Below are 53,176 nucleotides of genomic sequence, written 5' to 3'. Positions count from 1 at the left end.
CCCACTCGTCGATGGCGTCCTTGGCGAGCTGGCGCAGCCGCTCGGTGTCCTCGGGGAGGGGCGGGACGGTACCGGCCGGCTCGAAGACCACGCTGGTGACCTCGCCGACGCTGAACGGGAAGCCGTTCGGGTTCGTCGCCGACGGCCGCACCGAGGCCTCCAGCTTCTTGCCCGTCTGCTCGAGGAGCGCGATGAACGCGGCGACGGCGGAGCAGCCGGGACAGCTGCAGTCCTCCGGGGCGTTCTCATCGCTGGCGTCTTCCTCCTCGTCGGTGTCCTCGGCGGCCGGGGCCGTGCCGGCAGCGGCGTCGAGGCTGGCAAGGAGGTCCTGCTCCTCCTCAGCCCGCCGTATCGCCTCCCGGAACAGAGTCATCTCCGACTCGACGACGGCGCGCTCCAGCGCGGTGAGCGCGAACCATGGGGTGGACTCCTCGCCGGTGACCTGCCGCAGGAAGGCCCGGCGGGTCTCGTAGAAGTGCCGGGTCAGGTGGGGCGGGAGCGTGGTGCGCGGAGGTGTGGTTCGCGTCGTCATGCTGGGGGGAACGCCAGGGGCCGGATTCTGTGACACCCCTCCCCCAGCTGCTGCCGCGGCTGGTGGCGCTCGCGCTGTAGCTGTCCGTTCCCAGCAGAAGTGACCGAGTCCCACTCGTCCTGATCGAAGGACTGACCGGTCCCCTGGGAGAGCACAAAGAAGCACCTATGTCTGCACGTTCTGGAGGTGGAATGCTGTCGATGGCTCCGACTACAGCAGCCAAGTCCAGAGGGAGCAGATCACATGACTCACGTACGTAGGCGCAGGGGCGACGGTCCTTTGATGAGGACCGTCAATCTGCTTGGGATCTTCTCGCCGATCATTGTTGGCGCGGTGGCCCTGGGGCGATGGCTGGCCTTCTGACCACCCCGACCCCATCACATTTGCCCACCAAGTGTTCTGCGCAGTTCTGCCGGGACGATTCGGGGCCCGACCGTCCCGGCAGAACTGACCGGCTGCTGGTCGCATGTCGTCCAGCTATTCACATAGGCCGGGAACGGACAGTAGCGACCCCCGACTCGCGCCGATGCCTGAGCGAAGCGAAGGCATCGGAACCTACTTAATGGTGGTGCTTGATCTTGTTACTAAAGGGGACCAGCCTCCCGGAACCCGGTTACCCGGCGACCGATTCACCGGCGACCGAAAACCGGTCCCCGGTGACCGGGGACCAGGAATCGGTCCCCGGTGTGACCAGGGGCAGGGCAAGAAGAAACCGGCCCCGACAATGCCGGGACCGGTGCGGTGCGGGGTGTTGCTCTACAGGCCGTACCTCTTACGGGCGGCCGTCCGGTGCTGGTACGCCAGAGTCCGGCTGACGCCGGCGTGCTCGGCGATCTGCTCCGGGCTCCACTCGTAGGGCGGCTGCGACAGGGCGAGCACGGCCGCCTGCATGACGCGTACGGCAACTTCACGGCGGGCCCGTGCCGCGTGCACGATCGGGGCCGCCTCGAGGAGCTTGGTCTCGGCGTCCTGGACGCGCTCGACGCCTGCCTCTTCCGCGAACCGGATGAGGTCCTCGTTCGTCTCGGCGTCCGGCAGCGGGTGCGTCTTGTCGCCGAACACGGTCGCGGCGAGGTTCCGCCGGTACCCCATCGGGGACAGACCGACAGTTTTGGCCAGTCCGAGACGCTGCTCGTAGAACCACAGGTGTGCCAGCGCGCGGTCCCGCTCCCCCTGATAGAGGGCGATCTCGGCGTCAGCCTGGCGGACGGCTTCCGCGGCCTTCACGACCAGGTCGTCCGGACGGGCGCTGACGATCAGGTCCTCGGGCCGCTCGGGGCGAAGACCAAGAGCCGTGAGGGCCACGGTCTCGGCCTCCTTGGCGATCTGCTCGTAGTCCGGGCCCTTGATGCGCGGCCCGTACTTGACTCCAGCCTTGGGCATAACGGCTGTTCTCCATTTCGCTGTGGCGCGGTTGTGCGCCGTAGCGGCGACTGGGGCAACCCCATGCCGCCGCATCAACGGGAATGGTACACCCGAGTAAATACCGGTGTCAGGTGTGCCGGGCCGGGAGGGGCACTGACCTGCTGCGGAGCACCGCGAACGCGACGCCGGCGACCACCACCACTTTCCCGTGGGCATCCCGTACGACGCTCTGTCCGGGAGCTGGGTTGCCGGGCGTGTCAGTGGTGGCGATCCGGCCGGCCCCAAGAGTCGGCCCGCCCGGGATCCGCAGGACCCACAGCAGGAACGGACCCAGGCGCAGCCCTCGAGGGCGCCGGAGGCGGCGCTGCAGCGTGACACGGGGGCTCACCGGCGGTGCCCCTTCTGTGCGGCGCGGAGTGCGGCCCGTTCCCTCTTGCTGGCGGCCCACTCCTTCCGCGGGGCGAGCGCGTGCGCCCCCACGGATACGCGGCCCAGAACGACCTCGAGACCGGCCCTCTTCGCGTTCCGTCCCTGCCCGTGCCACAACCAGGAGATGGCGAAGATCGCGGGTGGCACGTTGGGGCTCGCCGGCCACACGCCGACGGTGAACCGGCCGAAGTCGACGAAGTGCGACCGCTGCGCGGACAGCAGCACCTGCACGACGAGGTACACGAGGGCGGAGCCCAGCGATACCCACTGCCACAGCAGGGCGGCGATCAGGGCGTTCGCGGTCCACTCGCCCAGGAACCGGGCCGCCTTCCCCACACGGGACGGGCCCGGCCGGGGGAACCGCACCGTGCCGGGCAGGTGATCGATGGTGTGCGGGTCCTCGTCGGTCCATGCCCAGTGCCGCTCATGCCGCTCGCTCCCAGAGGCGGCGTGCGCGCCCTGGTGCCCGGCGAGCCGCTGGCACTGCAGGGTGAAGAAGAAGCAGGACCAGACGGGGCACTGACGTTGCCGACGGCGCATCACGGCCTCCACGAGGTGAGAAAGTCGAGGAGCCCGTCGACCAGGTCCTCGAAGAGATCGGCGATCCACCCGGCCCCGGACCGCTGCGGTGTGCTGGCATGGGCGCGGCGGGCGCGCTTGCGGCGCCTCATCGGCCGGCCTTCCCGTGCAGGTCGCCGTGGTGTTCCCGATGCGCGCGCACCTGGGCGCGGGTGGCGAACTTGGCGAACATCAGCGTGCGAGAGGCGACCGTGGCGTAGCAGCCGATACGGCTGCCGTTGCCGCCGAACGCCCAGCCGGTCGACACCGGCACGCGCCGGACGGTTCGCCAGCCACCGATCGTGTACCGGCCGAACCGGTGGCCGAAGTCGCGGAACCAGCCGGACGTGGTGCCGCACGGTTCGGGGAAGATGCCGAGGCCGACGGTGTAGCCGAGGACCGTCGCAGCGAAGCCGAGGATTTTTTCGCGGCCGTCGACGTCTGCGCGGATGACCTTCGCGCGCAGGCGGTACTTGCTGCGCCACCCGACGAGATGGAATCGGGCGGTCAGCGGGAACACGCGGGTGCGGCCGGGGGCGGTCATCGGGTCACCGCCATCAGGGCGCGAGCACCGTCGGGGGTGAGCTGGTACTCGCGGCCGTCGGCGTACGTCACCAGAACCTCGCTGGGGAGCTGCGGCCGGCGGACCTTCCACCCGGCCCCGTACGACGCCCTGGGGTTGTCCTCGAACCAGCCATTGCAGACGGTGCACACCAGGAGCAGGTTGTGCGCCTGGTTGATCCACTCCTCCCGGGCGCCGCCCATCCCGCGGTTCACGCGGTGGTGGATGGTCAGGCCCTCCCGGGCGCCGCAGCGCACGCAGGCGCCGCCGTCCCGCTCGTAGACGATCGCCCTCACCACGTCGGTCGGGCCGGTCCGTCGTCGTGCCACAGCACGGTCTCCTCACCTGCCCCGGGCGCCGGGCCGCAGTGTTCACGGCCCTGATCGGGTGCGCGCCGGGGCGAGGCGGGGAGAGTGGGCGACGGCTGCGGCTTGTGTCGCGGCCTGGCAAACTCCGCGCGCATGGAGTCCGAAGTCATAGCTGCGCTGATCGCCACTCCGGCTGTCCTCGTCACTGCGGCCGCGGCATGGATGGCTGGCCGCATAGTGATGTACCGAAGGTGAGGTGACGCGATACGGGCCTGGGGCACCACGTCACCTCACCTCGCGGATCACGCGGCGCGCTGCTCGGCGAGCGCCTGCTCGAGCTCGTCGAGGATCGTCACGATGTCGTCGATCTTCACGTAGGAGATCCCGAAGGTGACGGTGCCGTCGTCGTGGACGTCGAACGCGTACTCCGCGTAGGTCTGCTCGTCGTCGTAGTGGTAACTGCCTGGCTCCGCCTCGGCGAACCCGCCGGGACCCTCGTCGAACCAGTCGGCGCCCCACGTCTCCTTCATCGCGTGGCCGACCGCGGCCTTGGGGACGTGCTCGAACTCGATCGTGGCGCGCCCGTGGTCGTCGAGGCACACCTTCCCCGAGCCTTCGCCGGGCGTCTTCCAGCACAGGGTGGGGCCAAAGCACTGGCACCTGGCGGCGTGGGTCAGGGCGGGGAACGCCGCGATGAACGCGGCTTGCGCGGTCCGCTGGTGCTTGTCCCACGCGTCGGTCCAGTCCCTGAGCGCTTCCTTGACGTGCGGCTGCACATTGCTCCCTTCCGCCTGCGGGGCGGGGCCGCGGAGTTGCGGCCGCAGGACGCACCGCGGGCAAGGAGGGGCACCCTGCACAGAGCGGAATACTTACGTCCGCTCTTGGCGTGGTCGGTCAGCTGGCTGCGGGCTTCGCCACCTGGTCGCACGACTCGAACAGCTCCTCCGACTCGCCGGCCGTGCCGTCCTCAGCCGGTGGTGCCTGCGCTGACGTCGCCGGTGCCGGGCTGTCACCCCTTGGCGGGAGTCACGACCACCACGACAGCACCCACAGATATGACATGCGTCACACTTTCTCGCGGTGACTAAGGCATCTAAAGGCATCATCGCCACTCCACAAAGAGGCAAGCGTCCCCGTGCGCATCACTGCAGGTCACCCGCCGCGCAGATCGCGTTCCATACGCCATTCACCGTGACCCGGTAAAACAAGGCGCTGCTTTCAGGGCATTCTCCCAGGTCAGGCCCCTTCGCCAGCGCGCGACAGAGCACTTTGCCAACCCCTACCCGAGGCGGCCTCGATAAGCGAACTTGGCCGTCACACGGCCCCTCTGACCTGCGCTTCACTAGAACGTGGCCGTCGGTACGGAAGAAGGCCGCCCCTGCCGGGGGGCGGCCTCCTGTCTCCTCCGCGCCGGCGCAGAACCGTTCGAATCCAACACCACGGAGGTACACCCATGATGCCAGCGCACCGCGAGATCACAGGTTCTGAGAACCCGGAGCTGTTCCGCGTACACAAGCCGTCGGGCGCCGCGGCGGGCCTCTTCGGTCTCGCCCTGATCGAGGCGGCCCACCTGTCCGGTCTCATCCCCGACGGACCGGCGGCGGGCGCTCTGCTCGCTCTGGCCGCGGCGGTCCTGTTCGCCCGGGAGTGCGTCTACCGTCGACGGTGACCACCCCGCAGGGGGAGAGGGTCGGAGACTCCGCCCCTCTCCCCCTGCGCCCGGGGCGCGGCGGCTCAGGCCGCGTTGTCGACGTCGTCCCGGACCAGGGGAACGGCCCCGGGGGCATGCTTGAGTGCCATGCGGGCGGCGACCAGGTCCGCGCCTTTGATCCCCTCCGCCTTGCAGCGCTCCCACCACCCATGGCCCTGTACGGCGGCGGTGGCGTCGCGGAGAGCCGCGAACAGCCGATCGTACTCGGCGGCGTCGTCCTCCGTCCAGCCGGGCGACGCGGGCCGTCCGGGGTGCTCCCGGCCCCGTTCCGTCTCCTCCGGCCAGCCGTCATGAGGCTCACGGGACCAGGGGAGGCGGGCCTGCAGCGTGTGGAGGGCGGCGTACAGCTCGGCGGCCGTGCGCTGGGCGACAAGCAGGTCGGCGGGGAAGGCGTGCGGGTCGAACGGGGCCGGTTCGGGGGTGGGGGTGCTCATGCTTCGGAGCCTAGTTCGAGTGACCGACAGCGCTCCGGCTCCGGCTCGTTGCACATCGCAGCGTCGGCCCAACGCGTGGTCTGGTCGGTCATGCCCGGGGCAACGGCGGCGGCCCCCGCCGGGGGGGGCGGCGGGGCTTAGTCCTCGTCGATCCCGAGGTACGCCTGCCCGCCCGCGCCGGCGACCACGTCGCCGACGGGCTTCCTCTCGATCTGCACGCCGTTCTCCGGGGTCCAGGTGGCGATGTGGGCGAGGTCGGAGACGTCGGCGGCCGGGCTCTGCCCGTTAGCCTCGCCGGGCTCCCAGTCGCCTTCGTGCCACGCCTGGGCGTCGTCGGCGAACTGGCCCTCCCTGTCGGCCGTGACCGGGCCACAGAACCAGACGGTGCCCCCTTCCCCCCGCGTGAGGTAGACGCCTCCGGCGTTGTCCTCGTACGCCTTGATGCTGGTGGTGCTGGCCATGGTTTCGCTCCCTCGATTGTGGTGGTTCAGGTGTAGCGGATGGCACTGACAGCCGGGGCGTTCCTTGGTGAATCAGGACGTCCCGGAGCGGCGCCCGGCCCCTGGCGGGGGCCGGGCGCGACCGGGGGTTACGTGACCAGCTCGTAGTCGTCCGTGGTGAGCATGTCGTCCATGGCGTAGAGCTGGGCGAGGTAGTCGCGCACCAGGGCCTCGCCGAGGCCGCCCAGGACGCCGCTGAGGACGACGGCGGCCATGACCGGGGAGACGACGTCGGCGGCCTGCTGGAAGGCGCTGGAGCGGCTTCCGTGCCACGGGTAGGAGCGGCGGAAGCCGACGAGCAGCCCGGCCTCGGCCGCGGTGAGGCGGTAGCCGTCGCGCTCGCGCTTCCAGGTGCGGGACTTGCCGGTGAGGCACCAGGACGGGCCGTCGGCGGAGAAGGTGTTGCCGCCCTTGGCCCGGCCGGTCTTCGGGTCGACGGGGCGGTTGCCGCGGGTGTTGATGCGCTCCCCCGGCTCCCAGCCGAGGGCCTGCGCCATGGACGTGGCGGGGAGCGGCCGGATGCGGACAGTCCTCGTCGCGCCGCTGTACCAGCGGGTGGCGATCATGTAGACGCGCTTGCGGCGGGACGGCAGGCCGTAGTCGGCTGCCTCCAGCACCTCGCGGCTGGCGTACTTCCATTCGGACGAGTAGAACTCCACGGCCAGGTCGTCGAGGATCTCCTCGGGGAGGTTGCTGGACTGCTCCATGGCCATCCAGCGGATCGGCGCACCGGCGGCCTGCAGGGCGATCGGCCAGATGACGACTTCGAGCATGAGCGCGATCCGCGGGTCGGTGACCCCGGCGGCCTCCGCGCGCACCTCGTCCCAGGTGGCGCCGGACCGCTCGCGGTAGCCGACGTGGTAGCCGTGCTCTGCGCACATCGGGCACTCGTCCAGGTCGGGGTACAGGTCGTCACAGTCGATGTCGGTGATGGGCATGGTCCCGGCGGCCTCGCTGACGTACCCGATGGCCTCGCACAGGATGGCGATGTTCTGGGCCTCCAGGCCGGACAGCTTGCCCGCGGGGGAGAACGTGGGGCACGGCGGGCTGATGATGACGGCGCCGGTGTGGCGCAGGGCGATGTGCTCGGGGTCCAGGGTGGTGACGTCGGCGCAGATCCGGCGGTGGCCGGCGGCGCGGGCGGTGGCGCAGGCGTCCGGGGAGATGTCCACGCCGACGGCGTCGACTTTGACGCCCAGGACGGCGGCAATGCCCTCCGACCAGCCGCCAGGCCCGGCGAACAGCTCCACCACGCGGATCGGGTCGCCCGGCAGCGGGGCGAGCAGCCATTCGGCGGGCCACGGGTTGGCGGCGGCTTCCAGGACGGCGTACACCTTCGGCGGGATCGGGCGGCCAGCTTTGCGGGCGAGAGTGGCGACGTGAACGGCGGTTGCGACCGCAGGGGGCAGAGTCCGCACCTGGTGTTCCTCTCTTCGTGGTCCGTGTCGGCGGTTGCTCTCCACCAACACCCCGAATAGTACACCCATACAAATCAGCCGTCGCTTGAACACAGAAAACGCGCACCCTTTTCCGTCGGGTGCGCGTTCTCGTATGGGTTTCCGGTGCTTGTCGTCAGGCTCAGAACGGCGGCTCATCGCTCACGGCCTGGCGCCGCGCCCAGAAGCGGGGCAGGCGGACCAGGGTCTGCACGTCGCTGTAGTTCCAGCAGTCGCAGGGGAACATGTCGGGCTCCTCCGCGCCGGGATGCCCGGACCAGAACCAGCCCTGCCCGCGGCAGTGCGGGCAGCCAGGGCGCGGCGTGTCGGTGAGGACGAGCCGCGGGTTCGGCCACGACAGGAAGCGCAGACGCAGACGGCGACGAGGACGGTTACGCACGGGTGGACTCCTTCGGGCAGTGGGTACGGGAGACGATCAGCCGAACGCGGCGGCGTGCGCCTGCGCCTCAAGCACCGCGGCGGCGGCCTCTACGTCGGCGTGCAGGTCGATACCGCGGCGCACGAGGTCCGCGAGCAGCTCCCCGGGGGTCGGTTCGTCGCCCTGGTCGGTGGCGGCGACGTGCTCGGCGACCGCGGCCCGCAGGGTGGCAAGGTCGGACTCGGCGGCCAGCAGCCGGCGCAGCAGCATCGGCAGCGCGGTGCGGCAGTACCGGCCGAGTGCCTCGGTCGTGTGGCGCCCGGCGAGCGCCTCGGCGTGCACCTCGGCGGTGTCCAAGACGGCGACGATGGACGCGGGCAGACCGGGCCGCAGGTGCGCGTCCAGGGCGGCGAGCTGTTCGGGCGTGGCAGGGGTCAGCACAGGAAGGACTCCGGTTCAGGGAAGGACGCGCCCGGGACGGGGCGGGCCCCGGGCGCGGCGGGCAGGGTCAGAGCGCTTCGCCGCGCACGGTGGGCGGCTCGATGTGGTCATCCGGCTCGCACGGCGCGCCGTGCAACGGGCAGCTGGCCGACCGGAGCGGGATCCCAAGGGGCGTCCGCTCGGCGTTTTCCTCCCCGTCGTGCATCACCTCCGGCGGCAGGAACAGCAGCAGGTCGCGGGGGGCCGTGTCCTCGATACGCTGCAGCAGTTCAAGCACCTCGTGCGGGTTGCGGGGGTCGGCAGTGCCCCACAGGCCGGCGATCTCCTGCGGCACGGCCGGGAGTTGCTCCATCGCGCGCGGGCCGTCCGCGAAGTCCCGCAGGATGCCGCCGTGGGCATCGCGGACGGAGTCCAGGCTCAGCTCGTCGCACTCGGACAGGTACGGGGAGCGGGTGAGGACCAGGTACGCGGCAGTGGGGAACTGGGCGTGCAGCGTCGCGGACACCAGGGACAGCACGGTCTGGGCGGCGGCGCGCGCCTCGGCCAGGGCGTCGTCCAGGACGGACACCGAGGGCAGGGAGGGGGCGGTGGTCACGGCAGAAGTTCCTTCCGAATCAGGTGGGTTAGCGGGCAAGGTGCGGGGCGAGGGAGACCAGGAAGTCGACGCCGACGCCGTGGATCTCGACAGAGGCCGGGCTGGTGTCCCGGACTCGGGCGGCGGAGTCCGGCGCGGGCGCGACGTACCCGTACGGGCCGCTCCCGGACCCGAACGTGATCCCGCCTTGTCCCTCCGTCTGCTCCACGTCCACGTACTGCGCAAGGAACGCGGCCACGCGGCGCTGCAGCCGTCCCCGTACGGCCCGCATGGGCCACGTCTTCGGCTCCGCCGGCTTGGCGGGCAGGAAGCGGGCCACGGCCCGTTCAACGGCGCGCACCGGGCCCTCGATCTGCACATCGGCGACGGGGTTGGTGCCGTTCAGGGTGGCCGAGTAGCGCAGCCCGCTGGAGGACCAGGTGACGGTCGACGTGTTCCGCAGCAGTCCCCCGCGCTCGTACGTGGCGGCGCCCTGGGCACGCATCGCGGCGCCGATCTCGTAGAGCAGCGCCAGACGCGCGCGGGCCGGGTCGTCGTCCTGGCGGGCATGGGCGGCCTCGTCATCGACGACGGGCAGCACCAGGCGCAGCACCTCGCGGGCGACCTTCGCAGGGGCCAGGACGGGCAGCGTGAGGTCCGGCCGGTACGGCTCACGGCCGGGGAGCTGCCACCCGATCTCGGTTTCCCACGGGCGGGCGACCAGGACGAGGGCGCGCTCACCCTGCACCAGGCGGGCGGCGGGGTGCCGGGCGGTCCACCACGGCACGTAGGGCTCGACGGTCCAGGGCACGCCGGCGCGGGCAGGCAGCAGCGCGGCGACGTGCTCGGCAAGGGTCTGCGCCGGGCTGGCGGGGAGGGACGGGGCGGTGACGGGCACGGTCATGCGTGGAACCTTCCAGGAGGGGGCCGCACCCCCGAGGGGGGAGTGCCGGGGGTGCGGCCGGGCGCGGGGAGGGGATCAGATGAGGAGCGGAGCGAGGCTGAGCAGCAGGTCGGCGCCGACGTTGGCGAAGTGGGCGGCGACCCGGCGGGAGCTGTCGGCGCCGGTGGCCGGCTCGTCGCTCGCGGGCAGCGCGATGTACCCGTTCACGTCGTCGTGGTGGCCGAACTCGACACTGTGGGCGTCCACGGCCCGCACCTGCGGGAACCGGTCCGTCAGATGCCGCGTGAACCCGCTGCCGACGTCGTCGGATCCGGCGGGCCCGGCGGCGGGCAGCAGGACCGGCAGGACCCCGTACAGGCCGCTGACGGGCCCCTCGTAGGACACGGTCAGGTTGCCGGTGCTGGTGATGGCCCACAGCCCCCACTCGGCGCCGTTGTCCAGCGTCCAGGTGAGACCGACCCCGTCCGGGTGGGCGACGACGTCCAGGTGCGCGCCGTGGTCGATCAGGGAGAACCCGATCTCGTTCAGGTCGGCTGTGGTGTCGATGACGACCTGGTCACGGCCGTGGGCGCTGCGGGTGGCGCGGGCGGCTTCCCGGTCCATACGGGGCAGGACGATGCGCAGCACCAGGGCGGACAGCTCGGCGACGGGGTCCGGGCCGGTCTCGGTGACGACGACGTCCGGAGCGACGGGGGCCATGCTGTCCCGGTCGGCGTAGACCTCGACGCGGCCTCCCAGCTCGACGACGTCCAGGGCACGGTTGCCCTGCACGAGGCGGGACATCGCGCCGCCCGCGCGGATGAGCTGGGGAGCGGGCTCGACCGTCCAGGGCACGCCCCGGCGGGCGGGCAGCAGGGCGGCGAGCGGAGCGGCGGTCTCGGCGTGGGAAATGAGAGTCGACACGAGGTGTTCCTCCGGTTCGTGGTCGGTCCGGCGCGGTGCTCTCCGGCCGGGGGATCTGGTCATGCGGGTGGTGCTTGCGTCGCGCGCGCCCGGGGCGTGCGGGCCCCGGGCGCGCGGGCCGGCCCTCAGCCCACGTGCAGGCTGGGCGGGTCGAAGGTGACGGTGAGGGTGTCGGAGCTGTTGAGCGGGTCGACCAGGTACGACTGGTGCTCGATGAGGGCTTCGTCCGCCTCGGTGTCGTCGAGGTCGAGGGTGTCGGTGCTGCCGTCGGAGAACGTGACCTCGGCCCCGGACTCGTCCCAGAAGTAGCCGTTGTCCCACTTGGTGGTGGTGAACACGGCGCGCACCGGCGTGCGGGTGTCGTCGTCCTCGTCGAGCGTTTCCCGGATGGAGTCGCGGATGGTGGTCGGCAGCTCGGCCTCGATCCGCTCGCGGAGGATGCGCCCGGCCTCCGAGTGCAGGTTGGCCAGCTCGTGGTCGTCGAGCGTGTCCAGGTCGGGCAGGGTGGTCGCGCTGCTCATGTCGGGTGTCCCTTCGGGGTGTTGCGGTGGGTGGTGGTGGGGGCCGCGCCCCGGGGCGGCTCGTACGTCCGGCCCCGGGGCGCGGCGGTTCAGCGCCCGGTAATGGCGCGGATCACGGCGGCGGACCGCTGGGCAAGCGCGTCGAGCCCGTCGGTGGCGCTGGCACCTTCGAGGTAGACGCCCTCGTCGTACGCCTTCACGCCGTCCGGCAGGGCGGGCGCCGTGGGGAAGTTGTCGCGCGGGTGTGCCTCGTACGTGATGCTCAGGTCGCCCTGGTAGTCCGTGGTGAACTCGAAGACGGTGGTGGCGCGGGGAGGCGCCACAACGCCGGTTACGCCCCAGAATCCGGACTCCGCCGTCCAGCCGTCGCCGAGGATGCGGGCAGTTGCGCGCGCGATGTCGGAGATGCTGAATCGGTACTCCGTGCCCGGCGCGGGCGAGCAGTTGCCGCGCTCGGCGTAGTAGTCGCGCTGAGCGCGGGCAAGGACGGTCTCGGCGTCTCCGTCCTGCTTGTCACGGTCGGCGAGGTGCAGGAGATCGGAAATCAGGTCGGCGATGCTGACGCGGCCGTGGGTGGCGGCGTACAGCTCCCATGCGGGGCGGGCGTGCTCGGCACAGCGGGCCGTAGAGGTGCTGTTACCCGGGTCTTGGGCGATGTCGTTCACGGGGGTGTTCCTCCGGTTCGTGGTTGGCCCGGCGTGCTCTCGCCGGGGGGAACGCCGGGCGGGCGGGTCCTGTGACAGCCGGCCCGCCCGGCGAGGGGGGCGCGGGGTCTACTGGGCGCCGGGGTCGGCGTACATGCGGCGGGCGGCGCGCCTAGTGGATTTGCGGAGCGCGTCCTCAGCCATCCGGCGGATGCGGGCGCGTTCCTGGGCTGCGGTGATCTGGGCGGCCTGGTGCCGGGCGGCGTCGGCGCGCATCTCGTCGACGCGGGCCTGCCAGGCTCGGACGGCGTCCTCTGCGGTGTCCCCCTCGGAGACGTCCCACAGGGCGGAGCTGCCCCGCAGGTCGGCCAGGAGGACGCGGTCGAACGGGAACGCGCGGAGCATGACCGGCCCGCCGGTGGTCCACTTCGTGACCAGGATGTAGAGGCGGGACAGGTCCGCGTCGGCGGGGAGGGCGGGGCAGTCGAACGCGCGGTGGGTCCGGGTGGTGATGGCGCCGTGAGCCTGGCAGCCAGCGAACGGGACGCCGGGGCCCTGCTCGGCTCCGCCGCACGCAGCGCGGGGGCAGGTGCAGCCCTGCGGCTGCCCGCCGGTGCGCGCGTGGATGTGCACGGCCAGCAGGTTGGTACGCATCGGGTGTTCCTCCGGTTCGTGGTTGGCCCGGCGTGCTCTCGCCGGGGGGAACGCCGGGCGGGCGGGTCCTGTGACACGCCCGCCCGGCCGTGCAGGTCAACGGTGGTGGTAGGCGCGCCGGTTGTCCTCGGCGATCTCGCCGGCGAGTTTCATCCAGTCCCGCAAGGCGGTGAACACGTCCGTGAGCCATCCGGCGGCGTCGGCGTCGGCCCGCGCGGTGTCGGCGTGGAGCTGCTCCAGCCGGTCCCGCAGGGCCGTTTCCCGCTCGGCGAGCCAGTCGGCAAGCGGGTTGAGCGGGTCGGGGAACGGCAGGCGGCGGCCGGTGATCGGCTGCTTCACGTAGTCGGTGAAGTCCGTGGGGAAGCGGGTCGCCGGGTGGTCGAGAGCGAGCGTGTCGGCGATGAACAGTTCCTCCCAGGCTTCGGACGGCACATCGTGGCCGGCGAGTCCGGGGATGGTGCTCGGCTTGTAGGCGGCCAGCGTGTCAGCGGCGGCGTCGAGGTGCCGGGCGATGTCGCCGAGGACGCGGAGGGTCTCCGGCGGGGCGAAGCGGTCGCGGGCGATCTGGGCCAGGATCCGGGCGCGCTCGGCTGCGGCGGCGTACGGGCTGGGCGTGGCGCTCATGAGTGTCTCCGTCTCCGGTGCGTGAAGGGGGGGGGCCGGGGCGCGGCGGGGGGAGGGCCGCGCCCCGGCGGCCAGGGGAGGTCAGGCGGCGGCGCGGGCGGCGGCCGGGCGACCGAGGGCGAGCGCGGCGAGGAAGTCGGCCACCTGCTCGTTCTTCGGGCGGAAGCCGGAGAGGGCGACGGCGCGGATGTCCTCGCGGGTCCACTGGGCGGCGGGGATGACGCGGTGGCGCTTCTTGCGGGCCAAGTCGCCGGTGCGGGGGATGGTCAGGCCCTTCTTCCCCTTGCGCTTCTTCACGGTGGTGCCCTCACCCGGGACGCGGCCGGCGGCCTTGGCCTTCTTCGTGATGATGGCCGCGTAGTTGTGCGCGATCAGCGGGGCGACGCCACCGGCCATCATGTGGTCGGAAGCGGCGGCGGGACCGGCGTTCACGGCCTTAACGGCGTTGCGGATCTTGCGGGCGGTGCGGGCGCGGTCTCGGAGGACGGCGCGGCGGGGGTCCACCTTGTGGGTGCGGGCAGAAGCCATCGGGTGCTCCTCGGTTCGTGGTCGTCGGCGGTGCTCTCCGCCAACACCTCGAATACTACACCCTTACGAATCAGATGGGAAGCGGGGCGGTGGATGAACCAGCATTTCCGCAGGTAGAACCGCCCCTTATTTCATCCGGCGCGGGCAGGCTTATTCGTTTCGGGTTACCGTTCTGGGCGGTCAGAACAGGGCATCTGCGGCAGGGGCCGGTGCTGGGGCGGACCGGCGGGGGCGCGGGGCGCGGGGCGCGGCCGGCTCGTCCCCGAACAGCGCTTCGGTGCCGTTCGCGTGCGCCACGGCCGGTACGGGGCGCGCCACCTCGCTGTCGTCCACCAGGGCGAGCGGCGCGCCCTCCTCGAAGTCGGAGCGGCGCATGGTGGCCCAGTTGCGGCCCTGGGAATCGGCGGCAGTGGTCAAGGCGGTCTCTCCTGTCTGTACGACCTGAAACGGGTGGTCGGCGTGGCGGTCGCGCCGGCTGAGCCAGCGGCACGACTGCGGGTCGTTGGAGTGCTGCGTGAGGGTGACGGGTCCGGCTTCCTTCATGGCACTCACGGACTCGTCCCATTCGGCGTTCAGCCGGTCGAGCCGGCGGCCGGTGAAGGCTTCCGCAGAGTGGTAGACGCGGGCGCCGTCCACGTACTTGGTATGCGTGATCCACTCCCGGTGTGCGACTGCGGCCCGGTGGCTTTCGGTGGTGTACCGGTAGTGCTCCAGGTCGAGGCGGATACCGTCGGTCGTGGTGACGGACGCGGTGCGCACCAGGACGGCGCCCTTGTAGACGCGGGACATGGCGGGTTCCTCCGGGAGCGGTCTGGGCCGGGGGCGCAACGCGGGGCGCCCCCGGCGGGCGGTAGGCGGGTCAGGGGCGGGTGTCGCCCATCCAGACGGTGCGGCCCTCCCGGGCGAGGCGGCGCTGTTCCTCGCGGGCGAGGGGGATCACGCGTTCCGTGACGCGCCAGAACTCAGGGCCGTGCGCGGCTCCGGCGGGCCGGGTGGCGTGGGCCAGCTCGTGCCCCAGCACGTAGCGGGCGAGGGACGGCCGGAGCTGCATCGTCTGCCAGGCCAACGTCACCCGGTGCCGGGCGGGCTCGTACTTCCCCCAGCGCTTCCGGCCGATGTCGGCGACGCGCAGCTCGGGCGGCGGGGTGCCCGGCGGCATCAGCCGGGACCACAGCGCCGGCGCTTCCTGCTCCAGCCACGCCGTGCCCTGCTCGCAGTACCAACGGATGATCGGCTTCGCCCCGTCGCGTGCCAGGAGGTCACGGCCGATGGTGAGGCGTTCCCCGTCGCGGGCGGCCGGGGCGCGGCCGTCGAGGGTCCGCAGACGCAGGGACCGGCCAAGCCAGGTGAACCCTGCCCCGTCGGTCAGGGCGGGTACGTGGAAGTCGGGGGCGTTCTCGCGGGCCTTGACGACGTGCCCGGCAATCCTCGGCCGTATCCGGTGCAGTCCGGCAATGACGTGTTGGGTGTCGAGGGCGGCCGGGACGGCGATGGTCAGGGTGGTACCGCCGGGCTCGACGGTTACGCCGAGCGTGCGGCGGCGGCTGCTGATTCGGACGGCGAGGGTGAAGCCGTCGAGGATGCCGTCAGCGGCGACGGCGGCGGATATCTGCTCTGCGGTGGGCACGGGGCCGGGTCTCCTGTCTGGGTGCAGGGGGCCGGGGCGCAGCGGTGCGGTGCTGCGCCCCGGCGGGCGGGGAACTGTCAGGCGGCGGCGGTGAACCTGCGGCGGGGGGCGGCCGCCTCCTCTCGCACATCGCGGGCGGTGTCGCGCACGGTGGCCATGACGTCCTCGGCCTGGTCCGGCGTGAGCCGCTCCGAGTCCTTGCGGGGGCCCTCCTCGGCCTCCACGACGGCGAACACGGCCGCGAAAATCTCAGCGGCCAGCAGACGCCCGGCCTTCATCCGGCGGTCGATCATGCCCGTTGCGGCGTCGAACTCCTCACGGGCCGCGGCGACCTTCTGCCCGTAGTACAGGGCGGAGCCCCACCCGTTCTCGACGTACTCGCGGCGGACGGTCGTTTCAGCGATGTGCAGTCCGTCGCGGATCGCGGCGTTGGCCTGCCCGCGCTCCATCAGGCCGTCGCGGACGTACTTGTTCACAACGTCGCGGGCGGCTCGTTCGGTGGCGCTCATCTTCCGGGCCATGCGGTCGGTCCTCTCGTGTGCTGTGCGGGGCCAGGGCGCGGCATGGGCGCCCCGGCGGGATGGGTGGGGTGTGTCAGGCGGTGCGGGCGGCCTGAGCGGGGGTGAAGGGGGCGCGCTCCTGGTCCGCCATCATGCGGAGCTGCCGGGTGTGGTCGCAGGTGGTGCACTCCGTTCGCCGCATCCCGGAGTTGGTGCAGTGGGTGAGGGCCCACTCGGCGACGTGGGCGGCGCGGTTCAGGGCGCTGTGGAGCAGGCGGACGGTCGCGCGTCCCTCCCGCTCCGCTGCGGCCACGGCTGCGCGCAGCTCCTCGACGCGGGCCTGACGCTCGTTCGCGGTCTCGGAGTCGACGATGGCCCACTGTTCGCGGGTGAAGTGGCCCGCGCCGTTCGTGCGGGTCTGCGGCGTCCAGGTGGGGAACGGCGTGTTGCTCATGGGGTGGTGGTTCCTCTCGTGCGGTGCGGGAGCCGGGGCGCGGTCGGTACGCCCCGGCGGGGAGCTGTGGGGATTCAGTGGCGCGGCGGCCGGCTCACGGCTGGTTGTGCTGGGCCCACTGGGTGTCGATGGCGAACAGGGCGGCGGCGAACTCCTCCGTACCCGGCACGGCGTTGATGCGGGCGATCAGCTTCCGGCCGGCCGGGACGGCGTGCGGGGTGCCGTCCGCGTCGGTGTAGGCGTACGCCTCGCGCTTGGCTACGGTCGTGCACAGGTCGGCGTATTCGACTTCGCCCCGGCACTGCGGCGGGACGTCGGGGCCGCACTGGCGGTTGCCCATCGTGGCGCAGTCCCATCCGGTTTCGTCCTCGTCGACGATGCCGTCTCGGTTGTCGTCGCCCATGAGGTCCGCGCGCCCGTCGGTCCAGCCTTCGCTATACGCGGTGTCGGCCGCGTTGCGGTCGGTCTCGGGCAGGAAGTCCGCCGGGGTGGCGTCGGAGGCGCCGAGGGTGCCCAGGGTGCCGAGGATGAGCACGGCGGCGCCGGCGGCGAGGACCGACGCCGCGCGGGGGCGGCGGGCCAGGATGTGCGGGAAGCGACGCATGGGGGTGTTCCTTCGTTCGTGGTCGGGGGTCCCGGTGCTCTCCGGGGCCGGTGGGGCGGTGCGCCCTGCGCCCGCGCCGGCCGGGCCGGTTCGGGGGCGGGGTGCACCGCCCGCCGTGGGGGTGGCGGCGGGCGGTGCGGGTCTGTCAGAAGGTGCAGGTACCGGCGAGGTGGCGGCGGGAGCGGGGGGCGATGGTGGCGTTGCCCCGGACACGCAGGTCGCCGGTGTGGTCGTAGTCGCGCCACCAGCGGGTGTTCGCGTCCCATCCGGACTCGCCGACGATGAAGCCGTGGAAGGTGCCGCCGTCCCATGTGCGGTACTGGCTGAGGCCCCACTGGTGCACGTCGTCGGTGACGACCGGGGAGGCCAGCAGCGCGTCGAAGATCGTGCGGACGGTGGCGGCGGCCCAGGAGTCGGCCGGGTGCGCGACCGACTCCTGCGGGAAGTAGCCGCGAGCGTTCAGGCCCACGCCTTCGAGGGCGGCGGCGGCCAGGAGGCGGGCGACGTCGTCGGGGATGACGGCGTACACGCGGCCCATGTGGTCGGTGGTCGGGGTGACGTCGGCGACGGTGAGAGTCGGCATGGTGGCAGTGGCCATCTGGTGTTCCTCGCTTCGTGGTCGGGTCCCGGTGCTCTCCGGGGCCAGCGGGGCGAACCGCTGGAGAAGACAGTACCCCAACATGAACCCTGCGCAACACCCACTGTCGAAATTTTTAAAAATGCGCAGGTCAGAAGCCATAAACTCTGAGCGTCACACCTCATTGATTTAGGTGGGTTGCATATTCTGCCGGTGTGGCTGTACGGTCAGGGCACGCCACAAGGCGAAGCCGGGGCGAGCATCCCCGACCGGACCACGAACGAAGGAGCACCCGATGGCCACGAACCAGACCGGCAAGGCGCAGCCGGCCGACCGCTTCCACATGCGTACCGTCAACGGCGGCACCCCCGAGCGCATCGAGACCCGTAAGGCCCTGGCCGAGATCAACAACGCGATGATGTTGCCGGGCAAGAAGGCCGTCCGCACCATGTCGGCCATCGGGTCCCGCGCCCGTATCGAGTACCGCGACAATCGGGGCGTTGTGGAGCTGCGCCCGGCCACGGCTCAGGAGAACGCCGACTGGAAGCCCGAGGCTGAGCAGTACGCTCCCGGCGACACGGTCATCGTCCGCCCCGAGGTCTACAACCCGACGGCCCGCAAGTACCGCATCCTCCCCGAGTACGCGGGCACCGTCGTGAACTGGACGGGCACGCACTACAACGTCCGCGCCGCCAACCCCGACCAGCACGGCCCCGACGGCGTCCGGCCGTGCCGCCCCCGGGAACTGCGCCCCGACCCCCGCGTCACCGGCACCGCCCCCTGGTTCACCAACAACCAGGACGTCACCGCCGCCCTGGCCGTACTCAAGGCCGCCGGCCACACCCTCGGCTCTCTCGCCCTGCGGACCGGGGGCGCCAACATTGACGGGGCCTTCGTCACCCCCGAGGGAGGCCAGGGCAACACGGGCAGCCGCGTGTCCTACCTGGCCAATGGCTGGGCCGAGGAATCCGCCACGGCCCGCCGCAACGCCCAGCGCCGTACCGAGGAGCGCACCGCCCGGAACAAGGCCCTCGACGCCTACGCCGCGACGCTCCGCGCGGCGGGCTGGAAGGTCTACCACGTCGCATCGTCCAACACGCAGACCCGCCGCGTTCTGCACCTGCTGGTGTGGCCGCCGGCCACCGCCGAGGAGAAGGCCGCCAACATCCTCGGGCCCGGCGCAAAGTGGATCCGCCACGACTTCACGCCGGGTCAGGGCGCGCCGTGCCGCACCGTGTTCCGCGAGTCTGCGCTGAACCTGATCACTGAGCATCTGAACGCTGGCGCGAAGGTCTACCCGTCCACCGAGGGTGGCGTGAAGATCGAGCCGACGGACGCCAAGACGTCGTACTGGCTCCAGCCGTTCCCCGCCACGCGCTAGCCCCCCTCGGGGGTGCCGCCCGGCCGAACGGGTCGGGCGGCGCCCCCGGGCCCCATACGCGCCCGCGCGCGTGTGGACGGTCCAGAAAGTACGGAAACCGCGTCTGCCGGGCCCGTCCCGGCGGCGACGTAAGCCGCTTGTGTGCGGCGTAGTTCCGGCGAGAGCACGCCGGATGGACCACGAAGTGAGGAGCACCCAATGGCGTCTGCGGTCGATGCGCTGAGGACCGGTATCAAGGTCGCTGACGAGATCATCTCGTTGGCGCGTGCGTTCGATCTGGCCGTGACGGTGGAGCGGCAGGAGGAGGCGGCGCAGACCCGGTTCACGGTGCGGTTTGGGATGAGGGTCCCTGTGGCGTACGCCGGTACGGAGCTGGGACGGGCCATCGAGGACGACACCCTGACGGTGGTGTGGGCCAAGAGTCACTGGAAGGGCGCCCGGGGCCGCATGCTGGAGGCCACGGCGTGGAGCGGGGGCAGCTCCCAGAAGGTGCGCACCCTGGCCCTGGTCGAGGAAGGTGTGCGGCGTCTGGGGCACGATGCTGCCCGGTACGCCCGTGAGGCCGCGCCCCTGCCGGAAGACGTCGTACCGGCCCCGCACGCGCTCTACATCGACGGGAAGTTGCGGTACAAGGGCATCCCGGCCGCGACCGTGCGCCGCATCGTGAACAACCGGCGGGCCCGCGGGTGGCTCGTCCACCAGGACGACGAGAGGGCCGTGTGCGTCGACAACCGCCGGTACGTGCCGGTTACCGGCGGGCGGGAGGGTGCGGCCGGCGTGGCGCCCGTTCCGGGCCGGACGTACCGCGTGGTGATCGCCGAGCAGCAGTCGGGATACACGATGGCGGGACAGGAGGTCACCGCCCAGTACGTAGCTGAGATGATCAAGACCCTGGGGCGCACCGGCGTTACGCCGTTCCCTGTGGGCGCTGAGGGGATCATCGGCCTGGGCTCGATGCTCTACGTCCCCGCCGGCCTCTTCGGCTCCGGCCGGAACGCCGCGCCCGTCCTCAAGGCGCAGGCCCTCGCACAGCAGTGATGCCGCTTTCGGGGCCGTCCGATCGAGCGGCCCCGGTTGGCCGGTCCGCGCCGCGCGGACCGGTCCCCCTGCGGCGGAGAGCACCGCCGCACCACGAAGGAGAGGACATCCGCGTCGTCCCCCTGTTCGACCGGCCCTCCCCCGCCGCCGCTTCGGCCCGTTCCTCAGCCGCGCCGGCTGACGGGCGGGGCGCCGATCATCCACCGGGCGCGAGTCATCGGGGATGTCTTCCTGATTACTTGATACATGGACACCCCTAGTGAATCAACAGGCGCAATCTCAACTTTCACCAGGGAAAGCCTAGACATGATTTACGTGGGTATACTATTCTCTGTGTTGGCGGGAGAGCACCCGCCAAGACCACGAAGAGAGGAACGCCCCCATGGACGCTGCCCTTGCCATGAAGCCCTTGCAGCAACTCCTGGCCCAGTACGGGCAGATGCGGATGGTTCTGCACCCCGACCCCGAGCAGTGCAGCATCCCCAGGGAGAAGCGCCAGGCGTACCGGCACTACCTCATGCACGCCGATCAGCTCCGCGAAAGCCGCATCGACGCCAACAACGGCAGTACGCGGCTGAGCATCCGGTTCCTCACGTACACCGACCCCGTCTCGCTCACCTACCGGTACGCCGTCGACTACTGGTCCCTGCGCACCCGTGTGGTCATCGACCACACGCTCCGCGCCGTGGCCGAGAAGGCCTACGAGGAGACCGTCCGGGCAGAGTTCGCGCACCCGGCACTCCCCATGTCCGTGAAGCGGTTCACGCGCGGTCTGGCCAGCTTCTACGACGTCACCGACGTCATCTGACCGGGTCTGGTCCCTCTCTCGCCGGGGCGAGACCGTACGCGCCGCGCCCCGGCACCCTCCCCCATCTCACCGCACGTTCACCGAGGAGACCCGCCCGTGAGCACCGCCCCCGCCATCGAGCGCCCCACCTACCCGGAATGCCGCCGGTCCTGGATGCAGGAGCCCGATGCCCCTACCTGCTTCGCCTGGATCACCGCGCGCGCCATCTTCCGCGCCGAGCAGGCCCAGCTCCGAGCGAACAACGCGCTGCGCTCGATGACCAGCGACCGCGTTGAGGCCCGCTACTGGGCCGCCTACCCGGAGGAGCGTAACGCCCGGCGCGCAGCCCTCACGAGGGAGCGTGACGACGCCTGGGCGGAGATCGGCGCGCTGCTGGCCCGACGTGCCGAGTGCACGTGCACCGGGCCGGATATGTGGCGTTGAGCGTCCGCCATCCCGCGTAACAGCTCCCCGCTGGACGGGGCGTGCCCCCACCGCGCCCCGGCACCCTTCAACCGCACTCACGCCATCGGAGCGCCCCAGTGACCCCTGATGCCGCCCTGGGCCACCTGATCACCGTCCTTGCCGGACAGCTCACTACCAACCCCGTCCCCGTCGCCTTCTGGATGCCGACCGCTGGTGACCGCGCCGGCGCCGTCATCTGGGGAGACCCCAACCGGCGGACCTCGTACCGGCCCGGAGACGACCCTGCGGAGTGGGAGTTCCGCGAGCTGGTCATGGGTTGGCCGGAGTTCGTCAACCTCATCCGCGGCGGACTCGCCCCCGCCCAGGTCAACACCGCGATCCAGGCCCGCGCAGCCCGGTACCGCGCCCGCTACGGCCTCTAACGCCTCCGCCGGGGCGCGCTCCGTGTTGCGCCCCGGCACCTCCCCAGACCATCCGACTTCACCGAGGAGAACCCCGTCATGCCCCGTGCCGCTTGGGACGCCACCCCGACCGCCTACCAGGCCCGCCTTCTGATCGCCGCGCTCGATGACTCCCAGCGCCGCATCCCGTCCGACGCCAAGACCCGCACGGTCGACATCATGCGCCTGCGCCAGTGGGTCCGGCCCCGCCGGCTCGACAGCAGCGCCTCGTTCATCGAGTCGAGCGTCCGGGACTTCGTGCTCACCCACCACGGCGTGAACGCGGCCCAGCGGGCACTCACCGCGCAGCTCGCCCAGAAGTACCCCATCGGTGCCGCGGCCTTCTTCACCCCCGAAGGCGCCACGGCGCGGGACGTCGTCGTCGTGACCTCCGGACCCGACCAGGAGGGCACCGTCGAGGTGCTCAGCATGAAGCAGGGCGGCGCGCCGGTCCGTGCACCGCTCACCGCGCTGGAGGAGCTGCCCGAGCTGCCGCCGGAGCCCGAGGGCGAGATCACCGACTGGTGGACGATCACGGACGCCCAGGGCGCGGAGCTCACCCGCGTGCAGGCCGAGGACGACCCCCGGGCGCGGAAGGCGGCCGAGCGTCACCCGGCGGTCGTCGCGGCGGTCCGCCGGGACAAGGGGTTCGCCGTGCGCCGTCTGCGTACCTCGGAACTGTCCGTCCCCGTCGGGGAGCTGCGCGGGGCGCCCCGCTTCTCCCCGGCCCCGGCCGTCGTGGAGCCTACTCGGACGGTTCCGGCCGCTGCCCCGGCCCGCCGCGCCGACACGGTCCGCTCCGAGTACGTCGGCCGGTCGATCCCGTCCCGGCTCGAGGCGGCCGGAGTCCCGGGCGGGATGAAGTACAGCCGCGCGGCGGGTGCCCTGCGCTGGGTCCTCCCCGGAGGTGAGGAGCTCACCCCGGGTGAGGCCGTCGACCGCTTCTTGAGCTAGCCACACACCCGCCGGGGCGCGGCTCCCCCGCTGCGCCCCGGCCCTCCGCCGACCGTTTCAACCCACGAAAGGCCAGCCATGCAGACCATCGCCCTGTTCAACGTCCCGACCGCCCTGGAGCCGGCCGCCCAGCCCCGCCGTGTGCCGCTCCCGTTGGGAGAGCTGCCCGTCTCGAGCGTCCCGGCCGCGTACGACCGGGATCACCTCTACAGCCCGAAGGCGAACACGGCCGCGGTCGTCGACCACCGGCCCGGCGACCAGTTCCCCCCGCTCCCGCCGTCCCCGTCGGAGCCGAAGGCGTGGTACGCCTGGTGGCGGACCGAGGCCAGCGTGCCCACGCCGGACTACCTGGGGCTCGAGCCCGGCGACGTGATCACCGTCGTGGACACCGGAACTGCGACCGTCGTATCCACCTGCCGGTTCGGCGCAGTCGTCCGCTACGAGCTGCCTCCGTCCGAGTGGCGCGACAAGGAGCACGCGGAGATGTACGTGACCGCCCGCAACCAGTTCGGCCACTGGTACCGCTGACCATCCACCCGGGGCGCAGCTCCCGCGCTGCGCCCCGGGCCCGCTGCCCCGCTCTCCGCCCCTGCCACGCTCTCGAGGATCCCGCCATGCAGACCGCGACCCTGTTCGACCTCCCTGACATCCAGACCCTCCAGGAAGCCCCGGCGGCCGCCGCGCCGGCGAAGCCCAAGCCGAAGCGGAAGATACGGGCCGTGCACCCGTCGGTGCCGCTCAGCCCGTGGACGACCGTGCCGGACGAGCTGATCCGGGATGCGGACTGGGTGGTCATATCGAGTTCGGGCGGGAAGGATTCGCAGGCCATGCTCTCGTACGTCGTCCAGCGTGCGCGGGCCCTGGGGATGCTGGACAAGGTCGTCGTCGTTCACGCGGACCTGGGCCGGGTCGAGTGGGCGGGTACCCGCGAGCTCGCCGAGCTCCAGGCGCGCCTGGCCGGGGTCCGCCGGTTCGAGGTGGTCCAGGCGTCCGGCGCCGATCTCCTCGACCGCGTCGAGATCCGCTACGGCAAACTCAAGGCGAAGGCGCAGCAGGAGGCCCTCGAGCGGGGCGAGGACCCGGCCACGGTGAAGGTCCCGCCGGCCTGGCCGTCGAGTTCAGCGCGCTGGTGCACCCCGGACGTGAAGCGGGGCCCGATCCGGACCCTCTACACGCGGCTGGTCGCGGAGCTCGCGCATCTGGGCCGCCCGGTGCGCATCCTGGAGTGCATCGGGCAACGCGCCGCGGAGAGCAACCAGCGGGCGAAGCTCGCCGAGGTGGAGATCAACCGCGGGGCGAGCAACGGGAAGCGGCACGTCACCACCTGGCGGCCCATCCACGCGTGGAGCGACCGGAAGGTGTGGCGGGAGATCGCCCGTTCCCGTCTGCCGTACCACCCGGCGTATGACTGGTCAAACCGGCGCCTGAGCTGCGTTTTCTGTGTCCTCGGGTGCAACAGCGACCTGGTGAACGGTGCGCGGCGCGTGCCGGAGCTCGCCGAGGCGTACGCCCGGATGGAGATCACCGTGGGGGCCGACTTCAAGAAGGGGCTGAGCATGGCGGAGATCATCCGGCGCGCTCAGGCCCTAGAGGCGGCCGAGGGCCCCGCCGCGCGGCCGCCGGTCGGTACAGCGATGGCCGAGCACGTCGGGCGGGCCGTGACGAGCAAGTACCGCGCCCGCCGGACCGCGTTGTACGGCGTGGCCGCCTGATTCGCACCATGCCCGCGCCGGGCCCGGTCCGGCGCGGGCAGACTGCCCCCCCTCTTCCTGATGGAGACGACGATGACCGAGCAGCCCGAGGACCTCGACGAGCGGCCGGAGGCGGTGCGCGCCCTGGTGGGCCGGACCATCACGGTGACGGAGGCCCTGTCGGGGATCCCGAACAGCCGGCCGTACCAGCTCCGCGTGACCGACGCCCGCATGTCGCCCGACTCGGCGTCCGGCGTGGTGTGGGTGACTGGTGACCGGCTCCGCATGGACGGCACACCCGCCCGGCGGAAGCGCGGGCCCGTGAAAAACACCACCATCTGGCTGGCCGACGGCTGGCCGGAGATCCTCAGCCTGCCCGCCCTGCCACCGCGCGAGTGGGTACGGGAGGCCGTGGGACAGCCGATGTATGCGGAGCACCAGCGCACCGGTATGGCGGCCCAGATCGTCGACCAGGGCGTGACCTACCGGGTCACGGTCGGCGACGTCGACGAGGGCCAGGCCGTGCCCGGGGACCAGGTGGCGCAGAAGGTGGCCGAGGTGCTCGCTGTGCACGGGGTGCGGCTGGACCGGCACGCGGACGGGCGGACGCTGCGGCTGCGCTACGACGACGGCCGGCCCGCGGTGATCCTGACGCCGGTGGGCCCGTAGACGGACCGGCTGGAGCGTACGGCGGGGATCGTCCTGGTGGACGGCCCCCGCTTCTGTTTCTGACGTCCCCCTACCCCAAGCATTCTTATGGGTGTACCATTTCATGTGTTGGTGGAGAGCAACCACCGACGGACCACAAAGCGAGGAAACCCCTATGTCTTCTGCTGTCCTTTCCGGCATTCCCGCACTTTCAGAGAATGCATATCCCACGGGATCGCGTCCCGCGTCGATGCTCGCCCCCGGCAGCGCCGGCCAGCAGATGGCCGACGCGCTTGCCGAGTGGGGCGTGACCGTCCACCACGACGAAGACGCCGGTAACTCCTGGCTGCTCATCAACCTGGACGGCGACGACTTTCCCGGCATCGGCACGCCGCACCTGGTCGCCTACGTCTACGACTGGGAAAAGGACGCGCTGTTCGTCGACGAGCCCTTGGAGGGCCGGGCTGCCACCTGGCGCGTGAACTTCAACAACGGCCGTACCGAGGCGCCCGTGTTCACCGGCAAGCGGACCGACCCGGCCACCGACACCACCCAGTGCGCCGCGTTCATCGCGGACTACCTCACCGCGCCCCCGGCCGCCACCGCTGACGGTGTGCTGCTGGACGCGCTGGAGACGTACGGGATCACCGCCAAGCCTGACGTGTCGTGCTACGTCGTGCCGCTGCCCGCGGCCGCGGCCGCGGCCGACGGCACGGAGTACCTGACCATCTCCGGCAGCGACGACGCGACCATCGACCACCCGGCCGCGGAGCACCGGGGTTGGACGGTGTGGCGGCACTCCGCCAACGGGGAGCCGATCGGGGACGCGCTCCTGGAGCACCCCGGCACCGCGTCGGTGGACTGCGTGACCGACTCCGTCCAGGTCGCCGAGGAGATCGCCGCCTACCTCGCCGCGTTCACCGGCTCCCGCCTGTCCTGACACAGGTTGCCGGGGCGCGACGTTCCCCCATGCGCCCCGGCATCTTCCGCAACCCACGTCCATGGAAGGACACCGATGGACTCCGTCGACTTCACCCCGAGGGACATCCCTGCCCTGCGCCGGGCCGCGCGGTACCTGCGCCGCACGGAGCTGGAGCTGCCGAGCACGGCGGACCCCAAGACCCATGACGCCATCCTCGTTTCCGCGCTGCGGCTGGACGGCGAGGCCGACGCGCTGGGCGGGCAGGCCCCCGACCCGAGCGTGAAGGACACCCGGCGCCCGATCTTCAACCAGCTCGTCGCCCCCGGGGCCGGCGGGCGCATGTGGCACGAGGAGGCGAAGGCGCTCCTCGACGCCCACGAGGACGCCGTCCGGGCCGCCGCCGCGGTGGGCATGCTGCGCCTCCAGGGCGCGATGCTCGCCCTGCACCCGAGGACCGACAACCCCCGGCACGGGTGCTGCGCCCCGCCGAAGCTCTGCAGGGGCCACCGGCCGGAGTGCCGGAGCAGCGAGCACACCATCGGTGGTCAAGTGCCGTGGCCGTGCCGATCGCTGCGCGCCGTCGGAATCCGCAGCGACTCCGACGCCGACGCCGTGCGCCAGGCCCTGGCCGAGCTCGAGCGCCAGGCCGACCCCCACGGCTACCCGAGCCGGAAGAAGGGGACCCGCGGCCGCGCTGTGCACGCCACCAGGCAGATGCACGACGGCATCGGCGACATCGGCGCGTGCGGGGTGTACTTCCCGCGCGACATGGAGTCCAGCCTCGAGGACCCCGACGCCGAGGTGACGTGCCTGGCCTGTATCAAGGCGCTCGCCTTCAAGAAGCAGACCGACGACGAGTTGGAGGCCGCGCTCGACGGCGGGAGCGCTCACCGCTGCAACCTGCCGCCCACCCGCCGCCTGCCGTGCGGCTGCTGCCCGCACCAGGTCTGCGAGGACTGCGCGCGCTGCGCCCACAAGTGCGAGTGCGGTACCGGCGGCACGCCCACCAAGTAGCCCATCCCGGCCGGGCGCCCCGCGCGCCCGGCCCGCTCCTCACCCGCCCGAGACCCGGCAGGAGTTGCGAGATGACGCCGTACGAGCGCCTTATGGCCGAGGCCATCCCGACCGGCAAGTTCGGCGGTCCGGACGTCGACAGCCAGGCGCGCAAGACGTCGGCCGCGACGTCGACGCCGGAGCAGCAGGCCGCGCGCCGCGCCGCTCTGGAGGAGGCACAGCGCGGGTGGCACCTGCCGGACAAGGACTCGGAGCGCAAGCGGGAGCGCAGCCGCGAGCGCAAGCGCGCCGCCCGCCCGCGTCATCTGCGTCTCGTACCCGACCCGACCGACGCCGAAGCCGCTTGATCACCCCACGCCCAGAGAGGCACCGCCATGCGATGGACCGTCACGCCCCGCCGCCGCAAGCCGAACAGCCGCCGCTGGACCGTCGACCGCACCGAGTACGCCCGCCGCCGGCCGTGGCTGCTCGAGCTCCTCAGCCTGTCCGTCCCTCGTCCCGCCTGACCGCCCGCCCATCGCCGCGGCGTACGCCCGCGGCCGTCCCGAGAATGGAACACCCCCGTGCCTAACCAGCTTGCCGTCGTCCGGTCGCTCCGCGAGGACGTCATCGGTCCGAACCATCACTACTCGTTCGGTGAGATCGCCACCATGCCTGTCGAGCCGTACGAGGCGGTCACGGAGGCGATGGCCGCGATCCTCGAGCGGGTCGCCGTGGCCGTGGACTGGCGGCGTCTCCTCGTTGAGGCGTCCTGGCGTCACATGGAGCTGCACCCGGACCGGAAGGAGAACCTGCTTCGGTACCAGAGCGAGGTCACCGGGGTGTGCGGCGAGTGCCTCGCCGAGGCCCTGCTTCAAGAGCACACGGGGGCGCCGGACTGGAAGCGGTCGCCGGAGGCCGAGATGCGGCACCAGGCCGTCGACTGGGCCGCGGTCGTCGCCGAGGCCCTCCCGCACCGCCGCGGGCTCATCAAGCACCAGTACCGGACGCCGCACCGTGGCCGGTAAGCCCGAGGCCACCCTTCACTCCGCCCGCCCTGTTCACCAGGAGAAGACGATGACCAGCTCCACCCCTGCCGACTCCGGCCGGCTCACCTACCCGTACTGCTACACCGACGGCCAGAACCACCGTCTGAATCTGCACACCGCGGTCGACGGGAACGGTGAGCCGTACGTGTGGGTCGACGCCGAGAACTTCGCCCACGGCGGCGCCCAGGTGTCCGTGTGGCTGACGATTGAGCAGGTCGCCGAGCTCGACGCCGCGCTCAACACCGGCAGCGAGTACCGCGCCACCGACCACACGGGCGACAGCCTCAGCGTGACGCCGGGCGCCACCTGGACCACGTTCACCGTGACCCGGCAGGCGAACGACGACGACGAGGCCGCCGCGGTGCCCGTCGTCGTCCTCACCGGCCGGCTGCCGGAGTTGCGCGACGCGCTCGCCACGACCGCGCAGTTCGCGCAGCAGCGCATCGCTGCAGGCGCGCGGAAGCCGTACGTGCTCACCCCGGCTGAGCATGACCGGGCGTGGCACGCGATCGAGGACGCCGCCGGCGAGCCGGGGGCCGACCCGGGCACGATCCTGCGGGCCGTCCTTGGTGCGCTGCAGATCCTGCCGCCCAGCGCCGAGGACTGGGAGGCCGCCCGTGCGGAACTGCACGGCCGCCGAGGTGCGCAGGACGGGACGCCGCGCCGTGACCGGTAAGCCCACAGGCCGTGCCCTGGTCTGCCGCTGGTGAGACGACGAGCCCGGTGGCCGCGGGGAAGCGCGGCGGCCGGGCGGCACGGCTCCCAAAATACTGTAAAGAGCTTTACGGTTAGGGTAAGATGTCTTACATGACAGAGATCGCATACACCGCGAACTACGTGACACAGGAACAACTCCGCCTCGCCTACGCCCGGCTCGGCCACACCTCCCCCACCCCCAAGTGGGCGGCAACCTTGCTGATCAGGCCGAGCCTCACGATGGCATGGGCGTGCCCCGTCCTCGCGTCGGACCGGACGGAGGAGGACTCGGCCCGGTACGACTGGCACGTCATCGCCGAGGCGGGTGAGCTGGACTGGCCGCCGCTCCGGCCCGAGGACGAGATTTGGCCGGCCCTGCTGGAGAAGGAGCCGGTGCCCACCGGGGAACTGGCCGAGCGCCAGGCGGCCATGCTCGGGCAGACCGTCGAGGAGATGCACCGCGCCGCGCTGCGCCGTCACTACCTGTCCGACGCGCACATCGGCGGCCTCAAGCGCAACAAGGCGGACGTCAACTTCGACCCGATCGTGCGGGACTGGGACGCGACCGCCCGCGAACTCGCGGCCTTCCTCGACACCCACCGGCCCCCCAAGCTGACCGCGGAGCAGCGGGTGATGGTGCAGGGCGTGCGCCTGGCCGAGCTGGAGGCGCAGGTGGAGCAGACCAAGGACAGCCTGGGCCGGCTGATGCGCAACGCCGCGCGCGAACAGGGCGAGAGGCTGCGCCGCGGCTTCAAAGCAAACATGACGGCCTGGTCGGGGAAGTCGCGGCCCACCGTGGACGCCTGGCTGGCGGCCCCGGGTTGCTGCGAAGGGCCGGTTCCCGACGATGCGGGGCAGATCGTCCTGGTGAACGCCCGCGTCGGCGACGAGGTGCCCGGTGTGGAGCTGTCCAACCTCGCCGAGCAGGGGCGAGAGGTGAGCTTCCTGAACGGGCCGCACCCCGAGATCGACGCGTTCTTCAGCGAGGTGGGGTACGGCCCGGACCAACCGGACGAGCTGATCTACGCGTTCCCCGCCGGGGAGGCTCAGGCCCCGTACGGCTTCCCGATCGGCACGTTCGACGTCCCGGCCGCAGACGTGAAGACCATCCGCGAAGCCATCGCCGCCCAGCCCTGACAGCTCTCGTGCTCCGCCGAACCGCCCGCCGCCGCGCGGGCGGTTCGCTATGGTGGGCTCATTGCTCCCCGCCGACGCGGGGGTGACCCAATCACTGAACCTCTTCAGCTGATCGGTCGAGTGCTGTCCCCGCCGACGCGGGGGTGCCCGCCCTGAGCCTGTCACGGCCATGGTGCGGCTTCCTGCTCCCCGCAGCGCGGGGATAGCCCCGGTGCCTCCTGTGAGGCCCGCTCGGGCGTGCTCCCCGCGCATGCAGGGTCAAGTCGAAGGGATGAAAGGTGCCCCGTATGCCTGCTCAGCCTCACCCCCTGGCCGAGTACGCCGACCGTATCGACGCGGCGAAGGTCTACACGCTCCGGCAGCTCGCCGAGCTGCTCGAGCTTGCCCCCTCCAGCGTGTCAGGGATGGCCCGCTACGGCTGGCTCCCCGGCAGCCGCATGAAGCCCCACCGCCGCGGCGGCCGCACCTACACCTGGACCGGCAAGCAGTTGCTGCGCCTGGCCGCGCGCCCGATCCGGGTGAGGTTCGACCACGAGCGCTACGCGCCGTCGACGCTGTACCGCGTCGGCTGCCGGTGCCCGACCTGCGTGCAGGCGCACAGCGCCGACAGCCAGGAGCGGAAGCGGGCCCTGGCCGACGAGGCGTTCCCGAAGGAGAAGCGGGACCGGCTCGTCGCCCTGGTCGCCGACGCCACGCCCGTGGCCGAGGCCGCGGCCGAGGTCGGCGTGACCCTGGGCCAGGTCTATGGCCGGGCGACGTGGGATGCGGCCTTCGCCGAGGAGCTGGACGAGGCCGCGTGGTCCCTGTGCGTGCTGGGCCAGACCGACCCGGCCTGCAGCACGGCCAGCGGCTACCGCGGGAAGCCGGGTGGGACGTCGCCGCGGCCGGCCTGCCGGGGGACCGGGTGCAGGGAGTGGCGCCGTGGCCAGGCGCAGTTGGAGCGGTCCGAGGCCGCCGCGGCGTAAGGCGCTCGCACCCGTGATGCACGATGGCCCCGGACCGAAGTCCGGGGCCATCTGTGCTGGTGAGCAACTGTCACCCATCACGGTGGATGCTGCGTTGCGATCCTCACCCGGGAACCCGATCCCGGTTCTCAACCGCGCCGATGGTGCGCGATGTGCCACCCTCGTCCCCTTGCGGGGCGAGGCGGTTTCACCGTAGCACTTCCCCCAGACAGCCGGGTATCGGTTGTCCTCTTTCGGGTTACACAACTGCCGTATGCTGCACACCTGTTACACACACGCGCGGAGCCCCGGCCACCTGCTATGGCCGGGCCTTCGCGCGTTCTATGCGGTGCGCCTACTTGGCTTCCTTCTTCATGCGGGCGAGGACCGCGTCGAATACGGCGGGGTCCTCGACGAAGGCCTCGAGCAGGTGGCGCTCGACCTCGACGCGCGGGATGCGGCCGCGGTTGAGAGCGTCGGCCAGGGCGAGGGCGCGGCGTTCGACGTTGCGGCGGACGGCCGGGGGGATGCCGGTGCTCGCCGGCAGCGCCTTCGGTTCGGCGTTTTCGATGACGCCCTCGAGCATGCGGGTGATCTGGTCGGCGTCTTCGTCGTCCTTGAGCGCCAGGTCGTCGGGCAGGAGCTTGACCAGGTCCCGGAGTCGTTCGGCGGTGACCTTGTCCGCGCCGTGCTGCTCGACGGCGATCTCGTACAGGGCGACGCCGGCGTTCAGGCCGTACTTGTTCGTGAGCGGGACGAGTTCGCGGACCTGCCCCTCGGGGGCGTTGTAGCCGCGCGCGGCGAGGGCCTCGGCCAGGGGCCAGGCGGCACGGAGCTTGGAGCATCGGGACTGCTTGATGCCGTACTCGTTCCAGGCCCATTCCTCGATCGTCGTGTAATACTCGCCGGGCTTGATCTTGTGGGGGATGCGCCGGAACAGGCGGCCCGTGGCGATGGTGTCGAGGGACTTGCCCGCCATCCAGTACGCCGTCGTCAGCAGCTCCACGCCGCCGACGCAGGCGTCCAGGCGTGCCTTCTCCTCGGCGGTGAGCTCGCCCTCCCCGGCGGGCTCAACGGGGTCGGGGATCTGGTGCAGGCCGGGCCGGGCCGCCTCGACGGCATCCGCGATGCGCGCCGTGACGGCGGACTCGGTCGCTTCGGTGCGGGCGGCTTCGGTGCGGACCAGGGCGTTGGCGGTGGTGTCCGTCTCCTCCTCGTCGCCCCAGCCCAGATCGAACCTCTTGGTCATGCGGCCTTCACCAGCCCCGCGTTCGCGGCGATGTCGCGGAAGAAGCCGGCCGTGTCGCACCTGGGCCGGAACTGGACGACCGGCAGGCCCTCGTGGCGGGCCTCCTTGAGGTCGGCGGACCGGATCGGTACCTCGCCGAGCAGCGGGATGGTGGGGTGCTGGCGGAGCACGTCGTACACCTCGCGGTCGAAGGCGCCCATGGGCTTGGTGACGCGGCCGATGATCAGGCCGAGAACGTCAAAGTCGTCGCGGTCGACGAGCTTCATGATCTTCTTGTGCTGGGCGATCTGCAGGCGGACGCCCTCCATCGCCCACTCGTCGACGTCGACGTTGATGATGGCGAAGTCCGCGGCCGCGGTCTGAGCGTCGGTGTCGGTGTCGAGGGCTGGCCGCATGTCCAGCAGGATCACGTCCACCTCGCCGTGGAACGGCTCGAGCATCCGCCGGTAGAGGGTCAGACCCATGCCGGTGTCGCGCAGGCCGCTGGACAGCAGCGCCATGTCGATGCTCGCCGGCAGGAGCTGGATGTTGGGCACCTGCGTCTGGACGACGAGCGGGTGAGCGTCGAGGACCTCGAGGACCGCGGTGCTCTGGGTGAAGCCAGCAGGGTTCGGCCGCTTCACCTTGAAGGCGGTGGTGGCGTTGCCCTGGGGGTCGCAGTCGACGATCAGGACGCGAAGGCCGTGCTCGGCGAGCGCGCCGGCGAGGTTGATGGTGTGCGTGGTCTTGCCGACGCCGCCCTTCTGGTTGCACATGGCGATGATGACCGGGCGGCCGTCGCGGTTCATGAGGTCGGCGACGCGGTCTCTGAGTTCCGCGGCTCGTGGTCGGGGGTCGAGGAAGGTCCCCGCGGTGGTGTTCGTCATGGGAGGGACGATAGTCAGACGGACGGCCGGGGTCGGGCGGCGCTCCCGTATCGGTGCGGGATCTGGTACGTGGTAAGGCCCCGTACGTCACCCGTACGGGGCCCTGGACGTTTGCCCAATTGGGCAAGAATGATCTTGTTAGCTCAAGGCCGTCTTTCGCTCGTCGCCGCGCAGGGGCGGTTCTACGAGGTGAGGCTTCCGCCGGCCGAACAGCATGGGCCAAAGCATGTCCGGCGAGATCAGGCGGGTGGCCGGCTTCTCCAGGCTCATCACGTCCAGCAGGGCGGCCAAGGCGCGCGGGTTGCTGGCGCCGGTCTCGACGCACCGGTCGACGTAGCGGGCGAGGAGCCTTTCCGCAGCGGTGGGCGGGGTGTCGGTGGCGCCCGGATAGAGGGCGTCTTGTCCGACGGCCAGGTCCCAGGCCGCGGCGACGGGGCGGGCTGCGGCTCGCTGGAGGCGCCGGGCGGTGCCGGGCGTGGTGAGGGGGGTGGAGTGCAGCACCGCGCGGACGGCCAGCGCGCACTGTGCGGCGACGGTGAGGCCGTGGCCGTAGACGGGGTTGTAGCTGGCGATGGCGTCGCCGATGACGGTGAACCCGTCGGGCCAGCGGTCCATTCTCTCGTAGTAGCGGCGGTGGTTGGCTGTGCTGCGGGTGGTGGCTACCTCGCTGATCGGCTCGGCGTTTTTCAGCAGTTCCCCGATGATGGGGTCGCCGAGGCCGAGCGCGAAGTCGACGAAGGCCTCGGGGTCGCTGGTGGGCTCGCCGCCGCGCGTGCCGGACAGGGTCACGATCCACTGGGCGTTCTCGATCGGCAGGATGATGCCGCCTTGGCCGGGTGCCTTGGCGGGGTTGGCCTGTACGTTGATCAGCGGGAAGTCGGCGCTCGCGGTGGAGCCGGGGGCGCGGTAGAGGCGGGTGGCGTAGGTGACGCCGGCGTTCACCTCCCGCTCGGTGACCGCGGGTAGGCCGAGGGCCTGTAGCCACTGGGGGGCGCGGGAGCCGCGGCCGGAGGCGTCGACGACGAGGTCGGCGTGCAGGGTGTGCTCGTCGCTGCCGGCTCTGACCCGAACACCGGTGACGCGGGTAGCGGTGCCCTCGAGGGCGAGCGCGGTGGTGTCCTGGTGGAGCGTGATCCGTTCGTCGTTCAGGACCCGGGCTCGGAGCGCGGCGTCCAGGAGGAGGCGGGAGCACACCAGGTTGCGGTGGTGGGTGGACCGGAAGCGGCGGAACCATATCTCGTTGGGCGCCCGGGACACCATGTCGCCCATGATGTGCACCAGGCGCGCGCCGCTGGCGACGATCTCCTCGATGACGCCGGGCAGCAGCGTGTTGAAGGCTTGCACGCCGCCGCTCCACACGAGGTGAGCGTGGCGTGCTTGGGGGACGCCTCGGCGTGGTTCCGGCCCGTTGGGCAGGGGGTCGCGTTCGACGATGGTGACGTCGGCGAACTCGGTGAGCGCGGCCGCGGCGAACAGGCCGGCGGCGCTGGCGCCTATGACGATCGCGGTGGGTCGGCCAGTGGTGGCTTGCTCAGGCATGGAAGGTCACGCTTTCTGTGCTGGTCACCTGCTGGCGGATGCTGTCGAGGGTGCGGGGCCGGGACAGGGCCTGCGCTACGGCGTCGAGGTAGTCGATGACGTCGGGGCCGATCTGGGGGACTTCGTCGCCGGTGTGGCGGGGCTGTTGGCGGCGGTAGGCGTCGGTGGCGTCCTGCAGGGCGACGGCGCCGGCGATGCCTCGGGCGTTTGCCTTTCCACGCGTGGCGACGGCGGCGGCGTGGGCCCGCTGGTAGGTCTCGGGGGAGAAGTACGGGGCGAGCAGGCGCAGTGCGTCGTGGATGCGCTGCTGGCGTTGCAGGACACGGAGGTCGAGAGGGACCCACCAGCCGAAGCGGGCCGTGGCCGCGGCCGGCTGGACGACGCGGACCGTGCGCCACAGGAACCGCAGGCGCTGGTAGTCGCGCAGTTCCCGGCAGACCTTCTGACACCAGGGCCCGACCTGGGGGGCGATGAAGCCCAGTGCCACCAGGACGGCCTCCAGGAGAGCGAAGGGGGGTGCGGCCTTGGTGCTGAGCCAGTCCAGGTTGTTGCCGGTCCAGCGGGCGCCTACGGCGATCAGTTTGGCCACGTCGAATACGAGGCCGGAGGCGTATCCGACCTGGAGGCAGACGAGGCCCGTGCGGAGCCAGCGGTGGGTGACCTGGGGGTACCACTTCCACAGCATGTACGCGGCGATCAGGGATGACACCATGTGAGCGGTCACGTACAGCAGAGTGTGCTCGCGCATCCACGGGGTGGTGGCGTAGTAGGTGTCGAGGTCGTAGATCCGCGGCTCTGGAACGTCCGCCAGGAGGAACGTTGCCCACAGGGCGAGGATGATGCCGGCGTAGATCCAGTAGATCGCGCGCATGCGCCTGTCTCGCCGCTTCGAGGGGGGTTCCCTCCAGCGCATGATCATGGTCAAGCCGGTGGCGCAGAAGGCGGTCAGGAAGCTGTACGCCCACGGTGCCGCGATGTTCGGGATGCCCGTCCAGACGTTCAGCCGATGAATGTTGGCGGGGGTGATGACGACCAGGACGGCAGTTGCGCAGGTCAGGAGGATGGTCGTCGCCCGTACGTCGGCGTCCTTCATGGCCCGCAGGAAGGTGGGCGCCTTCAGCAGCAGGGCTATGGCCAAAAGCGCGGTCGGCAGGATGTAGGGGATGTGGAAGTCAGGGCTCATCAGAGGATGCGTCCGCCACGGTTGAGCAGGGACAGGTTCAGGCGGCCCTCAACGGTGCCGGGGTTCGCGGGGCTTTGTGCGTAGCGGCCGGTCATCCAGGTACGCGCTTCGCGGCCGAAGAACAGGCCGAACGTTTCGGCGTCCACTTCGGCGCTGGCGACGGATTCGGACCGAGCGGCTACCGCCAGGATGGCGTCACGCGGGATCTCCTCGGTGCTGAGGATCTGTTCGGCGGCGCGTCGGATGGCGTCGGGCGCCTGGTCGGTGGGGAGGGCTCGGGCCGCGGCGTTCATTCCGGCGAGGTGGTAGCAGGAGTCACCGCGCGCTTCGTGCCACAGCTCGTGGCCCAGGATGACCAGTTGGGCCTCGGGGTGCATGTGCTGTTCCACCACGATGATGGAGCGGTCGCCAAAGTCGATGCGCATGCCGGAGACGGGTACGGGAAGGTCGGCGGGGAAGGTTCTGAACGCGAGGTCGATGGGGCGCTCCAGGTGGGCGCTCAGTGCTCGGCAGAACGCTTGCATGACGACCTGCGGTTCGGCCGGCCGTTGGATGGTCTTGGCGGCTTCCTTGCCCAGAGAGGACAGCAGGGCCTTCATCGCACGGGTGCTCATCGGCTGGTGTCTCCCTTCGGCGGCATGACCGACTTGATGACTCCTTCCAAGAGGTTCTCAAGCTGCCCGCGCGTCATACTGCCGTGATGACGGAGATCCATGGCTTTTATGCCGAATTTCTCCATAAGCGCCGTAACTGGGTCTTGTTCGGGATTCTCATATTTTGTCAGGATTGGCAGCAGAACGCGGTTGAGAGCGTCGGCCGGCGGCGCAGTGAAAAAGGCCTCCCCTCCCTCGACTCTGAAGAAGGCCACGAGGTCGTGCAGCAGGGGAACGCTGGGCATTTTCTCCCCCTTGAGCACCTGTCGGGCCCACTTCGTAGAGATGCCCAGCCTCTCGTGCACCTCCAGAACAAGGTCACTCAACCTCTTTTCACGGGAGCTCAGGTAGGCGTCCGCGAGCCGCTTGATGCGGTCGCAGACGCGTTCCTCGACCGTGTCCTGCGGGAGGTCGTCGCCGCGGAGCAGGGCTCGGACGGTGCTCTCTGGCAGGGCCGTTTTGGCAGCCAGCACTTGCGGGTTGAGGTCCTGCTCGCCCGTGTGCGCTCTGAGGCGTCGAAGGGTCTCGGGGAGAGGCAGCTCCACTGGTGGCTCCTGATGTCGTGGGACTTTGCTGCCCGAACACTACGCGGCGGAGCGCCCACAGGGAACGATCGTCCCCTGTGAGGGAACGATCGTTGACACAGGTGACTGATGCATTGCAAGATCCAGCCAGCGGAATCGGTCCGTCCGAGCACGCTACGTAACTGCCCTGCGAATACTCCCCTGTTCGCGGCGTACCCGCTCACAGAAAGTAGCGAAATGACGAGACATGCCCAGCGAAGATGCGTCACTCCTTCGGAACGAACACATTCGAACTAGCATTCGCTTGATGCTGCCGACGGGACGGGATGACCATGACGCTCTCCGACGCGACGCCCCACAACTACATAACGGACCGCCTCGACAGAGCGACCGCCGGCCCTTTGGTGACGGTGAACTCCCTGGAATTTGCTATCGGCCCCGAGGTGACACCCGCCGAAGTGGTGCAGAGAGCCACCGAGGTGGTGTCGTTGTCCCTGCCCAGCCTCCTCGAGGACCTTCCAGACACCGGACCGACCTGTGCCGACGTCCTGGCCGTCCTCACTGAACTCGTCGACGTGACCGCCCGGCACCAAGCCGGCATCGATCTGGTGGGCAAAGTCGCATATGACGGCGCGCACGTCACTGTGTCGGTCGGCGACATGGCTCGCCAGCTGCCCCCTCCGGAAGAGGAGCCTGGCCTGTACCTGGTGCACCGCATCGCCGTCGACATCGGGCAGTACATCGGCGACAACGGTGGCCGCGTCACCTGGGCCGCGATCGAAGCCCGAAGATGAACGCTCCCAGGCGTCCCAGCTGGGGGAAGGCCTGGACATGCAGAAGGGGCGCCAGCCTGGCCCGGCCAACGCCCCTTTGACCTCCCCGCCTGGCCTGACCAGGAAGCGGGGGTACTGCTTGACGCCGAGCATACAGGCCACTAAAAGCGGTTACTGAGGGTACACGCTCCTTCACTAAACATTGGCGGAGAAGGTGATCACGCCCTGTCAGAACCTCAGCCACCGACAGCCAGCCACAGCGATGCAGGTGGCCGAACGGGCTGGCGCGCGTATGTCTCGGGCCACCCCCACCGGGCAGGCACCACGCTTCTCCTTGCTGCCTGGGCTTACCCGAGACTAGGGACAGCCGCTACTCCTCCTGCAGGGCCCGCCCCGAGGACCGCAGCGCTTGCGCGAGGACCGCAGGGCAACCCGTACGGACCCGCACCCGCAGACGTTGGGCAGGCCCCTCTCAGGAAGATAGCGGCAGCCCTGTGACCTGCGGTGATGCATGAGTTTTGTGCAGCCACACGCACAACTTGCAGCACCGGTTCCCCGCGAAGTTGTGCAGCAGCATGCACAACTGCATCGACGCAAGGACGGCGCGCTGGCGAGTGCACAGAACCGCGAATTACATGACTCGTTAGGTATATTGGTTCCAGGTGAGATGAAGAGGAGCAGGTTAGTGGCCCAGGCAAGGCGTAGTGCCGCTGTACCCGAACCGCGGAAGGTCGTCCGGCTGTCGCCTGTTCCCGATTCGCCGAACCGCGGGCCGGAGGACCAGTCGCATAGCCTGCTCAAGGCTCTGGAGAGGATCAGCCGCAACGGCGGCACGATCCACGCCGACCCGCCTCTCAAGCGGTATGCGTTCCCCGGCGGCAAGCACCTCAGCCTGTCCACGGAGATCCACGAGAACCTGTGGCGGTTCGATCTGCCCCCGATGGCTCGCAACCTCTTGGATCTCATGGCGGCGACGCACGACGAGGACGGGTTGATCCAGGCCACCCAGCAGAGCCTCGGCAAGCACTTCAACTGCCACCACTCGAAGATCAACCGGGCCATGAAGGTGCTGGACACGCACAACTTCGCGTGGAAGCACCGACAGGGCCAGTACCGGGTGAATCCGATCTACGCCTACCGGTGGGGAAGCCGTAAGCAGCACGCCCTGATCTCACGGATCGCGGACGAGCTGAAGAACCGGCCGATTGAACCTCCCCTGTCTGAGACGAGGAACTGATGACGACCGGCGCACCTCTCGTTCACAACCCTGCGATGTGGGAGCACCTCCCGAACGCGCGCCTCAATGGCACGGCGCGCGACGTGTTCGACATTCTCACTGCCCGCCAGCGGCCCGGCGGAGAGGTCCAGATCACACAAGGGGAGTTGGCCCGCCGCCTGGGGATCAGCCAGGCGGCCGTGTCCCGCGCGATCGGCCAGCTCAAAGACATCGGCATCCTCGAGGGCCGCACGAAGCACGGGATGGTGCGTATCCACCCGCTGCTGGCCGGCTACGAGTCGGAAGCCCACATGATCAACAGCCTGACCGACCCGGACACGTACCTGTGGCCCCTGCTGTACGAGTCGGGTGTGCGGCCGCCGCGCCGGTCCGACCCGCGGGCGGGCACCATGTTCGACCCGGACCCGGACGGCGGGGAGGACGCACCCCTGCCCAAGGCCGTACCCATGCTCCGACTGGCGGGCTGACACCCCGGTCGCACGACACAGAGGGGCCCGGGAGGTTCATCCCGGGCCCCTCGTGCTGTTTTGGATAACGGGCCAGGGCGCCCCTTCTCCTCGCCGGCTGCGCCGCGAGGCGCGGGGCCTGCGCGCGCGAAAGGCCATTAGGGGAAGGGGCGCCCTGGCCCGTTATCCAAAGGATCAATCAAGTGGTGTCCGCCGACTCCCGGTAAGGCGTCCGGGTGATCCGTCGTACGAACGTAAGGCGCAGCTCCGGGTCCCTCCTCGTGCGCAAGACACCGCGGCGGCGGCCGGTACGCACCACCGTCGTCAGCCTCTCGCGCGGCAGGCCCGCGTTGCGCACGTACACGGCCGCGGCCGGCATCAGGACCCACTGCTCGTAGGGGAACTGCATCAGGGCCGTGTCGATTCCCGCGGTCGGGGCGGGTGCCAGGGCGTGCGAGGTCATCAGGGTGCTCCTCTCTTTCGGGTAAGGCGCCCGCCGGGTTGCTCTCCCGACGTTCACCTGCAGCGGGCAGATTACAGTAACCCCAGAAGAATCGGCGATCGATCAGTTGTACGGTGACGACGGCGAGTTGGCCGGTTATGCTGCTTCGGCGCCATAGCGGAAGACGATCCTCCCCCGCCCCAACGGGTCTAACGGTCAGTCCGAACCGCACGTCGGGCGCCCAGCCGGCACATGGGGGGTCTTCACGCCGTGACCGACACCGAAGCAACCATCGACCAGCTCATCACGGCCGCGGCCGCAGGCGGAAGCGACGCTCCCGCAGCGATGCGGGCCTTCTACCGCCGTATGAACAGGACGGTCTACAACTGGGTCTGCCACTACGTGCGCGACCCGCACACCGCCGAGGACCTCGCGCAAGAGGTCTGGATCAAGGTGACGCAAAACGTCGGGCGCTACCGGCCGGGCACGAACCCCACGGCCTGGCTGAGCACCATCACCCGCAACACCGCCATCGACTACCTTCGCAAAGAGCAGCGGCGGCCCACCGAAGTCCTGCAAGCCGACCACCTCCAGCTCGACCAGCCCCGGCCGGGCCTATCGGTGGAGCAGCAGGCCGAACGCCGGCAGCTCGCCGAAGCCATCGCCGAGCGGATGAACCAGCTCAAACCCGATCAGCGCACCTGCCTGAAACTCCGCTTCTTCGACGGCTGCAGCCCGGCGGATACCGCGCAGATTATGGGCAGGAGTGAGGGAGCAGTGCGCACCCTCACGGTACGGTCATTGCGCCGTCTCGCCCAGGTTCTGCCGGAGGGAAGCTCGTCCGCCGATCTGGAGGAGGAGCTCCTGGCCATCGCAGTGAGCAGAGGGAAAGTTGTCGGGATACGGGTGCAGACCGCACCGGACCAGGAAAGGGCCCAGCATGTTGCGACGCAACGCTGACAAGCCATCCGAGCGCCTCGAGCGTGCTCTCGAGGGCGGCCCGATCCCACACGACGCTGACACCCGCCGCGCCTTGGCGGCCGCGGGTGCCCTGGCCCCCGGCCACGTCCGCAGCCCTGCACGGATCCAGCAGACCGAGGACGCCATGATGGCGGCCTTCATGCGGACCCTGAACCCGCTGGAGAGCCGTGACGATGCAGGCACCGGCGACGGCCTGGAGGAGACGGAGCTGTACCGCACGGTGATCGAGCTCCCCGACGGCGGCGAGATCATCATCTCCGACATCGAGGAGATCACCCCCGACCTCCTGGAGGAGAGCGCCGAGCTGGCGGCCGAGATACTCGCCCATCGGTCAAGGGACCACCTGAGTTGAGCACCTCGGACAGCGGCAAGATCGAAATCGTCGTCGGCAACTTCAAGGCCGACGCGACGCTGTTGAACGTCGGCGGTACGCGCACCCTGCGCATGCGACGAGGCCAGACATTCCGCACCGCCGTACGGCATGTGCGCAACGTGATGCCGGGCATCACGCTCGAGGCCGCCGAGCACATGGTGCGGGCGTGCAAGGAGTTCCCCGACCTCGACGACATGCTCGGGCTGAACACGCCCACGCCACCGAGCGTGGAGCGGCCACCAGCCGAGCCGACCAACCAGGTCGACGAGGGAATGCGCCGCAAGCGCCGGCGCCGAGCCGCCCTCGTCGCCGCACTCCTTCCCGCGCTGGCCGCGAGCTGGGCCCTAGGCCGGTACACGAACGTCACCGGCCCCGCATCGGAGGAGAGCAGCGCCAGCGCGCCGGACGTCACCGCAGACGTCGCCGGCGCGGACGTCACGGAATCCGCATCACCCTTTGACGACTCCGAGTTCCAGTTCTTCGCGGGGTCCAGCAGGATCCAGTGCAATTCGATCAGCTCTCTCGAAGCGGAGTGCACGGACTCCGACGGCATGGTGATGTCCACCAAGGCCGCCGTCGGCCCGGACAGCACGATCTTCACGTTCAGCTACGGCAGCGAGCGCATCGGCCTGCGGATCTTCTACGACTCCGCCTACGCCGACACCTGGACGCGTCAAGACGGGTCCCGGGAGCTGTACCCGAACATGAAGGTGCACGACCGCTACGTGCTGTGGGGAACAGATCCCAAGCGGATCAAGGAGTACATGGAGCTCCTGGTGGGCGCGGACCACGCGGCCGGTCCCACTGCCATGGGCAGCGCGGCACCGCTACCGCCGCGGCTGGCCGCCCTCACGCTGGGCACGCTGGGCTTGAACCGGCACGACGTAGACCGGCTCATCACCCGTCCCGCGGTGGCGACGATCGACGCCCCCGCCATAATGGCCGCCCGTCTCGTCCTTGGCCTGGACACCGCCCCCGCGCCGGGCGTGCACGAGGGCGAGGACATCGTGGCGCTCGCCGCCGGTATCGATCCCACCCCTCCGGCCAGCGGTGCCCCCGGGCACGTAGCAATGCCGGTGACGCAGCCCAGCACGGACACCACCGTTCCCGCGGCGCCCGTTCCCGCGGCGCCTCCGAAGGTCCCGGAGGGGCCAGCCACGCCGAGCACACCCGCGTCCCCGGCGGAGGCACCGGAGGCGTCTACCCCGCCGGCCGAGGAGACCCCGGCACCGGCGGAGCCTCCTGCTCAGGAGACTCCCGCCCCGCCGGCCGAGGAGACCCCGGCGCCGCAGAAACCACAGGACCCAGCCCCGCCAGCGGAGGAGACCCCACCCCCGAGCGAACCGGCGCCGAGCGAGCCCGAGAAGCCCGCCCCTCCCGCGGAGAAGACGCCTAGCGCCCCGCCTGCGCAGGATCCTCCCGCCGGCGAGACGTCGTCTCCCCCGGCCGACGCGGAGGCACCCGAGGAGCCTCCCGCCCACGACCAGGACGACGCCGAGGACGACCTGCTCATCTCCGGCTCGGCCTGGATCGCCGCATCCTGACCAGCCCGAAGGGGGTGCGCTCCCGAAGCTGCGGCGAAGTGACAAGTAGCTCTCTGTAGTCACCTCTGACCAGGGCCGAAGCAGCGTGAGGTGCTGAGCGCTCTCGGGTGATTGAAACGCGCGACTTGCCTGTCCAACTCGCTGACCTGCGACGGTTTCAGAAATCGGAACTCGTCCGAGGTGCCTCAACTCGGCACGGGGCCCGGTACTCCCGAAGGGGGCCCCGGAGAATCACCCCGGAGCCCCCTTCGGAGTGTGTGGATCAGAACGGCGGCTCGTCGGAAGCCGGGCCCGCCCACGGATCGTTTGCGGCAGGACGGCCCTGCGCCGCGGCCGCGGAGCGCTGCGCCCCGCCGCTGCCCTTGGTCACCTTGGCCGTGGCGTTCTTGAGGCTGGGGCCGACTTCCTCGACGTCCAGCTCGTAGACGGTGCGCTTGACGCCCTCGCGGTCTTCGTAGGAGCGCTGCTTCAGGCGCCCTTGGACGATGACCCGCATGCCGCGCTGCAGGGACTCGGCGACGTTCTCGGCCGCCTGCCGCCACACGGCGCAGGTCAGGAACAGGCTCTCGCCGTCCTTCCACTCGTTGGTCTGCCGGTCGAATGTGCGGGGGGTCGAGGCGACACGGAACTTGGCGACCGCGGCGCCGGAGGGGGTGAAGCGCAGTTCGGGATCGTCGACGAGGTTACCGACGACGGTGATGACGGTTTCGCCTGCCACGGGCGGGCCTTTCGAGACGGGGCCGGCCCGCAGGGCGCGGGCTGGCCGGAGGGGAGGAGTCAGGAGAACAGGCGGGACCAGGTCTCGGGGCCGGGCAGTCCGTCCGCGCCGCTGCCGGTCCAGCCCTGGGCCCGCTGGAACGCCTGCACGTTCCTGCGGTCCGCTTCGGACCACTTCGGGCCGGGACCCTGCGTGTAGAACTTGCCGTACCCCTTGCGGACGAGCTGCTGCCCGAGCTGGGTGATGTACGAGTTGGACTTGCCGGGACCGAACTTGTCCCGGCCGGGGTACTTCGGCGGGGACGGCTTCGCGGTCACCTTGGCCGGGAGCGTGCCCAGCAGCTCCTTGAGGGATCTCTCGCCGGGGACGCCGTCCGCAGCCTTGCCGCTGTACCCGAGGGACTCCTGGAAGTCCTGGTAGTTGCGGGTGTCCGCGTCGGTCCACTCGGGACCGGGGCCGCTCTTGTAGTGCTTGCCGAAACCACGCTTGACCAGGGCCTCACCGACCCTGGTGATGTGCGCGCCGCTCGCGCCGTACCCGTAGCTCAGACCGTTGATGACGACCTGGTAGCGGGCCACCGCCGACGCGCCGCTGGAGGGCGAGCCGGTGGAGCCGCCGGGGGTGGGCTGGTAGTCCCCGGCCGGCATGCCCGCCTGCACCCACGCGTACAAGTGCTTGCCGGGGCAGGCCGTGGCGTACCCGTCCTTGTGGCCCTTCTTGGCGAGCGTCCGGCCGGTCCTCTCGCACGCCTCCTCGTACAGCGCGCGGCACGCGGCGAGCGCCTTGTCGCTGGGCTTCTGGTCGCCGCCGATGGCGATCTGCACGCCGATACCGGTGGTGTTGTGCCCGGGGCAGTGCGCGCCCTGCAGGCCCCAGCCGCGGCCCTCGTAGATGGTGCCGTCCTGGTCGATGACGAAGTTGTAGCCGATGCCCGCCCAGCCCTGGTTGCGGTGCGCGCGGTCGATGGTCTGCGGAACCTTGCTGCCGGTGTAGCTGATCGGGTTGCCGCCGTCGTAGTGGACGAAGAACTCGCTGCGCCGGCTCAGGGCGACGGCGGCCGGGTCGCCGGCCCAGGGCTTCGCGCCCCAGCCGGTACGGGAGACGATGCTGACAGACATAGGTGGTGCCCCTCCGCTGCTGGTGTTCAGGAAGGGGGCACGGTGCAGGGCCGGAGGGGTTACCGTCGCGCGCTGCCCGCTCAGGGGTCGATGACCTCGGCGTCGACGACGCTGCCGTCCTCGAGCTCGGGTGGGTACTCGACCGCGTGCAGGGTGCGGTCCAGGCGCTCAGCGAGATCGGCCAGGTCCACAGCCTGGTCGTCCGGACCGACTGGTACGTCGCCCAGGCCGGTGATCTCGACCGCGAGGGTGGCGTCCTTGCCGTACTGGTCACGGAACTGCCGTTCCAGGTACCACGCATCCGCGCGCCAGTCCGGCGGGGTGCGGTCCTCGACGGTCTCCTCGACGATCTCGCCGGTGGCCGAGTCCCGGAACCGGCGGGTGGTGACCTTGGTGACGATCCCCCCGTCCGCGACCCTGCGGATGTTGGCCATGGCACGCGCGGCCGCGGTAGCGCGGGCGGTGCGGACCTTCACGAACAGGGCCGCGTACTCCTCCTCTTCCGGATCCGGTTCCGCGCCGGCCTCGCGGGCCTCGACCTCGGCGCGGCCGCGGGCCATCCATGCCAGGAAGCTCGAGCGGGACACCCCGGCCATCTCCGCGGCCAGCTCGACGGCGACGCCTGTGCGCGAGGCGGCGACGAGTCGCTGCTCGACCTCTTCGGAGAGCAGGCGCGGCCGGCCGGCGCGGCGGCGGGGCCGGTGTGCCTTGCGTCGGGTGGACATGGGCGTACCTCAGCAGGAGGGGGTCAGTGGCCGGGCGTGAACATGTGCCCGCAGGCCGGGCAGGTCTGAGGGGCGCGGCCCTCGTCGTCAGGGCTGAGGGCGCTCTCACGTTCCCCGTCGTCGGGCAGGTGTAGCAGGGCTGCCTCGTCTTCGCGGCCGCCACCGGGCAGGGTCTCGGGGTCGACCAGGCCCAGCATCTTGTCGATCTCGTCGTGGGGGATGGCCAGGGAGTCGAACAGCTCCGCCTCGTTGGTGGCGAGGTCCTCGAGGACCTCGGCGAACGTGCGCGGGTCCCAGCCGCCTTCGCCGGGCAGCCGGTTCAGCTTGATCGCCACCGCTTCGGCCTCGGCGTCGGATCTGGACGCCCAGCCGCGTTGCACGGGGACCAGCCAGCCGCCGTCCTCGTCGATGACGACGCCGTCCGGGGCCGGCATACCGCGGATCTGCATCTCGATCAGGGACTCGCGGCGGCCGTGGCCGTGGAGGGTCTTGTGCGTGCGCTCGTCGACGACAGGGGTCTCGACCAGGCCGTGCATACGGATCGAGTCGATGATCAGTTCCAGCTCGTGCCGCTTGGGGTTGCGGGGCGCTGGCGGCAGGTCGGTAAGCGGCACATAGTCGATGCGGCGCGGCGGCCTGGCGATTGTCTCTGTCACGGCTGGTGCAGTCCTCTCCCACGCGGTCGGTGTCCGGCAGCGGGCGAGGGTTGCGAGCCCGCGGACTCCTACCGCGGCGCCCCGCCTCGCAAGCGGGACATGCCGTCATGGCCGTCCCTCGCCCGCTGCCGGGCCGGCCCCGCCCCCTGTTCCGGATGGGGCAGAGCCGGGGCGCTGCCCCATCCGGTGACGTCACCGGATGCTGCAGAGCCGCGAGGAAGGTAGGCGGCCGCACCGTTAACGTCGCCTCCTCCCCGAGAGATTTACTTGGGTGTACTATTCGACGCGGTTGGGAGAGCAACCCAGCCACCTGGGCCTCGGTGTAACAAATTCCGGCCGGTGACGTACCTCCATGCGACGCCCCCGAGACACCCCGCCCGGGAGACCACGAAAACCCGGGCCCGTGACGTCCCGGGAAGAGAGGAACACCAGATGTCGCACGACGTCGCCGACGACACCCCGGGCGAGGAGACCACCGAGACCCCCCTGACGGTTCTCGGGCTGATCGGCGCCCTCGCCCGCGCGATGGAAGGCCACCAAAAGGCCGTCATCCAGCCGAAGAAGGACGCGCCGAAGGACCCCCTCGTCGAGAGCTTCATGAGGGACAAGCGGACCGACCTCGTGGTGGAAGTCGGCGGCCAGAAGGTGGGCCACTACAAGGTCAACACCACCAACGACCGGTTCGTGGTCGCCGACCAGAACAAGTTCGACGAGTACGCGGAGAGGAACGGCGAGGTCGACGTCATCGTCACCGCGAAACCGGCGTTCGTGACCGCGTGCCTCACGCACGCCGTCAGGAACCCGGAGACCGGCACGATCTTCGACTCGCGGACGGGCGAGGAGATTCCCGGCCTCGAGTTCGTGCCCGGCGGAAAGCCGACCGGCACCGTCACCTGGACCTGGAACAAGCACAAGGGCCGCAACATCGGCCTGGAGGTGCTGATCGCGGCGTACCGGCGCCATGAGCTCGACAAGTACCTGCAGGAGACGCCGGAGCTGTTGCCCGGGGCCGTGCCCGAGGCAACCGACGCATGACGCTGACCGCCCGGGGCCGGCCCACCACGGCCGGCCCACTCTCCCCAGGAACTCCCGCCATGACCACCAGCGTGAAGACCACCCGCATCGAGGCCACGGACCTGTCCGACCGCGCATTCCGCGTCCTGTGCCAGCTCGCCACGCACCCCCGGGGCCACTGGGTCGACGTCCCCTCCGTCGCCGCAGGCCTCAAGGTGAAGCCGCACGCCGTGCGCCGTGCGCTCTCCGAGCTGCGCGCCGCCGGCGTCGCCGAGCGAGACCGCCGATTCATACGCGACAACGGCCGCCCCACGCACCGCACGTACTTCCGCTTGACCAACGACACCAGCGAGGCCTCCGCATGAACCGCCCGTCCACGGCCGGAGGACTGCGCCACAACCCGAGCCGCCCCCCGTACGTCATAGTCGACTCCAAGACCGTCCGCGATACCAGAATCAGCTACCGCGCTCTGGCACTTCTGGTCTTCCTTTTGGACCAGGCGGAGGGATGGCAAGTTCGGTCCGACCAGCTCTCCAAGGGCGAGGGACGCGAAGGGCGCGGCGCCGTCCGTACCGCGCTGCGCGAGCTCGCCGCGCACGGCTACTACCGCCTCGAGCGGCGCCGGCTGCGCAACGGGAAGTGCGTCATGGGCACGGCCGTCTCCGGAACTCCTATCGAGCAGTGGGTCCGGGATCACGAGATTTTCAGCACCCAGAGGGACCCGGCTGTCCCCGTCGTCGAGCAGGAGGACGGTACGTTCCTCGTGGAGTACCCGGACGGCACCTTCGGCAGCGACGGGTTCGAGTCCGATCCCCGCGACGAGGAAGAACCGCCCTCCGGCCCGGAGCCCGAGCCGGAGGAGGAGCAGCTGGCCGCACCGCCGAAGAAGCCCGCCCGCACCCGGCGCCCCCGCCGGACGCCGGAGGAGAAGGCAGCCGCGGACGCGGAGAGGGCTGCCGCGGCCGAGAAGAAGGCAGCGGAGAAAGCCGCGCTCGACGAGGGGGCCACGGCGGGGGCCCAATGGTGGTGGGGCACCGCGGCGAAGAACGGGCAGCCTGCCAAGAAGGGCCGCGTGGACGAACTGGCGGACGCCGGGATCATCCCCCGGTACGTCGGCGACAGGAGCCGCGCCTACCACGGCGTCAGGAAGCTAATCCGTAACGCTCTGGCAGCCGGATACGACCGCAGACAGGTTGCCACCGCCCTGGAGAACACCAAGCGCGCGTTCCCCAGCCAGCAGCAGTTCGAAGACGCGTGCGCGGCCGCGGCCGGCGTACACATTGACCGGCCCCGCTTCGGAGGCTCCCGGCCGCCCGCGTACAGCGACACCGCCAACTGGGGAGACGACCCGAGCAGCGCACCGATCATCAGCAGTTCCCCGGACGACGTCGAGTTCGGCGTCATCGAACGACCGTGAGCCAGGAGGGCGACCCCATGACGACCACGACGGACGCCCCGGCCGCCGCTACGGAGCGGGGCCTCAACCGCCTTGACGCCGTTACCGCGCATGTCCGCGCGGTGCTGGCCCGCGGGGGCGCGGACATGGCTCAGCTCGGCGTACCGGACCGTCGGACCGATGACACGGGTGATGCCTGGGACCGGATCGCTGCACCGAAGGCGCGAGCGGCCCAAGCCGCGTGGAAGAACAGCATGATCGACGCCGCGCACGAGGAGTACCTGCGTTTCCGCTTCGCAGACCTAGACGACAACCAGAGCCCGAACAAGCTGCGGCAGTGGCTCGACACCCTCCTCGCCGCGAAGAAGAGCGGCGGCCGCCCGTCGCACCTGAACGCGATCATGCCGGGGAACGTCGGCAGCGGAAAGACCACCGCCCTGTGCGCCCTCGGCAATGAGGCCGCCGACATGGGCCTGCGCGCTCTGATGGTCAAGCACTCCGCCTACCTGACATGGAGGCGACCCGACTCCGCACCGCACAACCTCACCACCCACCAGGTGCGCACCCGGTTCATCACCTGCGACCTGCTGATCCTGGACGAGGTATGCGGCGAGATGGACACGGTCGCCAGCGAGTTCGCGCGGCGGGAAACGATCGACCTGATCGACGCCCGCGTCGCGGCCGGCCGACCGACGGCGTACTCCACGAACCTGCACCGCCGCCGCACGAAAGAACGGCCACTCCCGGGCATCGCGGAGATTCTCGGGGAGCGCTTCTTGTCCCGGATGGAACACTCCGCGTTCCTGGTGCCCGTCGTAGGGCCGGACCGGCGGAGGCCCGCGCAGCAACTCGACTGGTAACCACGGGCCGAAATAGCCGCTATGTCTCGTTCCTGACAGGGTGTAGTCGTCCGTACCGGCGCAGAAGACGGAAGACGCTATATCGTTTGGTCGACCCGGAAGGCCAAGAGCATGAGCCGCCCGGGTGACCCGAAAGAGAGGATGCGTCTTGAAACTGCCGTTCCGCCGCACCCGCAAGCACGGGAAGCCGCACACCCCCGACGACTCCGGCGTCCCCCCGCTCAGCCGCTGGGAGCGCTTCGGCGCCGGCACGGTCGCAGTGGGCGGAGCCGGCGTCGGAGGCCTCGGCTTCTACGCATCGTTCGACTCGGTGTCCCAGGCGGCCGCGTCCTGGGGCTTTACCGAGCCGTGGGTGCTGCCCACGGCCATCGACTCCGCCATCCCCGTGTTCACCGGGGCGTACCTCTTCCTGATCCGGATGGACATGCCGCTGTGGTGGGCGAGGCTCGTCCCCTGGGCGCTGAGCCTGATCACCTGCGCGCTGAACGTCGCGGCCGGCAACTCCCTGTGGTCCAAGATCGCGCACGGCGCCATGTCCCTGCTCTGGGTAGCCGTCTCCGAGATCGCCGCGCACATCTACGCCGTCCGGATCGGCGCGGCCACCGGCCGGCGCCGTCGGATGGACAAGGTCCGGTGGGCCCGCTGGTTCCTCTCCCCGCTGCCGACCTTCCTGCTCTGGCGCCGCATGAAGCTGTGGGAGATCACGGACTACGACACCGTCCTCACGCTTGAGCAGGAGCGGCTCGTCTACCAGGCGCAGCTCCGCGGCCGCTTTGGGCGGGCGTGGCGCAGGAAGGCGCCCGTGGCGTCGCTGCTACCGCTGCAGCTCGTCAGCGCCGGCGTCCCGCTCGCCGAGACGGCCCCGGCCGGCCTGCGCGCGGCGGGCATCGAGCCGACGGGCATCTTCGCCCCGCCGGCCAAGCCGGTCGAGCCGGTCAAGGAGCCCGCGGCGCTCCCAGCCCCCGACCTGGTGGTGCCCGCGGCGGCCGCCCGCAGGCCGCGGCCCGTCACGGCGACCGTTCCCCCGCAGGAGCCCGCGAAGGCCACCGACCCGGCGCCCCAGCCGAAGCCGACGGCGCCCGCCACCCAGGACGAGGAGGCCAGCGTCGGACCGACGACGGTCCCCGAATGGCGTACCGAGGATGACCTGTACGAGATCATCAAGTGGGTCCTCGACAACGGATACCGTGACCTGTTCAGCGGCCCGCTGACCGGCGCTGAGATCGCGGCCGTCCTAGACCAGAGCGAGGGCAACGGCCGCAAGGTACGCGCCCGCCTCATCAAGACGTACGCAGCGGAGCGGGGGATCAACCTCCCGCCGCGCGCCACGGTCGACCAGGTCTTCGCTGCGTTCGGCCACGCGACGCCAGTCAACGCGTAAGGCATCCTGCCCCTACCCGTACCGAAGCGGCGGGCCCCCGACCCCGGGGTGCCCGCCGCCTGCATGATCGGACCCTTCCATGACACCGGAGATCCTGGCCCGGATCGCCACCGCCCGTGCTGTCCGCGACCTGTCCGACCTAGCCCGGCAGGAAGTCGCGGCCACGGCTGAGCCTCTCGACCCTGCAGAGCGCATCCGCAACGCCCGCCGCATGCGGGAAATGGCCACCCAGATTGTCGATCTGGTTGTCCTCGCCGAGGCCCTGGCCGGCACGCCCTGGGAGGAGATCGCGGAAGCCCTGGGCCCGAAGAACGTGGGCCGCGACCCGGACACGGTCCGAGCGGAGTACGAGGACGCGGTCGCCGAGTGGCAGGCCATACCCGAGGCACAGATGGAGGCCGCGGCCGAAGGGGCCGAGGCCCTTGACGCCTGGTACGACCGGCACCGCGAGGACCACGATCCGGCCTCGTCGAGCCCCGTGACTGATCTGCTGAACAGGCGTTGATCCACCCCACCGAGGGGTAGAATGGGTAACCGATGTCAACGGCGAGAGGTTAAGGCCTCCGCCGTCGCATCCTCCGCGGGAGAGCAACCCGGGGAACCACGAAGTGAGGAAACACCCAGATGCCTGGTACCACCACGCCTCAACGCGAGCGCAGATCCCGCAAGCCGACCGGCAAGCCCAACCCGCCCATCGTCCTGCTCGCTGGTCCTGAGAAGACCGGAAAGGGGCACGAGGCCGCCGTGGGCACGGCGTCCGACCTGGTCGCCATGACGTACTGGCTGCAGGTCGGCGGGAACTCCAGCACCGCCGACTACTACGGCCGAATCAAGGGGGCGCGGTACGAGATCGTGCCGCACGACGGATCGTTCGCGGACATCCTCGACGCGATCCGCTGGGCGATATCGCGGCCCCCCGGCGCGGACGGCAAGAGGAACATGATCGTCATCGACGACATTTCCTCCGTGTGGGACCTGCTGAGCGACGAGGTGTCGCAGGTGGGCCGCAAGCGCGCTGAGCGTCGGGCCTACGCCGCCGGCCAGCGAGCGCCGCGCCTCGACGACCCGTTCGTCGACGAGGAGCGCGACCTGTGGGGCCACGCCAAGGACCGGTGGGGAGAGATGCTGTGGCTTCTGCGCCGGCACAACGGCCCCACACTGCTGATCGCCCGCCAGGAGATCAGCAGTGTGTTCGAGAACGACAAGCCCACGCAGCACACCACCCGCCGGATCAAGGCGGAGAAGAACATAAAGGCCGCCGTCGACGCCGTGGTGGAGTTCCACGCGGTGGGCGAGGCGTATGTGACCGGCACGCACAGCATGCCGGAGCACTGGGAGATCCGGCCCGGCTGGACCTACCGGTACGAGAGCGTGGACCGTCTGCTGCGCTGGCTCGGTTACGAGGACGCGGCGGAGACCCGCACGGTCATCGAGCCGCGACCGGAGGCCTACCTGGAGGAGCAGTTCCCCGTGCCCGAGTCCCCCCAGCGGGCGCCGGAGCCGAGTGGCCGTGAGCGGAGCCGGCCGGACTTCGGGCTGACCGGGGCGCAGGCCGTCGAGCTGATCCACCGGGCTCTGACCGACAAAACCGATCCGGAGGGGCGCCTGCAGGCCATCCGCAACGAGTGGGGATCCCGCATTCTGCGGACCATTCCGACCCGGACGAGGATGTGGGGGGACATGGACGCGGACTCTCTGCTCACCAGGGCCCTCACGCACATCAAGGAGGAGTCGGAGCGGAAGCGTCAGGAGCAGGCGCGCGCAGGCGAGCACGGCGGCGCTGACGCATCCTCGAGCCAGGGCGAGCGGGATCAGCCCGGCACGCCACCGGACGAGAGCGGGCAGGACCAGGCGCGGGAGCATCACGAGACGCCGCCCCCGCAGCAGAACGCCGAGCACCAGGAGGACGAGGAGGAGCCGCCCACCGAGGGTGCCGTGCCCCCGCCGCCGGACCCGGAGGCCGAAGACGGACCGCCACCCGGCGAGACCCCGGAGGACACCACCGAGGCCGAGGAGCCGCAGGATCGCCCCGCCCCGGCCCCGAGCGCACAGCGACTCGCCGACTTCGCCGCCGGCCGCCCGCCCAAGCGCGAACCGGACCGGAGAACGAAGATCGCTCTCGAGGCTCTGCGCGCAGAGGCGGACATCCAGGCCCGGGTGCTGATGTGCACGCTGAGTGAGCATCTGGCGCCGATCTCCGAGGAGGGCGATCCAGACATGATCCCGCTGCGGAATTACCTCCTCGAGCAGCGCCCCAAGATCATCGCCCAGCTCGAGCGGGAAGGGCACACGGAGCTCGCCGCCTACTACCGGGGGGCACCGCCGGTGGACACGCAGATCCGGAAGGCGTTCGCCCCGTACTTCGGCAGCGCGCCCGCCGGGCAGTGAGGTGACGTGACGTGACGCGCGCCCGGGGCCCCCTCGGGCGCGCTCCTCGACGCGGGTCTTCCCCTGTCCCTCATCACCTCACCTCGGTACCGCGCCGCGCGCCTCCGGCATCCAGCACGCGCGCCGTCGGGCAGGCGCGCCCGTTCTTCACCCGTTCCAGGCGCGCCGCGCCGCGCCGTTCCCGCGCGCTCCGGCGCGCCTCGGGGCCGCGCCGCGCCGACGGGGAACGGCGCCG

Annotated in this window: 67 protein-coding genes and 2 pseudogenes (1 of these 69 cut by a window edge); 31 read left to right on the top strand and 38 right to left on the bottom strand. The window is 70.8% G+C overall.

From position 1 onward, the window contains the following. The 7 genes from ABD363_RS15830 to ABD363_RS15800 form a co-directional block, all read right to left on the bottom strand. Positions 1-532 carry the 5' portion of a hypothetical protein gene (locus tag ABD363_RS15830; protein ID WP_344603849.1) on the bottom strand. 197 nt of this gene lie to the left of the window's left edge, so 532 of the gene's 729 nt are visible here — the first part of the coding sequence; the start codon lies at positions 530-532; its stop codon lies beyond the left edge, outside the window. Between the two features lie 756 nt (positions 533-1,288). Then, complete coding sequence (locus ABD363_RS15825; protein ID WP_344603847.1) at positions 1,289-1,915, bottom strand: hypothetical protein; 627 nt, start codon at positions 1,913-1,915, stop codon at positions 1,289-1,291. A gap of 366 nt (positions 1,916-2,281) precedes the next feature. Further along, positions 2,282-2,866, bottom strand: coding sequence for a hypothetical protein (locus ABD363_RS15820; protein ID WP_344603845.1), 585 nt, complete (start codon positions 2,864-2,866; stop codon positions 2,282-2,284). Beyond that, complete coding sequence (locus ABD363_RS15815; RefSeq protein ID WP_344603843.1) at positions 2,866-2,997, bottom strand: hypothetical protein; 132 nt, start codon at positions 2,995-2,997, stop codon at positions 2,866-2,868. Before ABD363_RS15815 ends, ABD363_RS15820 begins: the two co-directional genes overlap by 1 nt. Next, positions 2,994-3,428: a hypothetical protein gene (locus ABD363_RS15810; protein ID WP_344603841.1), complete on the bottom strand. Its 435-nt coding sequence runs from the start codon at positions 3,426-3,428 to the stop codon at positions 2,994-2,996. The genes ABD363_RS15815 and ABD363_RS15810 overlap by 4 nt, the downstream gene beginning before the upstream one ends. Then, complete coding sequence (locus ABD363_RS15805; protein WP_344603839.1) at positions 3,425-3,775, bottom strand: HNH endonuclease; 351 nt, start codon at positions 3,773-3,775, stop codon at positions 3,425-3,427. The genes ABD363_RS15810 and ABD363_RS15805 overlap by 4 nt, the downstream gene beginning before the upstream one ends. A 281-nt stretch (positions 3,776-4,056) precedes the next feature. Further along, on the bottom strand, positions 4,057-4,530 hold the full coding sequence (locus tag ABD363_RS15800; RefSeq protein WP_344603837.1) for a hypothetical protein: 474 nt from the start codon (positions 4,528-4,530) through the stop codon (positions 4,057-4,059). Between the two features lie 677 nt (positions 4,531-5,207). Here ABD363_RS15800 and ABD363_RS15795 point away from each other — a divergent pair. Beyond that, positions 5,208-5,423, top strand: a complete 216-nt coding sequence (locus tag ABD363_RS15795) for a hypothetical protein (protein ID WP_344603835.1) — start codon at positions 5,208-5,210, stop codon at positions 5,421-5,423. A 65-nt stretch (positions 5,424-5,488) separates the two neighbouring features. Here the strand turns inward: ABD363_RS15795 and ABD363_RS15790 are convergent, their stop codons facing one another. From ABD363_RS15790 to ABD363_RS15700, 19 genes are all read right to left on the bottom strand, one after another. Beyond that, entirely contained in the window at positions 5,489-5,899 is a 411-nt protein-coding gene (locus ABD363_RS15790) for a hypothetical protein (protein ID WP_344603833.1), read from the bottom strand. 137 nt (positions 5,900-6,036) lie between these two features. Beyond that, positions 6,037-6,360 (bottom strand): hypothetical protein, encoded by a 324-nt coding sequence (locus ABD363_RS15785; RefSeq protein WP_344603831.1) that lies wholly within the window; start codon positions 6,358-6,360, stop codon positions 6,037-6,039. Between the two features lie 128 nt (positions 6,361-6,488). Beyond that, complete coding sequence (locus ABD363_RS15780) at positions 6,489-7,817, bottom strand: DNA cytosine methyltransferase (RefSeq protein ID WP_344603829.1); 1,329 nt, start codon at positions 7,815-7,817, stop codon at positions 6,489-6,491. A gap of 160 nt (positions 7,818-7,977) precedes the next feature. Next, positions 7,978-8,235: a hypothetical protein gene (locus ABD363_RS15775; protein ID WP_344603827.1), complete on the bottom strand. Its 258-nt coding sequence runs from the start codon at positions 8,233-8,235 to the stop codon at positions 7,978-7,980. A gap of 36 nt (positions 8,236-8,271) precedes the next feature. Next, positions 8,272-8,655, bottom strand: coding sequence for a hypothetical protein (locus ABD363_RS15770; protein ID WP_344603825.1), 384 nt, complete (start codon positions 8,653-8,655; stop codon positions 8,272-8,274). Positions 8,656-8,722: 67 nt separating this feature from the next. Further along, positions 8,723-9,250 carry a hypothetical protein gene (locus tag ABD363_RS15765; protein ID WP_344603823.1) on the bottom strand — a complete coding sequence of 176 codons (528 nt, stop codon included), beginning with the start codon at positions 9,248-9,250 and terminating at the stop codon, positions 8,723-8,725. Between the two features lie 28 nt (positions 9,251-9,278). Further along, on the bottom strand, positions 9,279-10,133 hold the full coding sequence (locus ABD363_RS15760) for a hypothetical protein (protein WP_344603821.1): 855 nt from the start codon (positions 10,131-10,133) through the stop codon (positions 9,279-9,281). A 75-nt stretch (positions 10,134-10,208) separates the two neighbouring features. Continuing rightward, a complete protein-coding gene (locus ABD363_RS15755; RefSeq protein ID WP_344603819.1) occupies positions 10,209-11,036 on the bottom strand; it encodes a hypothetical protein in 828 nt (275 codons plus the stop codon). A gap of 125 nt (positions 11,037-11,161) precedes the next feature. Further along, complete coding sequence (locus ABD363_RS15750) at positions 11,162-11,557, bottom strand: Vir family protein (RefSeq protein WP_344603817.1); 396 nt, start codon at positions 11,555-11,557, stop codon at positions 11,162-11,164. Between the two features lie 89 nt (positions 11,558-11,646). Continuing rightward, a complete protein-coding gene (locus tag ABD363_RS15745; RefSeq protein ID WP_344603815.1) occupies positions 11,647-12,222 on the bottom strand; it encodes a hypothetical protein in 576 nt (191 codons plus the stop codon). 108 nt (positions 12,223-12,330) lie between these two features. Beyond that, positions 12,331-12,855, bottom strand: a complete 525-nt coding sequence (locus tag ABD363_RS15740; protein ID WP_344603813.1) for a hypothetical protein — start codon at positions 12,853-12,855, stop codon at positions 12,331-12,333. A 96-nt stretch (positions 12,856-12,951) separates the two neighbouring features. Next, positions 12,952-13,479: a hypothetical protein gene (locus ABD363_RS15735; RefSeq protein ID WP_344603811.1), complete on the bottom strand. Its 528-nt coding sequence runs from the start codon at positions 13,477-13,479 to the stop codon at positions 12,952-12,954. Positions 13,480-13,560: 81 nt separating this feature from the next. After that, positions 13,561-14,007 (bottom strand): hypothetical protein, encoded by a 447-nt coding sequence (locus ABD363_RS15730; RefSeq protein WP_344603810.1) that lies wholly within the window; start codon positions 14,005-14,007, stop codon positions 13,561-13,563. Between the two features lie 180 nt (positions 14,008-14,187). Next, a complete protein-coding gene (locus tag ABD363_RS15725; protein ID WP_344603808.1) occupies positions 14,188-14,796 on the bottom strand; it encodes a hypothetical protein in 609 nt (202 codons plus the stop codon). 70 nt (positions 14,797-14,866) lie between these two features. Then, the gene (locus ABD363_RS15720) at positions 14,867-15,634 is read right to left on the bottom strand and encodes a M48 family metallopeptidase (RefSeq protein WP_344603806.1); all 768 of its coding nucleotides are present in this window, start codon (positions 15,632-15,634) and stop codon (positions 14,867-14,869) included. 77 nt (positions 15,635-15,711) lie between these two features. After that, entirely contained in the window at positions 15,712-16,155 is a 444-nt protein-coding gene (locus tag ABD363_RS15715; RefSeq protein WP_344603804.1) for a hypothetical protein, read from the bottom strand. Between the two features lie 73 nt (positions 16,156-16,228). Then, entirely contained in the window at positions 16,229-16,588 is a 360-nt protein-coding gene (locus tag ABD363_RS15710; protein ID WP_344603802.1) for a hypothetical protein, read from the bottom strand. 94 nt (positions 16,589-16,682) lie between these two features. Beyond that, complete coding sequence (locus ABD363_RS15705) at positions 16,683-17,192, bottom strand: hypothetical protein (protein WP_344603800.1); 510 nt, start codon at positions 17,190-17,192, stop codon at positions 16,683-16,685. A 145-nt stretch (positions 17,193-17,337) separates the two neighbouring features. Beyond that, positions 17,338-17,790: a hypothetical protein gene (locus tag ABD363_RS15700; RefSeq protein WP_344603798.1), complete on the bottom strand. Its 453-nt coding sequence runs from the start codon at positions 17,788-17,790 to the stop codon at positions 17,338-17,340. Positions 17,791-18,064: 274 nt separating this feature from the next. Here ABD363_RS15700 and ABD363_RS15695 point away from each other — a divergent pair, with 274 nt between their 5' ends. The 17 genes from ABD363_RS15695 to ABD363_RS15615 all read left to right on the top strand — a co-directional run bounded on the left by ABD363_RS15695 (position 18,065) and on the right by ABD363_RS15615 (position 30,896). Then, positions 18,065-19,150 carry a hypothetical protein gene (locus ABD363_RS15695; RefSeq protein WP_344603796.1) on the top strand — a complete coding sequence of 362 codons (1,086 nt, stop codon included), beginning with the start codon at positions 18,065-18,067 and terminating at the stop codon, positions 19,148-19,150. A gap of 198 nt (positions 19,151-19,348) precedes the next feature. Then, entirely contained in the window at positions 19,349-20,188 is an 840-nt protein-coding gene (locus tag ABD363_RS15690; RefSeq protein WP_344603794.1) for a hypothetical protein, read from the top strand. A 382-nt stretch (positions 20,189-20,570) separates the two neighbouring features. Further along, positions 20,571-20,996 (top strand): hypothetical protein, encoded by a 426-nt coding sequence (locus tag ABD363_RS15685; RefSeq protein WP_344603792.1) that lies wholly within the window; start codon positions 20,571-20,573, stop codon positions 20,994-20,996. A 96-nt stretch (positions 20,997-21,092) separates the two neighbouring features. Next, entirely contained in the window at positions 21,093-21,419 is a 327-nt protein-coding gene (locus tag ABD363_RS15680) for a hypothetical protein (RefSeq protein ID WP_344603790.1), read from the top strand. A gap of 98 nt (positions 21,420-21,517) precedes the next feature. Next, complete coding sequence (locus ABD363_RS15675; protein WP_344603788.1) at positions 21,518-21,823, top strand: hypothetical protein; 306 nt, start codon at positions 21,518-21,520, stop codon at positions 21,821-21,823. A gap of 78 nt (positions 21,824-21,901) precedes the next feature. Further along, entirely contained in the window at positions 21,902-22,795 is an 894-nt protein-coding gene (locus tag ABD363_RS15670; protein ID WP_344603786.1) for a hypothetical protein, read from the top strand. A 78-nt stretch (positions 22,796-22,873) separates the two neighbouring features. After that, positions 22,874-23,323 carry a hypothetical protein gene (locus tag ABD363_RS15665; RefSeq protein ID WP_344603784.1) on the top strand — a complete coding sequence of 150 codons (450 nt, stop codon included), beginning with the start codon at positions 22,874-22,876 and terminating at the stop codon, positions 23,321-23,323. Between the two features lie 86 nt (positions 23,324-23,409). Continuing rightward, positions 23,410-24,507: a phosphoadenosine phosphosulfate reductase domain-containing protein gene (locus tag ABD363_RS15660; RefSeq protein WP_344603782.1), complete on the top strand. Its 1,098-nt coding sequence runs from the start codon at positions 23,410-23,412 to the stop codon at positions 24,505-24,507. A 72-nt stretch (positions 24,508-24,579) separates the two neighbouring features. Then, complete coding sequence (locus ABD363_RS15655; RefSeq protein ID WP_344603780.1) at positions 24,580-25,155, top strand: hypothetical protein; 576 nt, start codon at positions 24,580-24,582, stop codon at positions 25,153-25,155. A 229-nt stretch (positions 25,156-25,384) separates the two neighbouring features. Beyond that, a complete protein-coding gene (locus ABD363_RS15650) occupies positions 25,385-26,074 on the top strand; it encodes a hypothetical protein (RefSeq protein ID WP_344603778.1) in 690 nt (229 codons plus the stop codon). A gap of 75 nt (positions 26,075-26,149) precedes the next feature. After that, a complete protein-coding gene (locus tag ABD363_RS15645) occupies positions 26,150-27,070 on the top strand; it encodes a hypothetical protein (RefSeq protein WP_344603776.1) in 921 nt (306 codons plus the stop codon). Positions 27,071-27,141: 71 nt separating this feature from the next. Then, positions 27,142-27,417: a hypothetical protein gene (locus ABD363_RS15640; RefSeq protein ID WP_344603774.1), complete on the top strand. Its 276-nt coding sequence runs from the start codon at positions 27,142-27,144 to the stop codon at positions 27,415-27,417. Positions 27,418-27,444: 27 nt separating this feature from the next. Further along, on the top strand, positions 27,445-27,576 hold the full coding sequence (locus ABD363_RS15635) for a hypothetical protein (RefSeq protein WP_344603773.1): 132 nt from the start codon (positions 27,445-27,447) through the stop codon (positions 27,574-27,576). A gap of 57 nt (positions 27,577-27,633) precedes the next feature. Continuing rightward, complete coding sequence (locus tag ABD363_RS15630) at positions 27,634-28,077, top strand: hypothetical protein (RefSeq protein ID WP_344603772.1); 444 nt, start codon at positions 27,634-27,636, stop codon at positions 28,075-28,077. A gap of 49 nt (positions 28,078-28,126) precedes the next feature. Continuing rightward, the gene (locus ABD363_RS15625; protein ID WP_344603770.1) at positions 28,127-28,774 is read left to right on the top strand and encodes a hypothetical protein; all 648 of its coding nucleotides are present in this window, start codon (positions 28,127-28,129) and stop codon (positions 28,772-28,774) included. A 131-nt stretch (positions 28,775-28,905) separates the two neighbouring features. After that, the gene (locus ABD363_RS15620; protein WP_344603768.1) at positions 28,906-29,931 is read left to right on the top strand and encodes a hypothetical protein; all 1,026 of its coding nucleotides are present in this window, start codon (positions 28,906-28,908) and stop codon (positions 29,929-29,931) included. Positions 29,932-30,218: 287 nt separating this feature from the next. Then, positions 30,219-30,896 (top strand): hypothetical protein, encoded by a 678-nt coding sequence (locus tag ABD363_RS15615; protein ID WP_344603766.1) that lies wholly within the window; start codon positions 30,219-30,221, stop codon positions 30,894-30,896. Between the two features lie 334 nt (positions 30,897-31,230). Here ABD363_RS15615 and ABD363_RS15610 read toward each other — a convergent pair whose 3' ends face one another. The 6 genes and pseudogenes from ABD363_RS15610 to ABD363_RS15585 all read right to left on the bottom strand — a co-directional run bounded on the left by ABD363_RS15610 (position 31,231) and on the right by ABD363_RS15585 (position 36,910). Then, positions 31,231-32,124, bottom strand: a complete 894-nt coding sequence (locus tag ABD363_RS15610) for a hypothetical protein (protein ID WP_344603764.1) — start codon at positions 32,122-32,124, stop codon at positions 31,231-31,233. After that, positions 32,121-32,900: pseudogene (locus tag ABD363_RS15605) on the bottom strand (ParA family protein); the annotation flags it as partial. The gene ABD363_RS15610 and the pseudogene ABD363_RS15605, both read right to left, overlap by 4 nt. Before the next feature lie 228 nt (positions 32,901-33,128). Further along, positions 33,129-34,529 carry an NAD(P)/FAD-dependent oxidoreductase gene (locus ABD363_RS15600; protein ID WP_344603761.1) on the bottom strand — a complete coding sequence of 467 codons (1,401 nt, stop codon included), beginning with the start codon at positions 34,527-34,529 and terminating at the stop codon, positions 33,129-33,131. Further along, entirely contained in the window at positions 34,522-35,712 is a 1,191-nt protein-coding gene (locus tag ABD363_RS15595) for an MAB_1171c family putative transporter (RefSeq protein WP_344603759.1), read from the bottom strand. The genes ABD363_RS15600 and ABD363_RS15595 overlap by 8 nt, the downstream gene beginning before the upstream one ends. Next, complete coding sequence (locus ABD363_RS15590; RefSeq protein ID WP_344603757.1) at positions 35,712-36,326, bottom strand: toxin; 615 nt, start codon at positions 36,324-36,326, stop codon at positions 35,712-35,714. Before ABD363_RS15590 ends, ABD363_RS15595 begins: the two co-directional genes overlap by 1 nt. Continuing rightward, entirely contained in the window at positions 36,323-36,910 is a 588-nt protein-coding gene (locus ABD363_RS15585; RefSeq protein ID WP_344603755.1) for a hypothetical protein, read from the bottom strand. Before ABD363_RS15585 ends, ABD363_RS15590 begins: the two co-directional genes overlap by 4 nt. 311 nt (positions 36,911-37,221) lie before the next feature. Here ABD363_RS15585 and ABD363_RS15580 point away from each other — a divergent pair, with 311 nt between their 5' ends. The 3 genes from ABD363_RS15580 (at position 37,222) to ABD363_RS15570 (ending at position 39,366) form a co-directional block, all read left to right on the top strand. Continuing rightward, positions 37,222-37,683, top strand: coding sequence for a hypothetical protein (locus ABD363_RS15580; protein WP_344603753.1), 462 nt, complete (start codon positions 37,222-37,224; stop codon positions 37,681-37,683). 664 nt (positions 37,684-38,347) lie between these two features. Beyond that, positions 38,348-38,899 (top strand): hypothetical protein, encoded by a 552-nt coding sequence (locus tag ABD363_RS15575; RefSeq protein ID WP_344603751.1) that lies wholly within the window; start codon positions 38,348-38,350, stop codon positions 38,897-38,899. Beyond that, positions 38,899-39,366, top strand: a complete 468-nt coding sequence (locus tag ABD363_RS15570) for a helix-turn-helix transcriptional regulator (RefSeq protein ID WP_344603749.1) — start codon at positions 38,899-38,901, stop codon at positions 39,364-39,366. Before ABD363_RS15575 ends, ABD363_RS15570 begins: the two co-directional genes overlap by 1 nt. A gap of 178 nt (positions 39,367-39,544) precedes the next feature. Here the strand turns inward: ABD363_RS15570 and ABD363_RS15565 are convergent, their stop codons facing one another. Then, positions 39,545-39,808: a hypothetical protein gene (locus tag ABD363_RS15565; protein WP_344603747.1), complete on the bottom strand. Its 264-nt coding sequence runs from the start codon at positions 39,806-39,808 to the stop codon at positions 39,545-39,547. A 249-nt stretch (positions 39,809-40,057) separates the two neighbouring features. On the opposite strand from ABD363_RS15565, the gene ABD363_RS15560 reads away from it, so the two are divergent. The 3 genes from ABD363_RS15560 (at position 40,058) to ABD363_RS15550 (ending at position 42,685) form a co-directional block, all read left to right on the top strand. Continuing rightward, positions 40,058-40,747 (top strand): RNA polymerase sigma factor, encoded by a 690-nt coding sequence (locus ABD363_RS15560; protein ID WP_344603745.1) that lies wholly within the window; start codon positions 40,058-40,060, stop codon positions 40,745-40,747. Between the two features lie 73 nt (positions 40,748-40,820). After that, positions 40,821-41,120, top strand: coding sequence for a hypothetical protein (locus tag ABD363_RS15555; RefSeq protein WP_344603743.1), 300 nt, complete (start codon positions 40,821-40,823; stop codon positions 41,118-41,120). After that, the gene (locus tag ABD363_RS15550; RefSeq protein ID WP_344603741.1) at positions 41,117-42,685 is read left to right on the top strand and encodes a hypothetical protein; all 1,569 of its coding nucleotides are present in this window, start codon (positions 41,117-41,119) and stop codon (positions 42,683-42,685) included. Before ABD363_RS15555 ends, ABD363_RS15550 begins: the two co-directional genes overlap by 4 nt. A gap of 262 nt (positions 42,686-42,947) precedes the next feature. Here ABD363_RS15550 and ABD363_RS15545 read toward each other — a convergent pair whose 3' ends face one another. The 5 genes and pseudogenes from ABD363_RS15545 to ABD363_RS15530 form a co-directional block, all read right to left on the bottom strand. Then, the gene (locus ABD363_RS15545; protein WP_344603739.1) at positions 42,948-43,403 is read right to left on the bottom strand and encodes a single-stranded DNA-binding protein; all 456 of its coding nucleotides are present in this window, start codon (positions 43,401-43,403) and stop codon (positions 42,948-42,950) included. Between the two features lie 59 nt (positions 43,404-43,462). Further along, the gene (locus ABD363_RS32650) at positions 43,463-44,050 is read right to left on the bottom strand and encodes a peptidoglycan-binding protein (protein ID WP_425577989.1); all 588 of its coding nucleotides are present in this window, start codon (positions 44,048-44,050) and stop codon (positions 43,463-43,465) included. Positions 44,051-44,089: 39 nt separating this feature from the next. Then, positions 44,090-44,521, bottom strand: a pseudogene (locus ABD363_RS32645) (N-acetylmuramoyl-L-alanine amidase); the annotation flags it as partial. 80 nt (positions 44,522-44,601) lie between these two features. Continuing rightward, complete coding sequence (locus tag ABD363_RS15535; protein WP_344603735.1) at positions 44,602-45,246, bottom strand: hypothetical protein; 645 nt, start codon at positions 45,244-45,246, stop codon at positions 44,602-44,604. A 23-nt stretch (positions 45,247-45,269) separates the two neighbouring features. Beyond that, a complete protein-coding gene (locus ABD363_RS15530) occupies positions 45,270-45,902 on the bottom strand; it encodes a ParB N-terminal domain-containing protein (RefSeq protein WP_344603733.1) in 633 nt (210 codons plus the stop codon). 432 nt (positions 45,903-46,334) lie between these two features. Here ABD363_RS15530 and ABD363_RS15525 point away from each other — a divergent pair, with 432 nt between their 5' ends. The 7 genes from ABD363_RS15525 (at position 46,335) to ABD363_RS15495 (ending at position 52,941) form a co-directional block, all read left to right on the top strand. Next, a complete protein-coding gene (locus tag ABD363_RS15525; RefSeq protein WP_344603731.1) occupies positions 46,335-46,937 on the top strand; it encodes a hypothetical protein in 603 nt (200 codons plus the stop codon). Positions 46,938-46,996: 59 nt separating this feature from the next. Next, positions 46,997-47,281 carry a helix-turn-helix domain-containing protein gene (locus ABD363_RS15520; RefSeq protein WP_344603729.1) on the top strand — a complete coding sequence of 95 codons (285 nt, stop codon included), beginning with the start codon at positions 46,997-46,999 and terminating at the stop codon, positions 47,279-47,281. Beyond that, on the top strand, positions 47,278-48,333 hold the full coding sequence (locus ABD363_RS15515; RefSeq protein WP_344603727.1) for a hypothetical protein: 1,056 nt from the start codon (positions 47,278-47,280) through the stop codon (positions 48,331-48,333). The genes ABD363_RS15520 and ABD363_RS15515 overlap by 4 nt, the downstream gene beginning before the upstream one ends. A gap of 17 nt (positions 48,334-48,350) precedes the next feature. Beyond that, positions 48,351-49,172: a P-loop NTPase family protein gene (locus ABD363_RS15510; RefSeq protein ID WP_344603725.1), complete on the top strand. Its 822-nt coding sequence runs from the start codon at positions 48,351-48,353 to the stop codon at positions 49,170-49,172. 148 nt (positions 49,173-49,320) lie between these two features. Next, a complete protein-coding gene (locus ABD363_RS15505) occupies positions 49,321-50,553 on the top strand; it encodes a DUF2637 domain-containing protein (RefSeq protein WP_344603723.1) in 1,233 nt (410 codons plus the stop codon). 79 nt (positions 50,554-50,632) lie between these two features. Further along, on the top strand, positions 50,633-51,058 hold the full coding sequence (locus ABD363_RS15500) for a hypothetical protein (protein WP_344603721.1): 426 nt from the start codon (positions 50,633-50,635) through the stop codon (positions 51,056-51,058). A 119-nt stretch (positions 51,059-51,177) separates the two neighbouring features. Then, entirely contained in the window at positions 51,178-52,941 is a 1,764-nt protein-coding gene (locus tag ABD363_RS15495; protein ID WP_344603719.1) for a hypothetical protein, read from the top strand. Positions 52,942-53,176 lie beyond the last annotated feature (235 nt).

This window comes from Streptomyces glaucus (genome assembly GCF_039533365.1).
GTDB classification, from domain to species: Bacteria; Actinomycetota; Actinomycetes; order Streptomycetales; family Streptomycetaceae; genus Streptomyces; species Streptomyces glaucus.
Note: the sequence above shows the minus strand (reverse complement) of the source record. Positions and strands in the feature narration are given on the sequence as shown.

Excerpts from the sequence above, each read along its gene's own strand:
- ABD363_RS15525 (WP_344603731.1), top strand. The coding sequence starts at position 46,335 with ATGTCGCACGACGTCGCCGACGACACCCCGGGCGAGGAGACCACCGAG.
- ABD363_RS15690 (WP_344603794.1), top strand. The coding sequence starts at position 19,349 with ATGGCGTCTGCGGTCGATGCGCTGAGGACCGGTATCAAGGTCGCTGAC.
- ABD363_RS15715 (WP_344603804.1), bottom strand. The coding sequence starts at position 16,155 with ATGGCCCGGAAGATGAGCGCCACCGAACGAGCCGCCCGCGACGTTGTG.
- ABD363_RS15795 (WP_344603835.1), top strand. The coding sequence starts at position 5,208 with ATGATGCCAGCGCACCGCGAGATCACAGGTTCTGAGAACCCGGAGCTG.
- ABD363_RS15510 (WP_344603725.1), top strand. The coding sequence starts at position 48,351 with ATGACGACCACGACGGACGCCCCGGCCGCCGCTACGGAGCGGGGCCTC.
- ABD363_RS15735 (WP_344603811.1), bottom strand. The coding sequence starts at position 13,479 with ATGAGCGCCACGCCCAGCCCGTACGCCGCCGCAGCCGAGCGCGCCCGG.
- ABD363_RS15615 (WP_344603766.1), top strand. The coding sequence starts at position 30,219 with ATGCCTGCTCAGCCTCACCCCCTGGCCGAGTACGCCGACCGTATCGAC.
- ABD363_RS15595 (WP_344603759.1), bottom strand. The coding sequence starts at position 35,712 with ATGAGCCCTGACTTCCACATCCCCTACATCCTGCCGACCGCGCTTTTG.
- ABD363_RS15580 (WP_344603753.1), top strand. The coding sequence starts at position 37,222 with ATGACGCTCTCCGACGCGACGCCCCACAACTACATAACGGACCGCCTC.
- ABD363_RS15810 (WP_344603841.1), bottom strand. The coding sequence starts at position 3,428 with ATGACCGCCCCCGGCCGCACCCGCGTGTTCCCGCTGACCGCCCGATTC.
- ABD363_RS15650 (WP_344603778.1), top strand. The coding sequence starts at position 25,385 with ATGCTCGCCCCCGGCAGCGCCGGCCAGCAGATGGCCGACGCGCTTGCC.
- ABD363_RS15600 (WP_344603761.1), bottom strand. The coding sequence starts at position 34,529 with ATGCCTGAGCAAGCCACCACTGGCCGACCCACCGCGATCGTCATAGGC.
- ABD363_RS15535 (WP_344603735.1), bottom strand. The coding sequence starts at position 45,246 with ATGTCCACCCGACGCAAGGCACACCGGCCCCGCCGCCGCGCCGGCCGG.
- ABD363_RS15785 (WP_344603831.1), bottom strand. The coding sequence starts at position 6,360 with ATGGCCAGCACCACCAGCATCAAGGCGTACGAGGACAACGCCGGAGGC.
- ABD363_RS32650 (WP_425577989.1), bottom strand. The coding sequence starts at position 44,050 with ATGCCGGCCGGGGACTACCAGCCCACCCCCGGCGGCTCCACCGGCTCG.
- ABD363_RS15665 (WP_344603784.1), top strand. The coding sequence starts at position 22,874 with ATGCAGACCATCGCCCTGTTCAACGTCCCGACCGCCCTGGAGCCGGCC.
- ABD363_RS15685 (WP_344603792.1), top strand. The coding sequence starts at position 20,571 with ATGGACGCTGCCCTTGCCATGAAGCCCTTGCAGCAACTCCTGGCCCAG.
- ABD363_RS15640 (WP_344603774.1), top strand. The coding sequence starts at position 27,142 with ATGACGCCGTACGAGCGCCTTATGGCCGAGGCCATCCCGACCGGCAAG.
- ABD363_RS15520 (WP_344603729.1), top strand. The coding sequence starts at position 46,997 with ATGACCACCAGCGTGAAGACCACCCGCATCGAGGCCACGGACCTGTCC.
- ABD363_RS15635 (WP_344603773.1), top strand. The coding sequence starts at position 27,445 with ATGCGATGGACCGTCACGCCCCGCCGCCGCAAGCCGAACAGCCGCCGC.
- ABD363_RS15705 (WP_344603800.1), bottom strand. The coding sequence starts at position 17,192 with ATGCGTCGCTTCCCGCACATCCTGGCCCGCCGCCCCCGCGCGGCGTCG.
- ABD363_RS15730 (WP_344603810.1), bottom strand. The coding sequence starts at position 14,007 with ATGGCTTCTGCCCGCACCCACAAGGTGGACCCCCGCCGCGCCGTCCTC.
- ABD363_RS15825 (WP_344603847.1), bottom strand. The coding sequence starts at position 1,915 with ATGCCCAAGGCTGGAGTCAAGTACGGGCCGCGCATCAAGGGCCCGGAC.
- ABD363_RS15695 (WP_344603796.1), top strand. The coding sequence starts at position 18,065 with ATGGCCACGAACCAGACCGGCAAGGCGCAGCCGGCCGACCGCTTCCAC.
- ABD363_RS15625 (WP_344603770.1), top strand. The coding sequence starts at position 28,127 with ATGACCAGCTCCACCCCTGCCGACTCCGGCCGGCTCACCTACCCGTAC.
- ABD363_RS15610 (WP_344603764.1), bottom strand. The coding sequence starts at position 32,124 with ATGACCAAGAGGTTCGATCTGGGCTGGGGCGACGAGGAGGAGACGGAC.
- ABD363_RS15790 (WP_344603833.1), bottom strand. The coding sequence starts at position 5,899 with ATGAGCACCCCCACCCCCGAACCGGCCCCGTTCGACCCGCACGCCTTC.
- ABD363_RS15760 (WP_344603821.1), bottom strand. The coding sequence starts at position 10,133 with ATGACCGTGCCCGTCACCGCCCCGTCCCTCCCCGCCAGCCCGGCGCAG.
- ABD363_RS15500 (WP_344603721.1), top strand. The coding sequence starts at position 50,633 with ATGACACCGGAGATCCTGGCCCGGATCGCCACCGCCCGTGCTGTCCGC.
- ABD363_RS15590 (WP_344603757.1), bottom strand. The coding sequence starts at position 36,326 with ATGAGCACCCGTGCGATGAAGGCCCTGCTGTCCTCTCTGGGCAAGGAA.
- ABD363_RS15515 (WP_344603727.1), top strand. The coding sequence starts at position 47,278 with ATGAACCGCCCGTCCACGGCCGGAGGACTGCGCCACAACCCGAGCCGC.
- ABD363_RS15620 (WP_344603768.1), top strand. The coding sequence starts at position 28,906 with ATGACAGAGATCGCATACACCGCGAACTACGTGACACAGGAACAACTC.
- ABD363_RS15565 (WP_344603747.1), bottom strand. The coding sequence starts at position 39,808 with ATGACCTCGCACGCCCTGGCACCCGCCCCGACCGCGGGAATCGACACG.
- ABD363_RS15820 (WP_344603845.1), bottom strand. The coding sequence starts at position 2,866 with ATGCGCCGTCGGCAACGTCAGTGCCCCGTCTGGTCCTGCTTCTTCTTC.
- ABD363_RS15570 (WP_344603749.1), top strand. The coding sequence starts at position 38,899 with ATGACGACCGGCGCACCTCTCGTTCACAACCCTGCGATGTGGGAGCAC.
- ABD363_RS15495 (WP_344603719.1), top strand. The coding sequence starts at position 51,178 with ATGCCTGGTACCACCACGCCTCAACGCGAGCGCAGATCCCGCAAGCCG.
- ABD363_RS15700 (WP_344603798.1), bottom strand. The coding sequence starts at position 17,790 with ATGGCCACTGCCACCATGCCGACTCTCACCGTCGCCGACGTCACCCCG.
- ABD363_RS15710 (WP_344603802.1), bottom strand. The coding sequence starts at position 16,588 with ATGAGCAACACGCCGTTCCCCACCTGGACGCCGCAGACCCGCACGAAC.
- ABD363_RS15660 (WP_344603782.1), top strand. The coding sequence starts at position 23,410 with ATGCAGACCGCGACCCTGTTCGACCTCCCTGACATCCAGACCCTCCAG.
- ABD363_RS15670 (WP_344603786.1), top strand. The coding sequence starts at position 21,902 with ATGCCCCGTGCCGCTTGGGACGCCACCCCGACCGCCTACCAGGCCCGC.
- ABD363_RS15740 (WP_344603813.1), bottom strand. The coding sequence starts at position 12,855 with ATGCGTACCAACCTGCTGGCCGTGCACATCCACGCGCGCACCGGCGGG.
- ABD363_RS15645 (WP_344603776.1), top strand. The coding sequence starts at position 26,150 with ATGGACTCCGTCGACTTCACCCCGAGGGACATCCCTGCCCTGCGCCGG.
- ABD363_RS15750 (WP_344603817.1), bottom strand. The coding sequence starts at position 11,557 with ATGAGCAGCGCGACCACCCTGCCCGACCTGGACACGCTCGACGACCAC.
- ABD363_RS15655 (WP_344603780.1), top strand. The coding sequence starts at position 24,580 with ATGACCGAGCAGCCCGAGGACCTCGACGAGCGGCCGGAGGCGGTGCGC.
- ABD363_RS15815 (WP_344603843.1), bottom strand. The coding sequence starts at position 2,997 with ATGAGGCGCCGCAAGCGCGCCCGCCGCGCCCATGCCAGCACACCGCAG.
- ABD363_RS15725 (WP_344603808.1), bottom strand. The coding sequence starts at position 14,796 with ATGTCCCGCGTCTACAAGGGCGCCGTCCTGGTGCGCACCGCGTCCGTC.